Origin of the sequence: Sphingomonas sp. MA1305 (assembly GCF_016107325.1) — a bacterium.
GTDB lineage: Bacteria > Pseudomonadota > Alphaproteobacteria > Sphingomonadales > Sphingomonadaceae > Sphingomonas.
In genome coordinates this window covers 343,229-399,745 of the sequence record NZ_RCVT01000003.1, presented here as the reverse complement: position 1 = coordinate 399,745, position 56,517 = coordinate 343,229, and the positions used below count along the sequence as shown (strand labels likewise).

53 protein-coding genes and 1 pseudogene (2 of these 54 only partly in view) are annotated in these 56,517 nt (G+C 69.0%); 14 read left to right on the top strand and 40 right to left on the bottom strand.

The window, feature by feature from the left end; all coding sequences use genetic code 11:
- Both D9601_RS14800 and D9601_RS14795 read left to right on the top strand, forming a co-directional pair.
- Positions 1-288, top strand: partial view of a sensor histidine kinase gene (locus D9601_RS14800; RefSeq protein WP_198354926.1) — the end only. Its footprint begins 1,260 nt before the window's first position; the window shows 288 of its 1,548 coding nt (coding positions 1,261-1,548); its start codon lies off the left edge, out of view; its stop codon occupies positions 286-288.
- Between the two features lie 321 nt (positions 289-609).
- Positions 610-744, top strand: coding sequence for an entericidin A/B family lipoprotein (locus D9601_RS14795; protein ID WP_198354793.1), 135 nt, complete (start codon positions 610-612; stop codon positions 742-744).
- A 94-nt stretch (positions 745-838) separates the two neighbouring features.
- Here the strand turns inward: D9601_RS14795 and tatC are convergent, their stop codons facing one another.
- The 11 genes from tatC to D9601_RS14740 all read right to left on the bottom strand — a co-directional run bounded on the left by tatC (position 839) and on the right by D9601_RS14740 (position 10,839).
- On the bottom strand, positions 839-1,615 hold the full coding sequence (gene tatC / locus D9601_RS14790) for a twin-arginine translocase subunit TatC (RefSeq protein WP_198354925.1): 777 nt from the start codon (positions 1,613-1,615) through the stop codon (positions 839-841).
- A gap of 14 nt (positions 1,616-1,629) precedes the next feature.
- On the bottom strand, positions 1,630-2,034 hold the full coding sequence (gene tatB, locus D9601_RS14785) for a Sec-independent protein translocase protein TatB (RefSeq protein WP_198354792.1): 405 nt from the start codon (positions 2,032-2,034) through the stop codon (positions 1,630-1,632).
- Positions 2,035-2,067: 33 nt separating this feature from the next.
- On the bottom strand, positions 2,068-2,304 hold the full coding sequence (locus D9601_RS14780; protein ID WP_198354791.1) for a Sec-independent protein translocase subunit TatA: 237 nt from the start codon (positions 2,302-2,304) through the stop codon (positions 2,068-2,070).
- 28 nt (positions 2,305-2,332) lie between these two features.
- The gene (gene scpB, locus D9601_RS14775; protein ID WP_198354790.1) at positions 2,333-2,911 is read right to left on the bottom strand and encodes an SMC-Scp complex subunit ScpB; all 579 of its coding nucleotides are present in this window, start codon (positions 2,909-2,911) and stop codon (positions 2,333-2,335) included.
- Positions 2,908-3,639, bottom strand: a complete 732-nt coding sequence (locus D9601_RS14770) for a segregation and condensation protein A (RefSeq protein ID WP_198354789.1) — start codon at positions 3,637-3,639, stop codon at positions 2,908-2,910. The genes scpB and D9601_RS14770 overlap by 4 nt, the downstream gene beginning before the upstream one ends.
- A gap of 52 nt (positions 3,640-3,691) precedes the next feature.
- The gene (gene nagZ, locus D9601_RS14765; RefSeq protein ID WP_198354788.1) at positions 3,692-4,693 is read right to left on the bottom strand and encodes a beta-N-acetylhexosaminidase; all 1,002 of its coding nucleotides are present in this window, start codon (positions 4,691-4,693) and stop codon (positions 3,692-3,694) included.
- 48 nt (positions 4,694-4,741) lie between these two features.
- Positions 4,742-5,545, bottom strand: a complete 804-nt coding sequence (locus D9601_RS14760; protein ID WP_198354787.1) for a hypothetical protein — start codon at positions 5,543-5,545, stop codon at positions 4,742-4,744.
- A gap of 27 nt (positions 5,546-5,572) precedes the next feature.
- Positions 5,573-6,298: an SPOR domain-containing protein gene (locus D9601_RS14755; RefSeq protein ID WP_198354786.1), complete on the bottom strand. Its 726-nt coding sequence runs from the start codon at positions 6,296-6,298 to the stop codon at positions 5,573-5,575.
- The gene (gene argS, locus D9601_RS14750; RefSeq protein WP_198354785.1) at positions 6,298-8,025 is read right to left on the bottom strand and encodes an arginine--tRNA ligase; all 1,728 of its coding nucleotides are present in this window, start codon (positions 8,023-8,025) and stop codon (positions 6,298-6,300) included. Before argS ends, D9601_RS14755 begins: the two co-directional genes overlap by 1 nt.
- 157 nt (positions 8,026-8,182) lie before the next feature.
- Positions 8,183-9,325: a DUF1501 domain-containing protein gene (locus tag D9601_RS14745; RefSeq protein WP_198354784.1), complete on the bottom strand. Its 1,143-nt coding sequence runs from the start codon at positions 9,323-9,325 to the stop codon at positions 8,183-8,185.
- Between the two features lie 5 nt (positions 9,326-9,330).
- Positions 9,331-10,839 carry a DUF1800 domain-containing protein gene (locus D9601_RS14740; protein ID WP_198354783.1) on the bottom strand — a complete coding sequence of 503 codons (1,509 nt, stop codon included), beginning with the start codon at positions 10,837-10,839 and terminating at the stop codon, positions 9,331-9,333.
- A 209-nt stretch (positions 10,840-11,048) separates the two neighbouring features.
- Between D9601_RS14740 and D9601_RS14735 the strand changes: the two genes are divergently transcribed.
- Positions 11,049-11,354, top strand: a complete 306-nt coding sequence (locus tag D9601_RS14735) for a hypothetical protein (protein ID WP_232474233.1) — start codon at positions 11,049-11,051, stop codon at positions 11,352-11,354.
- A 137-nt stretch (positions 11,355-11,491) separates the two neighbouring features.
- Here D9601_RS14735 and D9601_RS14730 read toward each other — a convergent pair whose 3' ends face one another.
- The 21 genes from D9601_RS14730 to D9601_RS14630 form a co-directional block, all read right to left on the bottom strand.
- The gene (locus tag D9601_RS14730; protein ID WP_198354782.1) at positions 11,492-12,655 is read right to left on the bottom strand and encodes a deoxyguanosinetriphosphate triphosphohydrolase; all 1,164 of its coding nucleotides are present in this window, start codon (positions 12,653-12,655) and stop codon (positions 11,492-11,494) included.
- A 9-nt stretch (positions 12,656-12,664) separates the two neighbouring features.
- Complete coding sequence (locus tag D9601_RS14725) at positions 12,665-14,752, bottom strand: tetratricopeptide repeat protein (RefSeq protein WP_198354781.1); 2,088 nt, start codon at positions 14,750-14,752, stop codon at positions 12,665-12,667.
- 224 nt (positions 14,753-14,976) lie between these two features.
- Positions 14,977-16,533, bottom strand: coding sequence for a cell division protein FtsZ (gene ftsZ, locus D9601_RS14720; RefSeq protein ID WP_198354780.1), 1,557 nt, complete (start codon positions 16,531-16,533; stop codon positions 14,977-14,979).
- A gap of 113 nt (positions 16,534-16,646) precedes the next feature.
- Positions 16,647-17,909, bottom strand: a complete 1,263-nt coding sequence (gene ftsA / locus D9601_RS14715) for a cell division protein FtsA (RefSeq protein WP_198354779.1) — start codon at positions 17,907-17,909, stop codon at positions 16,647-16,649.
- A 16-nt stretch (positions 17,910-17,925) separates the two neighbouring features.
- Positions 17,926-18,861 carry a cell division protein FtsQ/DivIB gene (locus D9601_RS14710; protein ID WP_198354778.1) on the bottom strand — a complete coding sequence of 312 codons (936 nt, stop codon included), beginning with the start codon at positions 18,859-18,861 and terminating at the stop codon, positions 17,926-17,928.
- Positions 18,858-19,799 carry a D-alanine--D-alanine ligase gene (locus D9601_RS14705; protein ID WP_198354777.1) on the bottom strand — a complete coding sequence of 314 codons (942 nt, stop codon included), beginning with the start codon at positions 19,797-19,799 and terminating at the stop codon, positions 18,858-18,860. Before D9601_RS14705 ends, D9601_RS14710 begins: the two co-directional genes overlap by 4 nt.
- Before the next feature lie 145 nt (positions 19,800-19,944).
- Complete coding sequence (murB, locus tag D9601_RS14700) at positions 19,945-20,826, bottom strand: UDP-N-acetylmuramate dehydrogenase (protein ID WP_198354923.1); 882 nt, start codon at positions 20,824-20,826, stop codon at positions 19,945-19,947.
- 17 nt (positions 20,827-20,843) lie between these two features.
- Positions 20,844-21,044, bottom strand: coding sequence for a hypothetical protein (locus D9601_RS14695; protein WP_232474232.1), 201 nt, complete (start codon positions 21,042-21,044; stop codon positions 20,844-20,846).
- Positions 21,041-22,456 (bottom strand): UDP-N-acetylmuramate--L-alanine ligase, encoded by a 1,416-nt coding sequence (gene murC, locus D9601_RS14690; protein ID WP_198354922.1) that lies wholly within the window; start codon positions 22,454-22,456, stop codon positions 21,041-21,043. Before murC ends, D9601_RS14695 begins: the two co-directional genes overlap by 4 nt.
- Positions 22,456-23,625 carry an undecaprenyldiphospho-muramoylpentapeptide beta-N-acetylglucosaminyltransferase gene (murG, locus tag D9601_RS14685; protein ID WP_198354775.1) on the bottom strand — a complete coding sequence of 390 codons (1,170 nt, stop codon included), beginning with the start codon at positions 23,623-23,625 and terminating at the stop codon, positions 22,456-22,458. The genes murC and murG overlap by 1 nt, the downstream gene beginning before the upstream one ends.
- Positions 23,610-24,848 (bottom strand): FtsW/RodA/SpoVE family cell cycle protein, encoded by a 1,239-nt coding sequence (locus D9601_RS14680; protein ID WP_198354774.1) that lies wholly within the window; start codon positions 24,846-24,848, stop codon positions 23,610-23,612. Before D9601_RS14680 ends, murG begins: the two co-directional genes overlap by 16 nt.
- Positions 24,848-26,155 carry a UDP-N-acetylmuramoyl-L-alanine--D-glutamate ligase gene (gene murD / locus D9601_RS14675; RefSeq protein ID WP_198354773.1) on the bottom strand — a complete coding sequence of 436 codons (1,308 nt, stop codon included), beginning with the start codon at positions 26,153-26,155 and terminating at the stop codon, positions 24,848-24,850. Before murD ends, D9601_RS14680 begins: the two co-directional genes overlap by 1 nt.
- Positions 26,152-27,222 (bottom strand): phospho-N-acetylmuramoyl-pentapeptide-transferase, encoded by a 1,071-nt coding sequence (gene mraY, locus D9601_RS14670; RefSeq protein WP_198354772.1) that lies wholly within the window; start codon positions 27,220-27,222, stop codon positions 26,152-26,154. Before mraY ends, murD begins: the two co-directional genes overlap by 4 nt.
- A gap of 1 nt (position 27,223) precedes the next feature.
- The gene (locus tag D9601_RS14665; RefSeq protein WP_198354771.1) at positions 27,224-28,597 is read right to left on the bottom strand and encodes a UDP-N-acetylmuramoyl-tripeptide--D-alanyl-D-alanine ligase; all 1,374 of its coding nucleotides are present in this window, start codon (positions 28,595-28,597) and stop codon (positions 27,224-27,226) included.
- A 43-nt stretch (positions 28,598-28,640) separates the two neighbouring features.
- Positions 28,641-30,056 carry a UDP-N-acetylmuramoyl-L-alanyl-D-glutamate--2,6-diaminopimelate ligase gene (locus D9601_RS14660; RefSeq protein ID WP_198354770.1) on the bottom strand — a complete coding sequence of 472 codons (1,416 nt, stop codon included), beginning with the start codon at positions 30,054-30,056 and terminating at the stop codon, positions 28,641-28,643.
- A gap of 22 nt (positions 30,057-30,078) precedes the next feature.
- On the bottom strand, positions 30,079-31,794 hold the full coding sequence (locus D9601_RS14655) for a peptidoglycan D,D-transpeptidase FtsI family protein (protein WP_198354769.1): 1,716 nt from the start codon (positions 31,792-31,794) through the stop codon (positions 30,079-30,081).
- Positions 31,791-32,459, bottom strand: coding sequence for a hypothetical protein (locus D9601_RS14650; protein WP_198354768.1), 669 nt, complete (start codon positions 32,457-32,459; stop codon positions 31,791-31,793). Before D9601_RS14650 ends, D9601_RS14655 begins: the two co-directional genes overlap by 4 nt.
- Positions 32,456-33,439 (bottom strand): 16S rRNA (cytosine(1402)-N(4))-methyltransferase RsmH, encoded by a 984-nt coding sequence (rsmH, locus tag D9601_RS14645; protein WP_198354767.1) that lies wholly within the window; start codon positions 33,437-33,439, stop codon positions 32,456-32,458. Before rsmH ends, D9601_RS14650 begins: the two co-directional genes overlap by 4 nt.
- The gene (locus D9601_RS14640) at positions 33,432-33,935 is read right to left on the bottom strand and encodes a division/cell wall cluster transcriptional repressor MraZ (RefSeq protein WP_332838015.1); all 504 of its coding nucleotides are present in this window, start codon (positions 33,933-33,935) and stop codon (positions 33,432-33,434) included. The genes rsmH and D9601_RS14640 overlap by 8 nt, the downstream gene beginning before the upstream one ends.
- Before the next feature lie 298 nt (positions 33,936-34,233).
- Complete coding sequence (locus D9601_RS14635; protein ID WP_198354765.1) at positions 34,234-34,509, bottom strand: hypothetical protein; 276 nt, start codon at positions 34,507-34,509, stop codon at positions 34,234-34,236.
- Positions 34,510-34,581: 72 nt separating this feature from the next.
- Positions 34,582-35,550: a cysteine synthase A gene (locus D9601_RS14630; protein ID WP_198354764.1), complete on the bottom strand. Its 969-nt coding sequence runs from the start codon at positions 35,548-35,550 to the stop codon at positions 34,582-34,584.
- A 157-nt stretch (positions 35,551-35,707) separates the two neighbouring features.
- On the opposite strand from D9601_RS14630, the gene D9601_RS14625 reads away from it, so the two are divergent.
- From D9601_RS14625 to D9601_RS14605, 5 genes are all read left to right on the top strand, one after another.
- Entirely contained in the window at positions 35,708-36,094 is a 387-nt protein-coding gene (locus D9601_RS14625; protein ID WP_198354763.1) for a hypothetical protein, read from the top strand.
- Between the two features lie 115 nt (positions 36,095-36,209).
- Positions 36,210-36,941: a ParA family protein gene (locus tag D9601_RS14620; RefSeq protein WP_198354762.1), complete on the top strand. Its 732-nt coding sequence runs from the start codon at positions 36,210-36,212 to the stop codon at positions 36,939-36,941.
- 78 nt (positions 36,942-37,019) lie between these two features.
- Entirely contained in the window at positions 37,020-39,404 is a 2,385-nt protein-coding gene (locus D9601_RS14615) for a TonB-dependent receptor (protein WP_198354761.1), read from the top strand.
- Positions 39,405-39,637: 233 nt separating this feature from the next.
- A complete protein-coding gene (locus D9601_RS14610; RefSeq protein WP_198354760.1) occupies positions 39,638-40,009 on the top strand; it encodes a DUF6491 family protein in 372 nt (123 codons plus the stop codon).
- A 16-nt stretch (positions 40,010-40,025) separates the two neighbouring features.
- The gene (locus D9601_RS14605; RefSeq protein ID WP_198354759.1) at positions 40,026-40,892 is read left to right on the top strand and encodes a trypsin-like serine peptidase; all 867 of its coding nucleotides are present in this window, start codon (positions 40,026-40,028) and stop codon (positions 40,890-40,892) included.
- Positions 40,893-40,908: 16 nt separating this feature from the next.
- Here the strand turns inward: D9601_RS14605 and D9601_RS14600 are convergent, their stop codons facing one another.
- Together D9601_RS14600 and D9601_RS14595 are read right to left on the bottom strand one after the other, a co-directional pair.
- Positions 40,909-41,781 carry a hypothetical protein gene (locus D9601_RS14600; protein WP_198354758.1) on the bottom strand — a complete coding sequence of 291 codons (873 nt, stop codon included), beginning with the start codon at positions 41,779-41,781 and terminating at the stop codon, positions 40,909-40,911.
- A 138-nt stretch (positions 41,782-41,919) separates the two neighbouring features.
- Positions 41,920-45,180 (bottom strand): TonB-dependent receptor domain-containing protein, encoded by a 3,261-nt coding sequence (locus D9601_RS14595; protein WP_198354757.1) that lies wholly within the window; start codon positions 45,178-45,180, stop codon positions 41,920-41,922.
- A 229-nt stretch (positions 45,181-45,409) separates the two neighbouring features.
- On the opposite strand from D9601_RS14595, the gene aat reads away from it, so the two are divergent.
- Positions 45,410-46,156: a leucyl/phenylalanyl-tRNA--protein transferase gene (gene aat / locus D9601_RS14590; protein ID WP_198354756.1), complete on the top strand. Its 747-nt coding sequence runs from the start codon at positions 45,410-45,412 to the stop codon at positions 46,154-46,156.
- A gap of 35 nt (positions 46,157-46,191) precedes the next feature.
- Here aat and D9601_RS14585 read toward each other — a convergent pair.
- The 5 genes and pseudogenes from D9601_RS14585 to D9601_RS14565 all read right to left on the bottom strand — a co-directional run.
- Positions 46,192-46,425 (bottom strand): annotated as a pseudogene (locus D9601_RS14585) (DUF2155 domain-containing protein); the annotation flags it as partial.
- A 209-nt stretch (positions 46,426-46,634) separates the two neighbouring features.
- A complete protein-coding gene (locus tag D9601_RS14580) occupies positions 46,635-47,030 on the bottom strand; it encodes an NADH:ubiquinone oxidoreductase subunit NDUFA12 (RefSeq protein WP_198354755.1) in 396 nt (131 codons plus the stop codon).
- A 115-nt stretch (positions 47,031-47,145) separates the two neighbouring features.
- A complete protein-coding gene (locus tag D9601_RS14575) occupies positions 47,146-47,649 on the bottom strand; it encodes a DUF192 domain-containing protein (protein WP_198354754.1) in 504 nt (167 codons plus the stop codon).
- Entirely contained in the window at positions 47,646-48,221 is a 576-nt protein-coding gene (locus D9601_RS14570; protein WP_232474230.1) for a cold-shock protein, read from the bottom strand. Before D9601_RS14570 ends, D9601_RS14575 begins: the two co-directional genes overlap by 4 nt.
- A gap of 78 nt (positions 48,222-48,299) precedes the next feature.
- Positions 48,300-48,869, bottom strand: coding sequence for a regulatory protein RecX (locus D9601_RS14565; RefSeq protein WP_198354753.1), 570 nt, complete (start codon positions 48,867-48,869; stop codon positions 48,300-48,302).
- Positions 48,870-48,978: 109 nt separating this feature from the next.
- Between D9601_RS14565 and D9601_RS14560 the strand changes: the two genes are divergently transcribed.
- Both D9601_RS14560 and D9601_RS14555 read left to right on the top strand, forming a co-directional pair.
- Positions 48,979-50,748, top strand: a complete 1,770-nt coding sequence (locus D9601_RS14560; RefSeq protein ID WP_198354752.1) for a fatty acyl-AMP ligase — start codon at positions 48,979-48,981, stop codon at positions 50,746-50,748.
- Positions 50,749-50,949: 201 nt separating this feature from the next.
- Positions 50,950-53,310 (top strand): putative bifunctional diguanylate cyclase/phosphodiesterase, encoded by a 2,361-nt coding sequence (locus tag D9601_RS14555; RefSeq protein WP_332838013.1) that lies wholly within the window; start codon positions 50,950-50,952, stop codon positions 53,308-53,310.
- A 41-nt stretch (positions 53,311-53,351) separates the two neighbouring features.
- Here D9601_RS14555 and ubiA read toward each other — a convergent pair whose 3' ends face one another.
- Positions 53,352-54,266, bottom strand: a complete 915-nt coding sequence (gene ubiA / locus D9601_RS14550) for a 4-hydroxybenzoate octaprenyltransferase (RefSeq protein ID WP_198354751.1) — start codon at positions 54,264-54,266, stop codon at positions 53,352-53,354.
- A gap of 110 nt (positions 54,267-54,376) precedes the next feature.
- Here ubiA and D9601_RS14545 point away from each other — a divergent pair, with 110 nt between their 5' ends.
- The 3 genes in view from D9601_RS14545 to D9601_RS14535 are tightly spaced (at most 46 nt apart) and all read left to right on the top strand, a layout consistent with a single transcriptional unit that may run on beyond the window.
- Positions 54,377-54,550 (top strand): hypothetical protein, encoded by a 174-nt coding sequence (locus D9601_RS14545; RefSeq protein WP_198354750.1) that lies wholly within the window; start codon positions 54,377-54,379, stop codon positions 54,548-54,550.
- The gene (locus tag D9601_RS14540) at positions 54,547-55,311 is read left to right on the top strand and encodes a 16S rRNA (uracil(1498)-N(3))-methyltransferase (protein WP_198354749.1); all 765 of its coding nucleotides are present in this window, start codon (positions 54,547-54,549) and stop codon (positions 55,309-55,311) included. Before D9601_RS14545 ends, D9601_RS14540 begins: the two co-directional genes overlap by 4 nt.
- Positions 55,312-55,357: 46 nt before the next feature.
- Positions 55,358-56,517, top strand: the 5' portion of a protein-coding gene (locus tag D9601_RS14535; protein ID WP_198354748.1) for a glutamate--cysteine ligase. Its footprint extends 214 nt past the window's final position; only the first 1,160 of its 1,374 coding nucleotides appear in the window; its start codon is at positions 55,358-55,360; its stop codon lies off the right edge, out of view.

Here is a 56,517-nt window from a genome sequence, read left to right as displayed (position 1 = left end):
GTGGCCGTCGCCGTCGCCTTCCTAGTCACCGAGACTATCGAGCTGGCAATGACCTGCGACCCCGCCGCGCAAATCCGGGTGGCGGTCAAGCCGGGGGACGAGGAAAAGCGCGCGAAGCTCCGCGTCGTATCGCGAGCGTTCGTCGAGAGCGAAACCCTGACGCATCTGCTCTCCACCCGCTATGGCCGCGTCATGGAGGGCTTGTCCCGCCAGCTGCGCACGCCGCTCCACCACGACCCGATGACCGGCGCCTATGAGATCGCCTTCCCCGTGATGGGTCGCGACTGACCGCGATACGGCACGCACGCGCACAGATCGAAAAAAGTTTCGGAATTTCGACGGATCGGCGGAACTCGCCTGCTGGAGGGGTGTTATGCCCTTCGGATCGCGACCTTATGCCCCCCCGCTCTCGCGGTCCACGACATAGGCCCGGAAGCAGCAACCCTCCCCCCCCCGGTGCTGCTTCCGGGCCTTTAACGTTTTGGCGACGTGTCTCGCGCCGAACGTATCACTCGACAATCCCGCTGGTCGACGCATTGCGCATCCGGAACGATCCGGGCCCCCGATCATTGGAGGGGCACCGCTTTTCAAACGTTCAGGAGGTTTTCGATGCGCAAGGTTCTGGGTCTCGCCGTGGTCGCTGGTGCGCTGATGGTCAGCGCATGCAATACGGTCGAAGGCGTTGGCAAGGACGTGAGCTCGGCTGGCAACACCGTCGCCAAGACCGCCGACAAGTCGAAGTAAGCCCCTCACCCGGCTGAACGAGAGCCCTTCGCCCCCGCCGGGGCGGAGGGCTTTTTCATTGGTGGAAACATAGGACCGCGCAACCGAGGCCGCGTCACGCCTGCCCGGCTGCTGCCTCTTCCGCCGCCGCCAGCTTGGCGCGCTTACGTTCGGTGAACCAAATCCCGACCAACGCCATCTCGTACAAAAGGCACAGCGGTATCGCGAGCAACAGCTGTGATCCGACGTCGGGCGGCGTCAGTACCGCCGCAATCGCGAAAGCCCCGACGATGGCGTAGCGCCGCGCCGAGACGAGCTGCTTGCGCGTGACGATGCCCGCCCGCTCGAGCAACATGAGCAGCACCGGCAGCAGGAAGGCGATGCCGAAGCCGAACAGGAACTGCATGATGAAGGACAGATATTCGGCGATGTCGGGCAAGGCCTGACGTTTCACGCCGCCCACCATGCCGGAATAGCCGAGCAAGAAGTGCAGCGCCATCGGCACGGCGATGTAATAGGCCAGCGCCGCACCGGCGATGAATAGCAACGGCGTTGCGAGCAGAAAGGGTAGCAGCGCACGCTTTTCCTGCCGGTACAGGCCCGGCGCGATGAACCGCCACGCCTGATTGGCGATCACCGGGAAACTCAGCATCATCGCCGTGAAGAACGCGAGCTTCACCTCGGTGAAGAAGCCGCCGTAGACGGTGGTGAAGATCACCTCCTTCTGCCCGGCATTGTACAGCGGATGAAGCAGGAAGGCGAAGATGGTGCTGGCGAAATACATCGCGACGCCGAAGCAGACCGCGACCGCGGCAATGCAATAGAGCAGCCGGCGACGCAGCTCGACAAGATGGTCGAGCAACGGCGCGCGGCTGGCGTCGATCTCGTCGATGACGGCGTCGTCGCTCACGAATTTGCCCCCTCGCGCGGGGGCGCGGGATGATCGGCCGGTGCCGGCTCGACCTTCGGCGCGTCGATCAGCACGGGTTGTGCCACCGTAGCCGGCGGATGATCCTCGCCATGCGCGGCCTCCCCAGCGTCATGTTCGGTCGTTGCGGGCGGCTCGGCTGGCGCGGCGGGATGTTCCGCCATGATGCGCGCATTCTCGGCCGCCCAGCGCTTCTCCATTTCCTCCAGTTCCGCCTCGCGGACCATATTGTCGAAGCCCTGGCGGAACTGGCGCGCGACGCCGCGCGCCTTGCCGACCCAATAGCCGACGATGCGCATCGCTTTGGGCAGGTCCTTCGGGCCGATCACCACCAGCGCGACGAAGGCGACGAGCAGGAATTCGGACGGTGCGATGTCCAGCATGGACGTGTCAGCGGCGGCTGGCGGCGACGGCGATCAGCGGTCGTCGCGGACGCGCTCGCCGTCGCGGTCGAAGGCGGGCTCGGCCGACTTCTTCGCTTCGATGCGCGGCGCCGGCTTGCTCGGCGTCTCGTCCTCTTCGGCCATGCCCTTCTTGAAGTTCTTCACGCCCTTGGCGACGTCGCCCATCAGATTGGAGAATCGCCCGCCGCCGAGCAGCAGAATGGCGACGACGGCGAGGACGAGCAGATGGATCGGGCTGAAGCTGCCCATGGCATGTCTCCTGAAACTTGTTCTGCATCTAGTCGGTGTCGACGTCCTTTTCCACCGCCAAAGCGGTGTCGTCCTGCGTCAGGTCGACGGGGTCGAGCAGCCCCGCCGCGCGCAGATCCTCAAGCCCAGGCAGGTCGCGACGACTGGCGAGTCCGAAATGCGCCAGGAACGCCGGCGTCGTCGCATACATCAGCGGCCGACCGGGCACCTCGCGCCGCCCCGACGGTCGCACCCAGCCCGCCTCCATCAGCACGTCCAGCGTTCCCTTGGAGATCTGCACGCCGCGGATCGCCTCGATCTCGGCGCGGGTTACCGGCTCGTGATAGGCGATGATCGCCAGCGTCTCGACGCCGGCGCGAGACAGGCGGCGCGGCTCGTCGCGATCGCGGCGGAGCAGATGCGCCAGATCGGGCGCGGTCTGGAAATGCCAGCGCTCTCCACGCTGCACCAACGTGACGCCGCGCCCGGCATAATCCGCCTCCAGCTGGGCCAGCGCCGCACGGACGTCGCCGCCGACATAGGCACGGATCGAATCGAGCGAGAGCGGCTCGGCCGCGGCGAACAGCAGCGCCTCGACCGCGCGTACAATATCGTCCGGCGGGGTCACGTTTCGGCGGCCTTGAGGAAGAGCGGCGCGAAGGGCGCCTGCTGGCGCAGCACCACCCTCCCCTGTTTGGCGAGTTCCAGCGCGGCGAGGAAGGATGAGGCGAGCGCCGACTTGCGCAGCCGCTCGCTGCCGTCGGGCAGGAAACTTTCCAGCGTCGACCAGTCGAGCCGGGTGCCGAGCAGCGCGCCGATCCGCGCCAGCGCCGTCTCCAGCGTCATCACCTCGCGATCTGCGACGACGTGCATCACCGGCCGGTTGCGCGCGCTGATCCGCCCGTAAGCAGCAATGACGTCGTACAGTTCCGCCTGCCAGCGGGCGTGACGGACGGTGCGGATCCCCTCCGGCGCGCCGCGCGCAAAGACGTCGCGGCCCAATCGGTCGCGCGCCATCAGCCGCGCGCCGGCCTCGCGCATCGCCTGCAGCCGCTCCAGCCGGTGCTGCAAGCGCAGCGCGAGGATTTCGGGATCCTCCTCCTCCGCCGACGGGTCGCGCGGCAACAGCAGCGCCGACTTGAGATAGGCCAGCCACGCCGCCATCACGAGATAGTCGGCCGCCAGCTCCAGCCGCAGCACCTTGGCGCGCTCGACGAAGCGCAGATACTGCTCGACCAGCGCCAATATCGAGATCGCGCGCAGGTCGACCTTCTGCGCCCGCGCCAGCGACAGCAGCAGGTCCAACGGCCCCTCCCAGCCGTCGAGGTCGAGCGTCAGCTGCTCCGGCTCCACCATCAGCGCGATCTCTGCTCCAGACGGCGGCGCGGTGATACGAGCCCGCCTGGCATCATGCCAAGGCGAGAAAGGCGTCGCGGCGCTCGATCAATTCGTCAAAGTCGCCGTCCGGCGCGCGGCGGCTCGCCATCGCCCGGTCGAGGCGGGCGCGGCTGTGCGCCGCGATCGGTTCGAGCCGGCCGGCGATGTCGATCATCTCGTCCATCCGCGCCCAGCAATCGAGCACGAGATCGCAACCGGCCGCGATCGCGCTCGCCGCCTTGTCGCCGGCGGTGCCGGACAGCGCCTTCATGTCGATGTCGTCGGTCATCAACAGCCCGTCGAAGCCGATCTCGCCGCGGATCACCCGATCGATGACGACGGGCGACAAGGTCGCCGGACGCTCCGCATCCCAGGCCTGGAAGACGATATGCGAGGTCATGCCCATCATCGCATGACGCAGCGTGCGGAACGGCTCGATGTCGACGGCGAGCGCCTCCGCCGGCGCGGTCACCGTCGGCAGATCGTGATGGCTGTCGACGATCGCGCGGCCATGACCGGGCATATGCTTGACGACGCCGACGACGCCACCCGCTGCCAGCCCTTCCAGCATCGCGCGACCGAGCGCGGCGACCTGCATCGGATCGGTGCCATAGGCCCGCGACGCCACCGCCTCGGTCGTATCGGGCTGCGCGACGTCGAGCAGTGGCGCGCAATCGACGGTGATGCCGACCTCGCTCAGCATCAGCCCCAGCGCCTGGGCATTGGCGCGCATCGCCTGAATCGCCGACATCGGCGCGGCCTGATAGAGTTTCGCGAAGGCGGGACCGGCAGGAAAAGCGGCCCATTCCGGCGGCCCCATGCGGGCGACGCGGCCACCCTCCTGATCGATCAGAATCGCCAGATCGTCGCGCCCGGCCAGGTCGCGCAGGGAGTCGGTCAGGGCGCGCAGCTGCGCCCGGTCCACCACGTTGCGGCGGAAGAGGATGTAGCCGGCGGGCTCGACGTCGGCGAAGAAGGCGCGCTCGTCGGGGGTGAGCGCCGGGCCGGACAGGCCGAAGATGACGGGCTTCATGCGCGGCGGTGTAGCGCGCGGCGGCGATGCGCGCTACCGCCGCCCCGGCTAGATGCCCGATCCATCGACGCCCGGCAGGAAAATCAAGTCGACGGTTTCGTCGGCGCCGCGCAGCGCGCGACGATCGTCCGGGCAGGCGCCCGCCCGCGAGGCGGTCACCCGCCAGCGCCAGGTCGCCGGACGCGGCACGGAACGATAACCCTCCGCAAAGCCGTCGGTCCCCTCGTTACCGGTCATGGTCAAGCGAAGACGCTGGGCGTCATAGGTGCCGCTGACGTCGATCGACAGCCGCGAATGCGATTGACCGATCTCGAAGCTGGTCAGTTCGCACATACGGCGTCCGCTCACGCGACCCTTGTCGACGGTCATTTGCAGGCGGCCGCAATGCTGGGGATCGGGCAGGCTCGAATGTTCGCCGGCCATGCGTCGCAAGGCGCCGGCCAGATCGTCGTCCGCCAGACAGGTGCGGAAGGAGAACGGTCTTCCCTCGCCACCGCCGGCGCCCGGAAAGCGCTGGCGCGGGGCGTTGATCGGATGCCCGCTCACCATCGTTCCCGTCCGATCGAAGACCCAGAGGCCGCCATGCAATCTGGGGACGGGGCCGGACAGGTCGATGCCGGGTTCGTCGCGCTTGCCGGTGACGACCGTATCGCTGCCAGCCTGTGGCGGCGCCGGACGGTCTTGCGCCCCGGTCAGTGCAATCGCCGCTACCGCCAGCCACGCCACTCGCCGAGTCCGCATCCTGCTCTGCTTCTTTAGGATGCGGAACGTAGCAGGTAGCGAAGAATGACAGAAGTCGATATGTCGATAACGCTGGCTTCCTCCCCCGCTCCTGCGCAAGAGGAAAGCCATCAATCGGCGACAGGATCGCCGCACCGGTCAGCTGGCGATGAAGCAGCTTTCGCCGGCGACGCGCAGGCGTCCGCAGATATCCGCGGCCTGATTGGCGCTGCCGGCATTGACGCGCAAGCGATAGAGCGTGCGTCCGCCCGTCGCGACCGGCTGCACCGCCTTGCCCAGCGGCGCGAGGTAGGAGAAGCGCTTGGAGAAGCCCGTCCACGCCGCATTCGCCGAGGCTTCGGAAGGATAGGCGCCGAGCTGGACGAGCGATCCGCCGCTCGCCGAACCGGGGCCGGTCGGCCGCTGGGCGGTCACCGGCGGCGTCGCCACCAGCTTGCCGCCCGAGGACGGCACCTGCGCCACCGCGTTGCGGCCGCCGTCGCCCTGCGCCTTGCCGGCAGTCGGCGCGACGCGGCGCCCATCGACCGGCTTTTCGGGCACGGCGTTGAGATCAATCGCGGCATTGCCCGCCTTGCCGGCGCTGGTCGCGACCGCGGCGTCGCCCTCGCCCTTCACCTTCAGGCCGCCGGGATCGTCCGGACGGACCTTGTAATCACCTTCCTGCGCCTCGATCAGCTCGCCGTTGCCACCGCCGTGACGGGTCTGCAGTTTGTAGATGCCGAAGACGATCGCCGCGAGGATGGCGAGGCCGACCACGACCAGCGCGATCACCTTGCCGACGGGCGCGGTCCGCTCCTCCTCGGGCTCGACGGTCTCGAGCCACGGCAGGCGATCGTCCTGTCGCAGATCCATCTCGTCGGCCATCACTTCATCTCCGAAACCGCCACCACGCCCATGATGGCGAGCCCGTTACGAATAATCTGTGCGATGCCGTCCGCCAAGAAGAGACGCGCACGCGTCGCCTCATGATCGTCGGGCATCAGGAAGCGGCGGTCGGGTCGATCGTTGCCGACGTTCCATGCGGCGTGAAAAGCCGCCGCTAAGTCATACAGATAAAACGCAATTCTGTGCGGCTCGCGCGCAACCGCGGCGGTTTCGACGACGCGCGGGAACTGCGCTGCCAGCTTCATCAGCGCTAGTTCCTCCGTGTCAAGCCGGGACAAATCGGCCTCTCCGGCAGCGATCCCCGCCTCCGCCGCGCGGCGGTGCAGCGAGGCGATACGCGCATGGGCGTATTGGACGTAGAAAACGGGATTGTCCTTCGACGCCTCCACCACCTTGGCGAAGTCGAAGTCCATCTGCGCGTCGGCCCGGCGGGTCAGCATGGTGAAGCGGACGACGTCCTTGCCGACTTCGCGTACGACGTCGGCCAGCGTGACGAAATTGCCCGCGCGCTTGGACATCTTCACCGGTTCGCCGCCGCGCAGCAGCCGCACCATCTGCACCAGCTTGACGTCGAAGCGGGTCTTGCCGCCGGTCAGCGCGGCGACGGCGGCGACGATCCGCTTGACTGTGCCGGCGTGATCCGCACCCCAGATGTCGATCAGCTGGTCGGCATTCTGGCTCTTCTGAAAATGATAGGCGAGATCGGCACCGAAATAGGTCCAGCTGCCGTTCGACTTCTTGATCGGGCGATCCTGATCGTCGCCAAAGGCGGTGGAGCGGAATAACGGCAGCTCGACCGGCTCCCAATCCTCCGGCGTCTCGCCCTTGGGTGCCTCCAGCACGCCGTCATAAACGAGGTCGTGCTCGCGCAGCCACGCTTCCGCCGCCTCCGGCTTGCCCGCCGCTTGCAGCTCCGCTTCCGAGGAGAAGACGTCGTGATGGATGCCGAGCAGCGCGAGATCGTCCTTGATCATCACCAGCATCGCCGCGACCGCGCGGCTGCGGAACAGCGCCAGCCATGCGCTTTCCGGCGCGGCGACGTAGCGATCGCCGAACTCGGCGGCGAGCGCCTGGCCGACCGGCACCAGATAATCGCCGGGATACAGGCCTTCGGGGATCGCGCCGATGTCCTCGCCCAGCGCCTCGCGGTAGCGGAGATGGGCGGAGCGGGCGAGCACGTCGACCTGGCCGCCCGCGTCGTTGACGTAATATTCGCGGATCACGTCATGGCCGGCGAATTCCAGCAGCGCGGCGAGCGCGTCACCGACGACGGCGCCGCGGCAATGGCCCATGTGCATCGGTCCGGTCGGATTGGCCGAGACATATTCGATGTTGACGCGCACGCCCTGCCCCATCGTCGAACGGCCGTAATCGGCGCCGGCCGCGGGGATCGCCGCCAGTTCGTCGCGCCAGGCGGCGTCGGTCAGCGTCAGGTTGATGAAGCCCGGCCCCGCGACGCTTGCCGCCGCCACCTCGGGCAGCTTGCCGAGTTCGCCCACCAGGGCTTCGGCCAACAGCCGCGGATTCGTGCCGGCCGGCTTGGCCAGCACCATCGCCGCATTGGTGGCGAGGTCGCCGTGGCTCGGATCGCGTGGCGGCTCGACGGTGACGTTGCGGCGGTCGAGCCCTTCCGGCAGCGTGCCGGCGGCGGTCAGCGTGTCGAGGGCGGCGGCGACATGGCCGGCGAAACGGGTATAGAGCGTCATGATGCGCCGCGATGTACGGGCGTGGCCGGATTGTCGCAAGGCGCGCTTATCCTACCTGGCACGGGGAGGACAAGCGCGCCTGCGCTGACGGTGCGGGACCTCGACGCAACGCAGTGTCTGGAGATGTCCCTTTCCACCTCCCGCGAGCGGGGAGGCGTTAGACGCGCAGCAGCCCCTCCACCGCCGCGGTCTTCTGGCTCGCCGGAAACAGCGCCGGCATGGCGCGGGCGGGATCGACCGCGAAGTGATCCGCCACCGCCCCCGCGATGAAGGCGTCGAGTTGCGCGGTCGGCTTGAGGTCGCGGTTCTCGTACAGGTTCGCCGCCGCCAGCCCCGGCCAGTCGGCGAGCACCCGCCCGCCCTTGACCGCGCCGCCGAGCAGCATCGCCGCGGTTCCGGTGCCGTGGTCGGTGCCGCCAGTGCCGTTGACCGCCACCGTCCGGCCGAATTCGGTGGCGACCAGCACCAATGTATCGTCCCACACCGGGCCCAGCCCCGTCTTCAACGCACCGACCATCGCGTCGAGCGCCTTGAGCTGCTGGGTCAGCCGCCCGCGCTGGCCGGCGTGCGTGTCCCAGCCACCGGTCTCGATCGTCGCGATGCGTGCGCCATTCGCCGGCACCAGCAGTCGCGCCGCCAGCGCGCCGGTGTTGCGCGCATCCTTGTCGGTCAAGTCGCCGGTCAACTGGCGCGTCGATAGCGCCTCGTCCCACAGCGCGTGGAGCTGCGCATCGCCCTGGTACAGCTGCGTCACCCGCGCGAGCAGGTCGTCCGAGGCGTGGGGCAGCGCGGACGGAGCGTAGCTCGCCACTTCGCGCTTGCCGCGCAAGGCCATCGGTACCGTCGCCGCGATCGCGATCGCATGCGCGTCCTCCTGCGGCACGATGCCGAGCAGCCGGTTCATCCAGCCATCCCGCAGCTGATAGGCGCTTGTGCCGCCCGTCTCGAGCACGTTCTGCCCGTCGAAATGCGAGCGGTCGCGATAGGGCGAGGCAATGGCATGGGCGAACAGCGCCTGCCCCTGCTTGTACAGGCCGGCGGTGGTGGCGAGCGCCGGATGCAGCGCGAACATCGCGTCGAGCTTGGTGCCGGCGGCGACGTCCGCCGCCAGATCGCCACGCGCGCTGACGAAGGCGGGGTCGCCGACGGGTCCGACGATGCCCATGCCGTCGGCGGCGCCGCGCTGGATGATGAAGACGAACCGCTTGGCGGTCGCCGCCTTGGCGAAGGCGAGACGGGGCGCGAAGCCGCCGAGCACGCCGATCGTGCCGGCGCCGCGCAAGAAGGTACGACGGTCCATGGTGGTCACCTCCGCATCATTTCGGGCGAGACGAGCAGCAGGGCGAGCGCCTGTGCCGGGCTCTCGGCGCGTTGCAGCGCCTGGGCGGTCGCCGGAGACAGCGCCGCGGGGAACAGTTGCGCCGCCAGCGCGCGCGCGTCGACGGCGGCCGGCACGCGGGCGGCGAAGCGCTGCGCCGCCTCGACCCGGCGCATCACCGCGTCCGGCCCGGCCCAGCTCGGCGCGGTGTCGTCATAGCCGATCGGCTGGCCCGGCTTCCAGACGGGCTGGCCGAGCTGGTTCATCAATCCCTCGACCGAGGGCGGCGGCAGCGCGGCGGGCCCCAAGGCCCGGCCGACCGAGACCGACCATTCCCATGGCGTCTTGAACTTGGCCGGCGCCGGCGCCCAGGCTTCCGGCGACGCGATGATCGCGCGGTAGACGGTCGGCAAATCGCCGCCCGACCGCAGGAAGGCGGCCTCCAGCCGCGCGACCATCGCCGGCGGCGGCACGTCGCCGGCGAAATGCCGGGTCAGCTTGGTGGCGATATGGCGCGCGGTGGCGGGATGGACCGCGAGATCCATCAGCACCGCCTGTGCCTGTTCCTGCCCGCCCTCGGGATAAATCTTCCCGAGGATGGTGCGGGTGCCGGGCTGATGGACCCGATCGACGAAGACGAAGCTGCCGGGCGTCCAGCCGTCGGAGAAACGCCCGCCGGCACCCCCGCCGATGCCGCCCACCGTCCAGCCGGTCATCGCCCGCGCGAATTCGGTGACGTCGGCCTGGGTATAGCCGGTGCGCACGCCCAATGTGTGCAGCTCCATGATCTCGCGGGCGAGATTCTCGTTGAGGCCGACCTTGCGATTACCCCGCGCCGCGATGCGCGCGCCGAGCGGACTGTCTGGCCCGACCGACACCGACTGGTCGAGATAGAGCAGCATCGCCGGATGCCGCTCCACCGCGAACAGCATGTCGGAGAAGCGCCCGATCAGATGCGGGCGGATCGCCTCCATCTCCAGCGTGCCCGACAGGCCGAGCAGTTCCAGCTTGTCGGCCGACACCGCGAAATGGTTGGACCAGAAATGCACCAACCGTTCGGCGAACGGCGTGTCGCTCGTCACCGCCGCCGCCGCCCGCGCCGCGATCAGCGTCGAATAATCGTCACGGGCGAGCCGCCGCGCCGCCTGCCGCGCCTCCTGCATCGCCGGTTTGATCGCCGTCGCCCCCGGCATGGTGGCTGCCGGCGTCGTCATCGCCGCCGGCACGGCCGGTGCGGCCATGGCAGCGGCAGCGGCGGGCGTGGCGGCCGGTTTCACCGCCGGCCCCTGCACCATCCGCATCGCGCGCTGTTCGGCCCGATAGTCCTGGATATCAACCGACACGGCGGCGCTCGTCGGCACCGACGCCAGCGCCGGCGGACGCGGCTGGTATCGCTCGATCTGCTCGGTCAGCCAGCGTCGCGGATCGGCCGGCGGCTCATCCTGCGCCCGAGCACCCAGCCCGAACCGGTTCAACGCGATCGCTGCATCGGACATCAAAACGCTCCTCCACTCCCGGAAGATTCGTCTCTGCTACGCGGCACTTGTCGCAGATCTATACCATTGTCGACCTGAACATACGATTGCGCGATCTGCATGCAGGACGATGGGAGTTGCAGTTGCGTGCTGTGCTGCACCGCAATATCCGCTCCGGACGAAAGTAGGGGAAGGACCTGATCCGGCTCGCATCCAAGCGGGAGACGATCATGCGCAAGACCATTTCGATCCTGGCCGCCGTCACGGTTGCCGTCACTGCCACCGCCACCGTCGAAGCCCGCGCACCGCGTCAGAGCTTCACGCACGAAGGCTATACGTACATCTACTCGAGCCAGGTCAGCGGCGATCACCAGGTGATCTCTGGCCGCCGCTATCCGTCGGGCACGCCCTTCCGACTCGTCGTCCGCGGCGACCGGGTCAGCGGCTTTGCCGGTGGCTATCCGGTTTCGTTCCGCGCCGCTCAGGCGGTGGGCGCTGCCCGCGAAGCGACGGGTATCCAGACCGCCGCGCGCTAAGCCGCAACGCCGAACCGGCATGCGTCAGGGCCGTCCGCATCACGGGCGGCCCTTCTCATATCATATGCAACAGAAACACCCGACGGCTTCCGGAGCGGACCCGCCATATCAGCGGCGTTCGGCACGATCCCGCCGGTTCAAAAGCCTTCGGGCAGCGCCACCTCGCCAATCAGCTCCCGATACCGCGCGATGGCGAACCGGTCGGTCATCCCCGCGATGAAATCCGCGATGTGGCGGCTGCGCGCCGGCTCCTCCGTCGGCACCGTCTCCGCCCATTCCTCGCCCATCGTCCGCGGGTCGGCCTGATAGACGGCGAACAGGCCGGCAACGATGCCATGCGCCGCCTCCGCCGCCTCCAGCTGGCGCGGGTGGTGATAGAGGTTGGCATACATGAAGCGCTTCAGGTCGCGCTCCGCCTCGCGCATTGCCGGCGAGAAGCCGCATAGCGCGTGGCCGGTAGCGCGGACCTCGTCGACGGTCTGCACGCCGGATGCGGCGATCCGGCGTCGCGTTTCCTCGATCAGGTCGTTGACCATCACACCGATCTGGCTGCGCACCAGTTCGCGCGCCAACCGTTTGGCGGGCACGTCGGGAAAGCGCGCCTGCGTCGCCTGCCAGCCGGCCGCGACCATCGGCACCGCCAGCAGCTGGTCCAGCGTCAGCAGCCCCGCCCGCAAGCCGTCGTCGATATCGTGATTGTCATAAGCGATGTCGTCGGCGATCGCCGCCACCTGCGCTTCCAAGCTGGCGTGGCTGGCAAGGTCGAGCGGAAATTGCGCATCCGCCTCGGCCAGGGCCCAACCGGGATGGCGTACCGGGCCGTTATGCTTGGCCAGCCCCTCCAGCGTCTCCCAGGTCAGATTGAGCCCGTGCCAGGTCGGATAGGGCCGCTCGATCTCGGTCAGCGTGCGCAGCGTATGGCCGTTGTGGTCGAAGCCGCCGGCGCCGGCGAGCGCCGCCTTCAACGCATCCTCGCCGGCATGGCCGAAGGGCGGATGGCCGATGTCGTGCGCCAGGCATAGCGCCTCGGTCAGATCCTCGTTGAGGCCGAGCACGCGGGCGATCGTACGGCCGATCTGCGCGACCTCGAGACTGTGGGTCAGGCGCACGCGGAAATGATCGCCGTCAGGCGCCATGAAGACCTGCGTCTTGTGGCGCAGGCGGCGGAAGCTGATCGAATGGATGATCCGGTCGCGATCGCGCTGAAAATCGTCGCGCGGGCCGCGCGTCCCCTCCCCCTCGGGGTGAAGGCGACCGCGGCTGGCGGCGGGGTCGGAGGCCCAGGGCGCATGAAACGTCATGCGCCGCCTTTACTTGCTCGACAGCTTCTCCACCACCTGTCCCGCATCGCTGGTGAAGGCAAAGGCACCGACCCCCTGTTTGGTCAGCTGGTTGACGAAAGCCCGCGCCTCCGCATCGGTCTTGAACGGCCCGGTCAGCACGCGATTGGTCGCGCGTAGCGGCGTCTTCCAACCGCTCTTGCCGGCAAGGATCGGCGCCTTGGCCTTCGCCGCCGCCCAGGCCTTGGGCAGATCGTCCTCATTGGCGCCGCCGGCGACCTGCACCCAGATGCGCGACGGATTGGCGCGCGCCTTCTTCTTTTCCTCGGCCGCGGCCTTGGCTTCGGCCAGCTTCTCCGCCTCGGCGGCCTTCTTGGCGGCGAGCGCCTTCTTCTCGGCCGCAGCCTTGCGGTCCGCGGCACGCTTGTCGGCCGCCGCCTTGGCGGCGAGCGCCTTCTCCGCCTCCGCGTCGCGCTGCTCCTTGGCTTTCGCCTCGGCGAGGACGCGTTCGGGCGACGGTGTGGCGACAGCAGCGGGCGACGACGCCACCGCGGCGACCGGTGCCGCGACCAATGGAGCAGGACGTGGCGGTTCGGCGACGCCCAGTTCGCTGCCGGGAATCGACAGACCGGCGACGATCCGCGCCAGGACGGAATCGGCCTGCTCGCGCCGCCGCGTCGGGGCCGGAGCGACGAAGGCGGTTCGAGTGGGCGTCGTCGTCACGACTGGCGATGCAACGGGGGAGACCGGCGCAGGCACCGGCGGCGACGCCGAGGCGTATTCGACGGCCGGTGCGGACGTGCTCGTCGGCACGCTGGCCGTCGGCAGAGCGGCGCTCGCGGCGGTGGTGAAGCCGGGCGCCGGCATGCTCCGCGCGACCACCGGCTGGCTCGGCGTAGCGGTCGCCAGCGCCACCGGCGGCGGCGGACTGGCCACGACCGTTGTCGGGCGCGGCGCCGGCGCGATGGTGACGACCTCGACCGGCGGGCGCGTGACCGGCGCGGAAGGCGTCGTAGTTGGAACCGGTGTCCGGGTCGGCGGCAACGGCTGAACGGTCGGCTGTGCCGCCACCGCAACCGGCGCCACCGGCGCCATGGTCGCAGCGCGCGTGATCGAGCCGCCGCTCGCCGGCACTGGCTGGACCTGAGTCAGGGCTCGCGTCACCTCCGCATAAGATGGGGTGGTGGCGGGCGTCGGCGAATTGGAGGCAAGGGTCACGCGGCCGGGTTGTTCCCGATCCCGCCCGCGGCGGCGACGCTCGCTGCGGCTCGCAGCGCGTGAGGACGGTGCGGCAGGCTGCACCGCCGCCAGCGCCACCGGTGCGGCCTCGGGCGCCAGATACGGCAAGGCGGGCGCCAGCCGCGCATCGGCGATCCGTTCCGGCGTCGTCCGCACCTCGCCGAAATGAACCGCAAAGGCGCGGTCGGCGGCGGGCAGCGTCGGCAGCCGTTCGAAAAACGGCTGCAGACCCTGCGCCATGCCACCCGGCAGCATCGTCGATGCGATCTTCGCCGCCCCCGACTGATCGCCACCCATCGCGAGGACGAAGGCGCGGACGCGCCAGGCGCTGCGGTCCTGTTTGCGCAACAAGGGATCCAATTGCTCCAGCGCCGCATCGCGCTTGCCGGAAATACCCAGCGACAGGGCATAGCGCTTCAACGTCTCGTCCGACGGCGCGGTTTTCAACGCCAGCCGGTAATCACGCTGGGCCCGCTCCTGCTGCCCGATCAAATCATAAGCGAGGCCGCGGTCGGCGGCATAATTGCGTGGGTCCAGCCCGGCGGCCTCGGCCTGCGCGAAATAGCGCAGCGCCTCGCCTGGCCGTTCGGAGCGGACCAGGATCGACCCCTCGCCCGCCTTGATCCGCGGATTGCCCGGCGCGACCTGCTCCGCCCGCGCGAACAGCGAGGCGGCGCCGCTCAGGTCGTCGAGGCCGAGCGACAATTCGCCCGCCGCGATCAGCGCGTTGACGTCGCGGGGATTGCTGGCGAGCGCGCGCATCTGTTCGGCGAGCCGATCGGCATCGGTGGTGCCGGGCAGCGCCTGCACCATCTGCTGCGCAGGCAGCACGGCCGGCGCGGACGCCAGGGCGACGAAAGCGGGAAGAAAGACACGCATGGGATTGCCACTGACTAGAGCCGAGCGGAACTGAACCGGCAATGTCCTGCAACAGGACCGTGCGCCAGAACGAGACTGCGCGGCGACGAAGGCGGTGAGAGGGTCGTTGTCGCGGGATCGTGTCGGCAGGATCGGGCGCGCGGACAACAAAAAGCCCCGGTCATCCGCCGGGGCCGATGGAGCCGGACGAGGGGCCGCGACCTGCGCCGCGGCCCGATCGACCGTTACTGATTGTTCTGACGATGCAGGAAGCGCGGAATGTCGAGCGGTTCCTTGTCCTCGCCCGTGTCCTCGCGCTGTGCGCCGCGGGCGGCGTTGGACATGCGCTCGAACAGCGTCCCGCCCAGCTTGACGCGCGGCTGCGGCGCGGCCTCGGGACTGGCCTCGCTGCCGGGCGCGATCCAGCGGCGGCGGCTGCCGTCGTCGGTCGGCGCCGCAGCGGGAGCGGCCGAGCCGCGTGCCGGGGCCGCCGGATAGGGATCATCGCCATAGGCACGCGGTGCCGGTTGCGGCACGATCGTCTCGGTGCCGAGCACCAGTTCGTCATCCGCCGCATCGGCCTGCGACATCGGCACGACCTCCGCGTCCGGCGTCAGGTCGAGCGGCTCGGGCTCGGCCGGCTGCTGCGGCGCGAACGACACGCTGGGCGACGGTGCGGCAGGTGCGGCCGCCGGAGCCGGAGCCGGAGCCGGAGCCGACTGGGCCGGCGCGGCCGTGCTCGGACGGAAGGAGGTCGACTCGTCGCTCTTGCGGCCCATGCCGAAGCTGAACGACTTGGTCGGCTCGGCCTGCGCGGCGACGGCGGCGGGCTTGGCGTCGGAGTCGATGCCGGTGGCGACCACCGAAACGCGGATCTTGCCTTCGAGATCAGGATTGAACGCCGAGCCCCAGATGATGTTGGCATCGGGATCGACCAGGTCGCGGATGTGGTTCGCCGCCTCGTCGACCTCGAGCAGGCGCATGTCGTCGCCGCCGGTGATCGAGATGATGACGCCCTTGGCGCCCTGCATGCTGACGCCGTCGAGCAGCGGGTTGGCGATCGCCTTCTGCGCCGCTTCCAGCGCGCGGTTGTCACCGCTCGCCTCGCCGGTGCCCATCATCGCCTTGCCCATCTCCTGCATCACCGAGCGGACGTCGGCGAAGTCGAGGTTGATCAGGCCGGGCATGACCATCAGGTCGGTGATGCCGCGCACACCCTGCTGCAGCACCTCGTCCGCCATCTCGAACGCTTCCTTGAAGGTCGTGTTCGCATTGGCGATCAGGAACAGGTTCTGGTTCGGGATGACGATCAGCGTGTCGACGTACTTCTGCAGCTCCTCGATGCCGCCATCGGCGGCCTTGGCGCGACGGTTGCCCTCGAAGCTGAACGGCTTGGTGACGACACCGACCGTCAGTATACCCATGTCGCGCGCCGCCTTGGCGATCACCGGCGCGGCACCGGTGCCGGTGCCGCCGCCCATGCCGGCGGCGATGAAGCACATATGCGCCCCCTCCAGCCGCTTGGCGAGTTCGTCGATCGTCTCTTCTGCCGCGGCACGACCGATCTCCGGCCGGGCGCCGGCGCCCAGGCCCTGCGTGATCTTCGAACCGAGCTGGATGCGATGCGGCGCCACCGACGACTTCAGCGCCTGCGCATCGGTGTTGGCGACGAGGAAGTCGACGCCCTGCACGTCGGCACGCATCATGTTGGCGATCGCATTGCCGCCCGCGCCGCCGACGCCGATCACGGCGATACGCGGCGTCAGCTCGTCGACTTCCGGAGTGATGAATTCGATGCTCATGGCCTGTTCTCTCCGCCCCCTACCGGTAAACGCTGACCGGGGCACTGATTAACCCTTGTGCCTCAACGCTTGGGATGGTTCCACCGAAAACCGTCGCAAAACGTCAAGCAATTTCAATAATTGGCTCGCGCCGCCTGGATGAGCTTGCGGACCATGCCAAGCCCCTTCTGGCGGTGCACGGTCTGCGGCTGCGGCGCGGCGCCACGCAGATCGATCGGATCGGTCGCGGCGTAGAAGGCAAGGCCGGCCAATGTCGCGAACGCCGGACCGCCATGCGCCTCCGGCAGCGCGGTCAAGCCGCGCGGCCGGCCGATGCGGACCGAGCGCCCCAACGCCTGCTGCGCGTAATCGGCGATGCCCTTCAGCTCGGCGCCACCGCCGGTCAGCACCACCTGCCGCCCGACCGGTCCTTCGAATTTCAGCTGCTGCAGCGATTTGCGGATCTCGCCCATCTGATGCTCCAGCCGCTGGCGGACGATGCCGATCAGTTGCGCCTTGGTGATCTGCATCCCGCCATGCACGTCGTCCTCCGCCGCGATCGGCATCACCGGGATCATCTCGTGATTGTCGCGCGGGGAAGCGTTGGCCGAGCCGTGGAAGCACTTCATCCGCTCCGCCTGGGCACGGCGCGTGCCGAAGGCGGAGGCGATGTCGTCGGTGATGTCCTGCCCGCCCATCGGCAGCGAGCACAGGCCGACCAGCATGCCGCCCGCGAACAGCGAGACGTTGGTGATCCCCGCCCCCATCTCGACCAACGCGACGCCGAGCTCGCGCTCCTCCTCGCTCAAGCAGGCCAGCCCGGTCGCGACCGGCGCGGCGATGATCGACTTGACCTCGAGATGCGCCGAGCGGACGCACAAGTCGAGATTGCGCACCGGCGACCCGTCGGCAGCGACGACATGGATGTGGACACCGAGCCGGTCGGCATGAAGGCCGAGCGGCTTCTTGACACCGGTCAACCCGTCGAGCGTGTAGAGCGCCGGTTGTGCGTGCAGCACCATTCGCCCCTGTGGGTCGATCGAATTGCGCCCGGCGGCGAGCAGCGCGTCGATGTCCTGCTGTTCGACGCGGTGGCCGCCCAGCTCGAACTCGACCTCGGCGACGTCGCTGACCAGCCCGCCGGCGGAAAAGCCGACCCAGACGTTCTCGATGTTGATGCCGGCGATCCGCTCCGCCTGCTCCACCGCCTCGCGCACCGCCGCCTCGGTCGCGCCCATGTCGGCGATATAGCCGCGCTTGACGCCACGGCTCTCGCGCTGGCCGGTGCCGAGCACGATCAGCTCGCCGCCGTCGCCCTTTTGCGCGATCATCGCCGATACCTTGGACGACCCGATGTCGAGCGCGGTGATCAGCCCTTCCGGTGCAACCTTCGCCATGATGCCTCAGCCCCCCTTAACCATCGGACGCCCCCGCCGATGCGATTGTCCTGCTTGCCGGCGCCGGCGCTTCCGTCTCGCTCGGGTCGGGCAAGGCATGGACGACGCTGGCGTCCGGCCGTCGTACCACGAGCTTGGCGGGATCGCGCATGTCGAACCGCACCCAGCCCTTGCCGAGCAGTGGCCGCGCCCCGTCCATCTCCGCGAACTTGAGCAGTGCCGCCGGCGCCCCATCCTCGGGCAGCGCCAGCGTCTCGCCGGTGTCGAACGTCAGGTCCCAGCGACGATTGCCGATCCAGGTCGCCGCCTTGACGCGCGGTTTCAGCGCGGGTGCGGCGGCCAGCAGCGCCTGATAGCCGGGTTCCTGCCGATCGGCACCGGGGCCGATGACCAGCGGCAGATCCGGCATCGCCTCCGCCCGCACCGGCTCCAGCAACACGCCATCCTTGTCGATCAGCGTCAGCTGGCCATTGTCCTGCCACACCGCGGCGGGCGCGCGCTCGATGATGTCGATCAGCAGCGTGTCGGGCAGCCTCCGCGAGACATGGGCGTCCGCGATCCAGCCGTAGCGGAGCAGCTTTTCGCGCACCGATTCGAGGTCGACGAGCGGCATGGCGCGGCTCTGCTGGTCGAGCGCGACGGCATAGACGCTCATCCGGTCCATGCGCTTGAGGCCGGTTACCTCGATCTGCTCGACGCGGAAGCCGGCGCGGCCGGCGCCTTCGGCGACGGCGGTGCCGATCATGCCGGGGATGCCGATCCAGGTCAGGATGGCGAGCGCGCCCGCGACGCCGGCGCCGGTGATCGTCCAGGTCGCCGCCTTGCGGATCGTCGTCTCGCTGACCGGCAGCGCTCCGACCGCACGCTCGAACAGCCCGACCTTGCGGACGGGCTGCTTCTTGCGCGGGGCGGGCCGGCGCGGCGGGCTGCCGCGCTTGATCGTGCGGCTCATCCGTCGCGCGCCTTCGCATCGGCGAGCGCCTCGTCGACGATCGCCTGAACCAGCTGTTCGTAGCTCATGCCGATATGCCGCGCCTGTTCGGGCACCAGGCTAAGCGGCGTCATGCCGGGCTGGGTGTTGACCTCCAGCAGGAACAGGCCGTCGACGCCGCGTTCGTCGTCCCAGCGGAAGTCGGAGCGGCTCGCGCCCTTGCAGCCGAGCAGGCGATGCGCCTCCAGCGCCAGTCGCTTGCACGCATCGGCGATATGATCCGGGATATCGGCGGGGCAGACGTGCTCGGTCAGGCCGTCGGTATATTTCGCGTCGAAGTCGTACCAGCCGTTCTTGGGCTTCAGCTCGGTGACGCCGAGCGCCCGGTTGCCGAGCACCGCCGTCGTCAGCTCACGCCCGCGCACATAGGGTTCGGCGAGCAGCTCGTCGAACTCCTGCCACGGCCCCTCCACGTCGCGGCCGATCGGATTGCCGTAATTGCCGTCGGCGGTGACGATCGCGACGCCGACCGACGAGCCCTCGTTGACGGGCTTGAGCACATAAGGCCGCGCGATCGGATCGCCCTCGAACACGTCGGCCGACTGGACCACCCGGCCGCCCGGCATCGGGATGCCGGCGGGCACCAGCGCCTGCTTGGTCAGCACCTTGTCGATCGCGATCACCGACGTGGCGAGACCCGAATGGGTATAGGGGATGCCCATCAGGTCGAGCATGCCCTGCACCGTGCCGTCCTCGCCGGGCGAACCGTGCAGCGCGTTGAAGACGAGGTCGGGCTTCGCCTCGGCGAGCCGCGCCGCGACGTCCCGGCCCATGTCGATGCGGGTGACGCGATGGCCATTCGCCTCCAGCGCATCGGCGACGCCGGCGCCGGACATCAGCGACACGGGACGCTCGGCGGACCAGCCGCCCATCAGGACCGCGATGTGGAGCGGCTGCATTAAATCCTCCCCGGCACGGGGAGGTGGCAGCGCAGAGCGCTGACGGAGGGGGGGGCCCATGGAGCGCAGCGCGGGTGGAGAGCCCCCTCCACCATGCTGCGCATGGTCCCCCTCCCCGTTCCGGGGAGGACTGGATTCACGGCAATCACGCCCCCACCCCCACCCGCTGGATTTCCCACTCCAATGTCACCCCGCAATGCGCCTTCACCTTGTCCCGCACCTCTTCGCCCAGCCCCTCGATCTCCGCGCTCGTCGCCGCACCCAAGTTGAGCAGGAAATTCGTATGTTTCTCAGATACCTGCGCATCGCCGCGACGCAAGCCGCGACAGCCGGCGGCATCGACCAGCGCCCAGGCCTTGTGGCCGTCCGGGTTCTTGAACGTCGACCCGCCGGTCTTGGATCGCAACGGCTGCGACGCCTCGCGCGCGGCGGCGATGCGATCCATCTCCGTCTGGATCGCCGCCGGCTCGGCCGGCATGCCGCGGAAGATCGCCGACACGACCACCGCGCCGTCGGGCAGCGCCGAATGGCGATAGGTATAGCCGAGATCGCCGAGGCTCAGCGTGCGCCGCTCGCCCGAGCGCAGAACGACATCGGCCTCGATCAGCACGTCCTTGACCTCGCGCCCATAGGCGCCGCCGTTCATGCGGACGAAGCCGCCGACCGTGCCGGGGATCGAGCGCAGGAACTCGACGCCGCCGATGCCCGCATCGCGCGCGGTCGAGGACACCAGGATGCCGCTCGCCCCACCGCCGCAGCGCAGCGTCGTCGCGTCGATCGCCTCGACCTTGGCGAAGGCCTTGCCCAATCGCACCACCACGCCCGGCACGCCGCCGTCGCGGACGATCAGATTGGACCCGAGACCGAGCGCCATCACCATCACCGCAGGGTCGAGCGCGGCGAGGAAGTCGGCGAGATCGTCAACATCCGCCGGCTCGAACAGCCATTCCGCCGCGCCGCCCGCCTTGAACCAGACCAAAGGCGCGAGCGGCGCGCTGCGGGTCAGGCGGCCGCGGACCGCCGGCATGGCGATGGCGTCGGCGTTCACCACGGCCCGGCACCCCATAGTCGCGCCCAGGCCTGGAACGCCGCGAGGTTGGCTTCGGCGGCCTTGCGCGTCGCCTCCTGCACCTGGACCAGCGCATCGCCCGCCCCGACCGCTTGGCTGCCCGCCTCCAGCGTGCGGCGTTGCGCGTCGAGGATCTGCTTTTGGAAGCGCAGACTTGCATCGAACCAATCGTTCATCGCCGTGCCTCGATCGCCGCGGCCAGTCCGGCCGCCCATTTGGTGATGTCACCCGCCCCCAGGCAGACGATCATATCGTCCGCCTGGATCGTCCCCGCCAATTCCGTGGCCAGCGCATCCGCATCGGCGACGACGGCGGCGGAGCGGTGGCCGCGTCGCTTCAGCCCCTCGACCAACGCTTCGGCATCGACGCCGGGCACCGGCGCCTCGCCCGCGGCATAGACGGGGGTGACCAGCACGCGGTCGGCGTCGTTGAAGGCGGTCTGAAACTCCTCCATCAGATTGCCGAGACGCGAATAGCGATGCGGCTGCACCACCGCGATCACCCGGCCCCGCGCGCCTTCGCGCGCCGCGGCGAGCACCGCGCGGATCTCGACCGGATGATGACCGTAATCGTCGATCACCGTCACGCTGCCGCCGTCGAGCGCGATCTCGCCGACCTTGGTGAAGCGGCGCTTGACCCCCCCGAACGCCTCGAAGCCCTTGGCGATCGTGGCATCGTCGATGCCGAGTTCGAGCGCGACGCCGATCGCGGCCAGCGCGTTCTGGACATTGTGCCGGCCGGGCATGGGCAGCTCGACATTGTCGATCGTCCGCGTCGACCCGTCTCGCTGCCGGATCACGCAGGCGAAGCGGTTGCCGCCCGGCACCGGCGTGACGTCGGTGCCGCGGATGTCCGCCTGCGCCGAGAAACCGTAGGTGACGACGCGCCGGTCGCGCACCCGCGGCAGCACGTTCTGCACCTCCGGATGATCGAGGCACAGCAAGGCCGCGCCATAAAAGGGTACGTTCTCGACGAACTCGACGAACGCGTCCTTGACCGCGTCGAAGCTGCCGTAATGGTCGAGATGCTCGGGATCGATGTTGGTGACCACCGCGATCGTGCCGTCGAGGCGTAGGAAGCTGCCGTCGCTCTCGTCCGCCTCGACCACCATCCAGTCGGAGGCGCCGAGCCGCGCGTTCGATCCGTAGCTGTTGATGATGCCGCCGTTGATCACGGTCGGGTCGATCCCGCCCGCGTCGAGCAGCGCCGCGACCATCGAGGTCGTCGTCGTCTTGCCGTGCGTCCCCGCGACCGCCACCGTCTGCTTCAGCCGCATCAGCTCGGCGAGCATCTCCGCGCGGCGAACGACGGGGATGCGCCGCTCCAGCGCCGCTTCCACTTCGGGATTGGAGCGGGTGATCGCGGTCGAGGTGACGACCACCGCCGCCTCGGCGACATTTTCCGCCGCATGGCCGATCGTCACCGCGATGCCCTTGTCGCGCAGTCCCTGCACGACATAGCCTTCGGCGACGTCGGAGCCCTGCACCGTATAGCCAAGGTTCTTCATCACCTCGGCGATGCCGGACATGCCGATGCCGCCGATGCCGACGAAATGGATCGGGCCGATGTCGGTATGGACGCCGCGGATCATGCGCCCGCCCCCGCCAATACGGGCTTCGGCTTGACCGGCTTGCCGACCGGCAAGCGGGCGAGCGGTGCATCCAGGCTCTCGACCAGATCGGCGAGGTCGCCGACGGCATTCGGCCGGCCGACGCTCTTCGCCCGCGCCGCCGCATTTTCGAGTGCGGCAGGGTCGAGGCCCAGCTTCTGCATCTGCTTGGCGAGCTCCTTGGCGGTGAACTCTCCCTGCGGGATCGTCCGCGCGCCGCCCGCCCTGGTCATCTCGCGCGCATTGGCGGTCTGATGGTCGTCCGTCGCGGACGGCAGCGGCACCAGGATCGCCGGCCGCCCGGCCGCCGTCAGCTCCGCGATCGTCGAGGCGCCGGCACGGCCGATCACCAGATGCGCCCAGGCGAGCTGTTCCGGCATGTCGGGCAGATAGGTAGCGAGCTCCGCCGGAATCTGATGCTCGGCATATTTGGCGCGCACCGCGTCGATATCCTCGATCCGCGCCTGCTGCGTTACCTGCAACCGGCGGCGGAAGGTGACGGGCAGCATCGCCAGACCGTCGGGCACCACCTGGCTCAGCACGCTCGCGCCCTGGCTGCCGCCGGTGACGAGCACGCGGAAGATGCCGTCCTCCTCCAGCAGCGGAAAGGGCTTGGCGCGCAAGGCGAGCACCGCCTCGCGCACCGGATTGCCGATCAGATGCACCTTGCCGGCGAGCTTCGCCGGCAACCGCGCGGTGTCCGCATAGGAGGTCGCGATCGCCTCCACCCGCCCGGCGACGACGCGGTTGACGCGCCCCAGCACCGCATTCTGCTCATGCACCGCGGTCGGGATCTTCTCCGCAAACGCGGCCAGCAGCGCCGGAAAGGCGGGATAGCCGCCGAAGCCGATCACCGCCGCCGGCTTGAACGTCCGGTACAATTCGCGCGCCATCGCCCGGCCGCGCAGCATCTCCCGCACGGCACCGGGCCAGCCCTGTGGCCTCTTCAACTGGAAACGGCCGGCGGGCAGGACGTGCGTCTGGATGCCGTCGAACAGGCCGGGGAAGCGCACGCCGCGCGCATCGCTGACCAGCGCGACGCGATGCCCGCGCTTCGTCAGTTCCGCGGCCAGCGCCGCGGCGGGCACCATATGCCCCCCCGTACCACCGGCGGCGAGGACGTAATGCTTGCTCAATTCGAACCCCATCTCACCACATAGGGACTGCGCGTCAGGAACGGGTTGCGCCGCGTGAAGGCGAGCAGCAGCCCCATGCCGATCGACAGCGCGATCATCGACGATCCGCCGTAGCTGATGAACGGCAGCGTCATCCCCTTGGACGGCGCCAGCCCCGTGTTCACCGCCATCGACACCAGCGCCTGCGCACCGAATTGCACCGCCAGCCCGCTCGCCGCAAGCAGCTTGAATTCATCCTGCTCGTCGAGCAGCTTGACGAAGACCCGCACGACGATCGCCAGGAACACGACGGCGATCACGGCGCAGGCGATCAGTCCGAACTCCTCGCCGATCACCGAAAAGATATAATCGGTATGCGCTTCGGGCAGGCCGAATTTGGCGACGCCGCCGCCCGGCCCGGTGCCCGTCCAGCCGCCGGCGGTGATCGTCGCATGCGCGGCGTTGGTCTGGAAATGGTCGCCCGCCCCCTCGCCGTCGACGCCCGGGAACAGAAAGGCGTCGATGCGCGCGCGCGCCGTACTGTAGAACATATAGGCCGCGCCCAGCCCTACCGGCACCATGGCGATGATCCCGCCGAGCACGCGCATCGGCGTCCCCGCGATCATCAGCAGCGCCATCCAGACCAAGCAGAAGATCACCGTCTGCCCGAAATCCGGCTGCAGCATCAGCAGGCCGGCGACCAATGCGGTCATCGCGCCGGTGATCACCACCGTCGGCAGCTCCTGATCCTTCACCTTCAGCGACAGCACCCAGGCGACGGCGACGATGAACAGCGGCTTCAAGAACTCGGACGGCTGGAATTCGGCGATGCCGACGCCGATCCAGCGCCGCGCGCCATTGTGCACCGCGCCGATGAACGGCGTCACCGCGAGCAGGAAAGCGAACAGCGCCGCGCCGCCCAGCGCCAGCCGCCGCGCGGTGGCGACCGGCAGCATCGACACGCCAAACAGCACGGGCAGCGACAGGCCGACCCACATCAGCTGCCGCCAGAAATAGTAGAGCGGCGTGAATTTGTGGTGCTCGCCCGAATAGCGGACCGCGGTCGCCGGGCTCGCCGCCGCCACCGCCACCAGCCCGATCGCGATCAGGAACAGCGTCAGCAGCAGCAGCATCCGGTCGATGTCCCAGAACCAGGTGCCGAGCGGCGAACGATCGCCACGCCCGCCGCGACGCTTGACCTTGGCGATCAGGCTGTCGCGCCCCGCACCGGGCACCGCATCCGTCCGTGTCGCCATTAGTCCAATGCCTCCACCGCCGCGCGGAATGCCCGCCCCCGATCCTCATAATCGCGGAACTGGTCGAAGCTAGCACAGGCCGGCGACAAGAGCACAGTCTCTCCCGGCCGGGCCGCCGCGGCGGCGTGGCGGACGGCGGTGACGAGGTCGCCCGCCTGTTCCACGACGGGAACGCGTCCCTTCAGCAGGTCGGAGAACAAGGGCCCCGCTTCGCCGATCGTATAAGCGGCGGCGACGCGGTCGAGATACGGAGCGCAGGCGTCGAGGTCGTCGCCCTTGCGCTTGCCGCCGACGATCCAGTGGATGCGCTCGAACGCGCCGAGCGCGGGGGCGGTGCTTTCGGGGTTGGTCGCCTTGCTGTCGTCGACGAAGGCGACGCCGTTGCGCGTCGCGACCGTTTCCATGCGGTGCGGAAGGCTGCTGTAGGTTGCCAGTCCCTGCTCGATCGCCTCGGGCGCCAGCCCCAGCGCGTTCGCCACGGCGATCGCGGCGAGCGCGTTCTGCGCGTTATGCGGCCCCTGCAGCGCCGGCCAGCGCGATTGGTCGAGGCATTGGCCGGCCGCGATCTTGGTCAGCCGGTCCGCCCGCGATGCCAGCGTACCGGCGATCTGCGCCGAGGCGGTATCGCCGATGCCGATCACGGCCTCATGCGCCGCCGATTGCATCGCGAACAGCCGCGCCTTCGACGCGGCGTACGCCTCGAACCCATCGTAGCGATCGAGGTGATCGGGCGTAATATTGAGCAGCACCGCCACGTCGCAATCGAGGCTCTGCGTCAGGTCGATCTGGTAGCTCGACAGCTCCAGCACATAGACGCCGCCCCCCTGCGCATTCGGCTCCAGCGGCGCCTGCTCGAGGATCGGCAGGCCGATGTTGCCGCCCATCAGCGTCGGCACGCCCGCGGTCTTCAGGATATGGTGGACCAGCGCGGTCGTGGTCGACTTGCCGTTGGTGCCGGTGATGCCGACGACCTTGTGCGGCGGCAGCTCGGCGCGCGCCTGGGCGAACAGCTCGATGTCGCCGATCACCGGCACGCCGGCCGCGCGGGCCTGCGCCACCAGCGGATGGGTGTTGAGCGGCACGCCGGGCGAGACGACCAGCCCCGCCGCTCCGCTCAGGTCGAGCAGCGCCGGATCGTGGACGATGACGCCGTCGACCGCCGCCGCCCGCTCGCGCGCCGCGGCATCGCTGTCCCAGGCGACGACATGCGCGCCCGCCGCGGCAAGCGCGCGCACCGTCGCCATGCCGGAGCGCGCCAGCCCCAGCACCGCATAGCGCCGCCCCGCCCAGGCCTGGGAAACGATCACCGCAGCTTCAACGTCGACAGGCCGGCCAGGGCCAGCACCAGGCTGATGATCCAGAAGCGGATCACGACGGTCGGCTCGCTCCAGCCCAATTGCTCGAAATGATGGTGGATCGGCGCCATGCGGAACACGCGCTTGCCGGTGCGCTTGTAGAAGAACACCTGGATGATGACGCTCAGCGCCTCGACGACGAATAGGCCGCCGACGATGCCGAGCACGATCTCGTGATGCGCCACCACCGCGATCGTGCCGAGCGCGCCGCCCAGCGCGAGGCTGCCGGTGTCGCCCATGAACACCGCGGCCGGCGGCGCATTGAACCACAGGAAGGCGAGGCCGGCGCCGATCACCGCGCCGCAGAAGATGGCGAGCTCGCCCGCCCCCGGCACATGCGCGATGCCCAGATATTCGGCGAACTTCACGTTGCCGGCGAGATAGGTGATGATCGCGAAGGTGACGCTGGCGATGATCACCGGCATCGTCGCCAGTCCGTCCAGCCCGTCGGTCAGGTTCACCGCGTTGCCGAAGGCGACGATCGTGAACGCCGCGAACACCAGGTAGAAATAGCCGAGGTCGAGGTACAGCCGGTTGGTGAACGGCAGGTACAGATGCGGCCCGTTCTGGCCCATGATGATCCAGGCGGCGATGCCGGCGATGGCGAATTCCAGCAGCAGCCGGGTGCGCCCGGACACGCCGGCGGTGCTCGCCTTGCGCACCTTGTCATAGTCGTCGAGGAAACCAATCGCGCCGAACCCGAGCGTCACGAACAGGCACGCCCAGACGAACGGATTGGCGACGTCCATCCAGATCAGGATCGACAGCGCCATGCTGGTCAGGATCATCAGCCCGCCCATCGTCGGCGTGCCGCGCTTGGCGAGGTGCGTCTGCGGTCCGTCCGCGCGGATCGGCTGCCCCTTGCCCTGCCGCACGCGCAGCCAGCCGATGAAGCGCGGCCCGATGATCAGGCCGATGAACAGCGCGGTGGCGATCGCCGCCCCGGTCCGGAAGGACTGGTAGCGGATGAGGTTCAGCAGCCCGGAGAACCTCAGGTGCTCGGCGATCCAGTACAACATATCAGGTAGTTCCGCCCCCAAGGCCCGCGACCAGCCGCGACAGCCCCACCCCATTCGATCCTTTGACGAGCACCGCGTCGCCGGCACGGGCCAGGTCCCGAAGGCGGCCCAGGGCGGTCGCGGCGTCGGGCACATGGACGACATCGACGCGCCCCTCAAGGGCCTTGACGAGCGGCGTCATCGCTTCGCCGACGAGCAGCGCCGTTTCGACGCGCGCCGCGACGATCGGCTCGGCCAGCCCCGCATGATAGGCATCGCTGTCGTCGCCCAGCTCGCGCATCTCACCGAGCACGGCGAGGTGGCGCCCCGGCTCCTGCGCCAGCACCGCCAGCGTCGCGCGCATCGAGGCGGGATTGGCGTTGTAGCTTTCGTCGATGACCAGCATGTCCCCGCCCGCGGCCGGGGCGAGGAAGCGCGCGCCGCGGCCGACGAGGCCGCCGAGTTCGGCGAGTGCGAGTCCGGCAAGGCCGAGGTCGGCGCCGGCCGCATCGACCGCCGCCAGCACCGCCAGCGCGTTCGACACCCAGTGCAGCCCCGGCTGCGACAGCGTAAAGGACAGTTCGCGCGCGCCGATCCGCGCCGAGACGAAGGTGCCGCCGGTCGGCAGCCGCATTGCCTCCAGGGCATGGACGTCGGCGCCCTTGTCGAGGCCGAAGGTGACGATCCGCGCCGCATAGGGCGTAGCGGCGGCGATCAGCCGGTCGCGATGCGGGCTGTCATAGGGCACGATCGCGGTCCCGCCCGGCTCCAGGCCCTGGAAGATTTCACCCTTGGCGTCGGCGATCGCGCTCTCGTCGGGGAAGAAGGCGGTGTGCGCGGGCGCGATGGCGGTGACGACGGCGATATGCGGACGCACCAGCCGGGTCAGTTGGGCGAGCTCGCCGGCATGATTCATGCCCATCTCGAACACGCCGACCTCGGTGTCGCGCGGCATGCGGGCGAGGCTGAGCGGCACGCCGGTATGATTGTTGTAGCTCTTGACCGAGCGATGGACACGATCCGGCAGCGACCGGTCGAGCGCGGCGAACAGCGCCTCCTTGGCGCTGGTCTTGCCGACCGAGCCGGTGACGCCGATCACCATGCCGGTCATCCGCGCCCGCGCCGCCCGGCCCAGGTCGTTCAGCGCCGCGGCGGTGTCCGCGACCCGGACGTGCGGGTACGGCGCGTCCTGCGACACGATCGCGCCCGCCGCGCCCTGCGCGAAGGCCTGGTCGAGGAAGCGGTGGCCGTCGGTGCTTTCGCCGGTCAGCGCGACGAACAGATCGCCCGGCCCGACCTCGCGGCTGTCGAAGGCGACGCCGGAGACGGCGAAGTCGGCGGCAGCGATGCCCGAGGTCGCGGCGGCGATCTCCGCGGCGGTCCAGAGGGTGGTCATCAAAGCCCCTCCCCTGAAGGGGAGGGGAGCAGACCGCCCCCCCTCACGCCGCGCACTCGCGCGCGACGCCGACGTCGTCGAACGGCAGCACCAGATCGCCGACGATCTGGCCCTGCTCATGCCCCTTGCCGGCGATCAGTACGATATCCTCCGGCCCCGCCTCGGCGATCGCCGCCGCGATCGCCGCGCGCCGGTCGCCGATCTCGCGCAGGCCGGTCGCGCCACGCAGGATCTCGGCGCGGATCGCCGCCGGGTCCTCGGTCCGCGGATTGTCGTCGGTGACGATCGCAACGTCGGCCTGCGTGCCCGCGACCTGGCCCATCGTCTCGCGCTTGCCGGGGTCGCGGTCGCCACCGGCGCCGAACACCACGATCAGCCGCCCGCCGGCGTGGGGCTTCAATGCCGCGATCGCCGCCTCCAGCGCATCGGGCGTGTGGGCATAATCGACATAGACCGGCGCGCCGCTGCGCGTGATCACCGCCCGTTCCAGCCGCCCGCGCACCGGCTGCAATCGCGCCAGATCGGCGATCGTCCGCGTGACGTCGCCACCGGTCGCGATCACCAGCCCGGCTGCCACCAAGGCGTTCGCCGCCTGATAGCCGCCGATCAGCGGCAGTGTGACGCGATGCTCCCGGCCATCGGCTTCGATCGTCAGCCCCTGCCCCAACAGCGTCGGGTCGCGCCGCACCAGCCGCAGCGTCGCGCCGCGCTCGCCGACGCTGATCAGCCGATTGCCGCGCGCCCGCGCGAGGTCGACGACGCGATCGGCGTGGATGTCGTCCGCCCACACCACCGCGGTGCCGGCGGGGTCGAGCACTTCCGAGAACAGCCGCAACTTGGCGGTCAGATAGGCGCCCATGTCGCCGTGATAGTCGAGATGGTCCCGGCTGAGGTTGGTGAAGGCGGCGGCGGCGACGCGCAGCCCTTCCGTGCGATATTGGGTCAGGCCGTGGCTCGACGCTTCGAAGGCGAGATGCGTCACGCCCTCGCGCGCCAGCCCGGCGACGTTGGACAGGAAGGTGACGACGTCGGGCGTGGTCAGCCCCGTCGTCACCCGCTCGTCGGCCGTCGTGACACCCAAGGTGCCGATCGATGCGGCATGATGGCCCGCCATCCGCCACAATTGCCGGGTCATCTCGACCGTCGAGGTCTTGCCATTGGTGCCGGTGACTGCGACCGCGACATCGGGAAACGGCGCGAAGAAGGCGGCGGCGAGCTGCGCGAACTTTTCGCGCGGCGTCTCGTCTTCGATGGCCAGCGCGCCCTCGACCGCGACGCCCGGCCGTACCACCACGGCGATCGCACCACTGCGCACCGCGTCGGCGATGAAATCCTCGCCATTGACGCGCGCGCCCTGGAAGGCGCCGAAGATCGTGCCCGGCGCGACCTTGCGGTGATCGATGGCGAACCCGGTGACGATCGCCTGCCCGTCACCGCCAATCAATTGTCCCAGCCTCATGCGATCGACCCTATCGCCCGGATCACCGGCCGTCGACCGGTGGCGCGCTGGGATCCTGCCACAATGTCGGGGTGATGTCGGAGACGTCGATGTCACGCCGCTCGTCGGGCACCACGCCCAACATCGACCCGACCCGGGCGATGGTGCGGCCGACGACGGGCGCCGCGTTCCACGCAGCGGTCTTCCACCCGCCGGTCTCCTTCGTTCCCTGCGGCGAGTCGAGCATCGCCACCACGACATAACGCGGCGCATCCATCGGGAAGGCCGCCGCGAAGGTGGCGACGTTGCGCGATCGGTCGTAGCCGCCCGCCACCGCGGCCTCCGCCGTGCCGGTCTTGCCGCCGACGCGATAGCCCGGCGCGTCGCCCTTGCGGCCCGTGCCGCGCAACACGATCAGCCGCAGCATCTGGCGCATGCGCGCGCTGGTCGCCTCGCTGATCACCCGGCGCCCGCGCGGCGCGTCGCCCACCGCGGTCTTGATCAGCGTCGCCGGCCGCCAGATACCGCCGTTGACCAGCGCGGCATAAGCCGAGGCGAGATGCAGCGGCGTCACCGCGATGCCGTGGCCATAAGCCGTCGTCATCGTCGTCGTCCGGGCCCAGAAGCCCGGCCACAGCGGCCGCCCCTTCTCGCGCAGCTCGATGTCCGGCTTGGTGTCGAAGCCCAGTCGCTTGAACATCGCCTGCATCCGCTCCGGCCCGACCTCGTCGGCAACGCGTGCGGTGGCGATGTTGGACGAATAAATCAGCGTTTCCGCCATGTTGAGCCAGCGCTTCGGATCGCCGCGCTCGTCATGGATGGTAAAGCGGCCGACCTGCAGCGGATGGGTCGCGTCGAACCGGCGGTTGAGGCTCGTCACGACGCCGCTGTCGATCGCCGCCGCCATGGTGATCGGCTTGAACGTCGAGCCCAGCTCGAACACGCTTTGCGTGGTGATGTTGCGCAGCTCGTCGCTGCCCGACTTGCCGACCCGGTTGGGGTTGAAGGTCGGCAGCGACACCATGGAGATCACCTCGCCGGTGTGGACGTCGAGGACGATGCCGCCGGCGGCATGCGCCGAGAAGGTGGTCATCGCGCGGCCAAGCTCGCTCTCCAGCGCTGCCTGCACCCGCGTGTCGATCGACAGCGCGACCGGCTGGCCCGCCTTGGCCGGGTCGAGCAGCCGCTCGTCGAGCACGCGCTCCATGCCGCTCATGCCGTGGCCGTCGGTCGACAGGAAGCCGAGCGCATGCGCCGCCAGCGTCGACTGCGGATAGAGTCGCTGCGTCTCGCGCGCGAAGACGATCGCGGGCTCGCCGATCGCATTGACCTGCTCGACCAGCGCCGGGCTGGCGCGGCGCTGCAGATAGGTGAAGCTGACCGGCTTGGTCAGCTGTGCGTAGAACCAGGCCTGGTCGCCGCGGTCGGGCATCAGCGCGGCGAGCCGGGCCGCGATCTCCATCTTGTCGCCCAGCACCTTGCGCGGATGCACCGCGATCGTCCAGGCGTCGATCGTCCGTGCCAGCGGCGCGCCGTTGCGGTCGACGATGTCGCCGCGCGCCGCCAGCGCCGCGGTCCGCGCCGCGGCTTCCTCGCCCGAGAAGGCGCCCAGCATCGCCAGGCGCATGATCACCACCACCACCGCCGCCGCGAACAGCAGCAGCAGCATCATCAGCCGGGTGTGGCTGGTCGCGACCAGCGCCTGGCGCTGGCCGGCGCTGCGCCGCTGCGCTGCAGGTCGGGCGACAATGACGGTCACCGTTTGCGAGCCTCCGCCCGCGCGCTCGACAGGATCTCGCCCAAGGTGGTGTCGGACAGCAGCTTCTTGTCGAGCAGCGCCACCGCCTGCGGCCGTACCTTGGCGACCGCCGCCTTGCTGCGCGCGGCATCGTCAAGCTTGGCGATCATCCGCGGGCTCTTTTCCATCGCGGTCGCATGGATCACGGTCGCGTCGGCGGCGGCGCGGTGGGTCGGGATCACGGCACGGCGCGCCTCGGGCAGTGCGGCGGCGACCTGGACGACGGCGGGCGCCGGGGTCGCGGCGGGGGCGGCCGGGACATGCGGCGTGACGAGCGACGGCACGACCAGCGCGGCGGTCTGGGTCTTGCCGTCGCTGCCATTGGGTCCGTGGTTGGCGTCGAGGCTGGCGAGCGCCGCCTCGTCGGTGACGAACTGGCCCGCGGTCGGCGCGGCCAGCGCCAGCGTCTCGCCGTTCCATTTCTCCAGCTGCGCGAGATTGGCGCGCGTGTCGAATTCGGTCTCCAGCGCGCGGATCTCGCGCTGGGCCGATTCGATCTTGCGGTCCATGCCTTCCAGCTTCTTGCGCTCGGCGGCGACCTGCAGCGACACCAGGTAGAAACCGAGGACGACGGCGACACAGCCGCCGAACCACCCGATCCCCTTCAACCGATACGCCGCCGTCATGCCCGTGCCTCCTGCTTGCTGTCCGCCCCCGGACCCAAATTGGTGTTGAACCCCACGCTCGATTCCTGCGCCGGCCAGGCCGGGGCCGCGGTCCGCACCGCGGCGCGCAGCGTCGCCGACCGCGCGCGCGGATTGCGCGCCAGTTCCGACGCACCGGCGCGCACCGGCTTGCCGACCCGTTCGAAGGTCGGCGCACGCCCCGCCACCGCCTGCGGCAGGTGGCGCGAACCGCCCGGCGTCGCGCCCGACCGCTCGCGCAGGAAGCGCTTGACCAGCCGATCCTCCAGGCTGTGGAAGGTGACGATCGCCAGCCGGCCGCCCGGCTTCAGCGCCCGCTCCGCCGCCGCCAGCCCTTCGGCCAGCTCGTCCAGCTCGCGGTTCACATGGATGCGGATCGCCTGGAAGGTCCGCGTCGCCGGATCCTTCTTGTCATGCGGCCGGTGACCCAGCGCCTTGCGCACCACGGCCGCCAGCTCGCCCGTCCGGGTTAGCGGCCGCGCCGCGACGATCGCGCGCGCGACCCGCCGCGACCGCGGCTCCTCGCCATAATGGTAGAGGACGTCGGCGATCTCGCTCTCGTCGGCGGTATTGAGAAAATCTGCGGCGCTCGGCCCGTCCTGACTCATCCGCATGTCGAGCGGCCCGTCCGCCTGGAACGAGAAGCCCCGCCCCGCCTGGTCGAGCTGCATCGACGACACGCCGATGTCCATCGTCAGCCCGTCGACCGGCGCGTCGAGCGCCGCCTCCAGCGCCGAAAAGTCGCTGTGGACCAGCGTCAGGCCGTCGAGGGCCGCCGCCCGTCCCGCCGCGATCGCATCGGGATCGCGGTCGAATGCAATGACGCGGGCGCCGGTCGCCAGGATCGCGCGCGTATAGCCGCCGGCGCCGAAGGTCGCGTCGACCATCGTCTCGCCGGGCGCAGGCGCCAGCGCCGCGATCACCTCGCCGAGCAGCACCGGGATATGGGGAGCGTCAGTCAAGCGCGATCCCCTTGTCCTGGCAGTAGAAGCGGCAGGCAGCGACCATCTGCGGCGCGATGCCGGGAGTGGAGAGCAGGGTCTTCGGGTCCCAGATCTCGATATAGTCGAACGTCCCCCAGAAGAAGGCGTGCGCGCCGATGTTGGCGTAGAAGCGCGGAAAGCCCGGCATGATGAACCGGCCGGAACCGTCGAACGGCACCGCCTCGCCATTGGCGCCGCCGCGCTTGATATTGTGGTCGATCTTGCCGTCGGCACCGCGGGACAGGGCGACCCGCTCGTTCAGCTCGCGCTTCAGTTCGTCGACATAGGCGGGGTCGTAGGCGATCAGGCAGGGCTGGTCCTCGTGCGCGGCGACGATCACCGTGCCGCCGTCCTTGCCGTCGGCGCGCGGCGCATTCTCGGCCAGCGTCGAGCGCAGGGCATTCGGGATCGCGACACGGCCCTTGTCGTCGACAAGAGCAAGTCCGCTTCCCTGATAGTTGCCCCTTTCCGTCACGCCCGCCTCGCACCATGGCGCGCACGGCATCACACCTTCGAAAACCGGCCATCACCGGCTTCCGAGCATCTTTGCGCAAAGCAAAGGGTGACACCTGCCCCGTTGTTCGCTGTCGATACCAACAGGCCTGCGGGGACGCAACGGGATTTTAGGGGAAAGGCGGGGAATTCGCACCCACCAGCGGGTCAATCCGGCGGGGAATGGCCCCAAAACGTGAGGCGGTGGAACCCGATCAAGCGACCGGAATCACCGCCGCCGGCGCCGTTTACGGGCACCGTCCCCGATTTTCCCCGCCGGATCACTTGGCGGCGAGGCTGTTGCTGGTGGAGGGGGCGACGCCGAGTTCGGCGAGCGGTTCGCCCGAGCCATCGGTCTGCCCGGAATCGATGTTGGTGATGGCGATGTTGGCGACCACCGATGCCTGGGCAGATCCCGCGGTGGCGATCGGCCGCTCGCGCGTGGCCGAGCCCAGGATCGCGGAGGCGACGGCGATCAGCAGCACCACGGCCACCAGGCCGATCATGCCGACCTTGACCCGCTGGACGGTTTGGGATGTGTCGCGCGACGATTTCATCTTGCCGTATCAATATAACGGCTTGTCACGCGTTTGTCGAATACGGACGCGACGATGGCGGACGGGCCCGAATCACGCCAGCCCCTTCGCCTCCCGCCACGCCGGATCGTAGAGCGACGACAGATAGCGGAAGCCGGTATCGCACAGGATCGTCGCGATGCGCTTGCCCGGCCCGAGATGCCGCGCCAGCCGCACCGCACCGGCGACGTTGATCCCGGACGACAGGCCCAGGCACAGCCCCTCCTCCGCCAGCAGCCGCTGCACCCATTCCCATCCCTCCTGGTCGGAAATGCGAAACTGCGTGTCGACCGGCGCCCCTTCCAGATTGGCGGTGATCCGCCCCTGGCCGATTCCTTCCGCCACCGAACTGCCCTCGCTGCGCAATTCGCCGCAGGCGTAATAATCGTAGAGCGCCGCGCCATAGGGATCGCTGAGCGCGATACACACCGCCTCGTCCTTCGCCTTCAGCCCCAGACCGACGCCCGCGAAGGTGCCGCCGGTGCCGACCGCGCAGGTGAAGCCGTCGATCCGCCCCTCCATCTGCGCCCAGATCTCCTCGGCGGTGCCGGTGATGTGGGCGCGACGGTTGGCAACATTGTCGAACTGGTTCGCCCACAGCGCATTGTCGCGCTCCTCCGCGATGCGGCGACTGGTGTGGACGAAATGATAGGGCGACGAATAGGGCGCGGCGGGCACCAGCACGAGTTCGGCGCCGAGCGCGCGCAGCGTATCCATCTTCTCGCGGCTCTGCGTCTCGGGCATGACGATGATCGTCTTGTAGCCCTTGGCATTGGCGACCAGCGCCAGGCCGATGCCGGTATTGCCCGCCGTGCCCTCGACGATCGTGCCGCCCGGCCGCAACGCCCCGCGCGCCTCCGCATCCTCGACGATGCCCAACGCGGCGCGGTCCTTCACGCTCGCGCCGGGATTGGCGAATTCGCACTTGCCGAAGATATCGCAGCCGGTCGCCTCGCTCGGCCCTTTCAGGCGGACCAGCGGGGTGTTGCCGATCAGGGCGAGCGTGTCGGGGGTCGTGTGCATCGCCGCTAGATGGCGCGGGCCAGGCGGCGCGGCAACCCGCGATCGCGGCGCGGCGCAGGCCAACTTGCAAAAGCGCAAGCTGGACTTGGCGGTTCGCCGCAATGGGGACGCAACGCCCTTGACGCTCCATGTTGCATACGCGAAGCACCGCCGCGCTATGAAGAGCCCCCTCCTCCTCCCCGCCGCCGCCACGCTGCTCGCGCTGGCCGCCTGCAACAACAAGCCGGCCCAGCCCGAGGTCGTCGACACCAATCCCGATCCGATGGCGACGCAGCTCGCCAACCGGGCCCCGGTCGAACTGCCGCCCGCCATCAAGGCGGAGAAGACCTTCCGCTGCAAGGACAACAGTCTCGTCTACGTCACCTTCTTCGAAGGCGACAAGCAGGCGCTGGTGCGCACGGAGAAGGCCGGCTCGCCGACCCGCCTGACCGCCGACAAGGGCGGCGATCCGCTGACCGCCACCGGCGGCTGGAAGCTGACCGGCAACCCCAGCAACATCACCCTGACCCGGCCGGGCAAGGACTCGCTGACCTGCAAGTCCTGATAGGGTCGGTCTGACCCGCACAGATGGGGCCGGTGGCATGAGCCGCCGGCCCTTTTTTGTTACAACCGGGTGACGCATCTCGACGCGATAGGTCCAAAACGATACGTTCTGCTGCATGGCGACCATCGCGATCTACAGTTCCAAGGGCGGCGTCGGAAAGACCAGCATCACGGTCAACCTCGGCTGGTGCGCCGCGACCCAGTCGTGCCGCCGCACCCTCGTCTGGGATCTCGATCCGCAGGCGGCGGCGAGCTGGATCCTCGCCCGGCCCGGCGGACGGGCAGCGGATCGAGCGCAAGCGATCTTCACCCAGGACGTCGCCGCCGCGGCGCAGGCACGACCCACCACCGTGCCGCGGCTCGACCTGATCGCCGCCGACCCGTCGCTGCGTGACCTCGACCAGACGCTCCACGCCTTGGGCAAGCGCAAGCGGCTCGGCCGGCTCATCGACGGCCTCGGCGACTATGATCACGTCCTGCTCGACTGCCCACCCGGTCTGACCGAAACCACCGAACAGGTGATCCGCGCCGCCGACCTTATCGTCGTGCCCGTCGTCCCCGCCCCGCTCGCGCAACGTGCCCTGGACGAAGTGACGCGGCATCTCGGCGGCAAGGTGCCGGTGCTGCCGGTCCACGCCATGGTCGATCGCCGTCGCCGGCTCCATGCCGACGCCTTGGCGGCCAAGCCGGACTGGCCGACGATCCCGGCCGCCAGCGCGGTCGAGGCGATGGGGCAGCATCGCGCGCCGGTCGGCGCCTACGCGCCGCGCTCCGCGGCCACACGCGCCTTCTGCGATTTCTGGATCGCGATCGAGCGGCGGATCGCCCGGCGACCGTCATCGGCATGACATAGGGCAATCCCGAAACGGTCATATCTCGCCCCTAATCGCCCGCCACCGCGATCCCGCGGACCTTTGGGGGGTTACATGGCCGTTTCTTCGTCCGGCGCACGCTGTCGTGCGGCGCTCGCTTTGGCATCGTCGCTGCTCGCCGCGACACCCGCGCTCGCCCAGGATGGCGCACCGGCCGCCGCACAGTCCGACGCCCCTCACAGTGAGGAGGGGCTGATCGTCGTCACCGGCAAGCGCGCGACCCGCTCCGCGGTGACGCTGGAGGGCAGCGAGATCCAGAAGGTGCTGCCCGGCGTCAATCCGGTCAAGGCGATCCAGACGCTGCCCGGCGTCCAGTTCGAAACCGCCGATCCCTGGGGCAACAACGAACAGAATATCTCGCTGCTCGTCCACGGCTTCAACCAGAACCAGCTCGGATTCACCCTCGACGGCGTCCCGCTCGGCGATCAGAGCTACGGCAATTTCAACGGCCTTTCTCCCCAGCGCGCCGTGATCAGCGAGAATGTCGGCAGCGTCAGGCTCACCGCCGGCGCGGCCGATCTCGGCACCGCCTCGGTCAGCAATCTCGGCGGCGGCCTCGAAACCTACACCAGCGATCCTGCCGCCAGCTATGGCGCGCGCTTCGGCCAGACGATCGGCAGCTATGACGCGAACCGCACCTATCTCCGCCTCGACAGCGGGCTGGTCGACGGCCTCGGCGGCAGCAATGCCGGCTATGTCGCGGTCGTGCGCCAGCGCGCGCGGGCGTGGGAGTTCGACGCGCGCCAGGGCGGCTGGCAGGCCAATGCCAAATTCGTCCACAAGGGCGAGCGCGATACCCTGACCGGCTATTTCGCCCTGTCCGACAAGGTCGAACCGAATCAGGATTCGGTCGCCCACAATGCCGGCGGCGCGGAGCCTTACTACCGCTCGCTGCTGTTTCCGGACTGGCAGGCGGCGCTGCGCTACGTCGACGGCAACGGCGCGCCGCCAGCCAGCAACCCGAACAATTACGCCAATTACTTCGGCGATGCGCAGCGCACCGATTATCTCGCCTATCTCAAATACGAATATCGCTTCAGCGACGCGGTCAGCCTGTCGCACCAGATCTACGGCCATCATGACGAGGGTCAGGGCCAGATCACCGGACCGATCGCCGCCGCCGGCCTGCCCGGCCTGTTCCGCATCTATTATCCGGGCCAGAACCTGAAGCAGGTGTTCGGCAATTCCGGCTATGCGCTGCGCACCACCGAATATGGCATCGACCGGCGCGGCCTGATCTCGACGCTGCAAGTCCGTACCGGCGCGCATGAGATCGAATTCGGCGGCTGGTACGAGCACAATCGCAACACGATCTTCCGCCGCTGGTATGCCGCGCCGGTCGACAGCCCGCCCTCGCCCTATGAATGGGCCGACCCGTCGCTGCGCCGGCTGACGCAATATGCCAGCATCGTCAGCTACGACATCGTCCAGCTCCACCTGCAGGATCGCTGGCACGTCACCCCCGATCTGGCGATCGAGGCCGGGTTCAAGTCCAGCCTGCAATTCGCCGACGGCCGCATCCCCGTCCAGCCGTTGCCCGGCGCCCTGCCCGGCTCGTCGACCGGCTTCCCGGAAGGGCGGCTCAACACCCGCAAATGGTTCCTGCCTGCGATCGGCGCGGTGTGGGACATCACGCCCGACGATCAGCTGTTCGCCCACGTCCAAAAGAACGTGCGCCAGTTCCAGGCGTCGGTCGCGGCCGGCCAGTCCCCCTACAACGTCGGCAGCCAGCAGGCGTTCGACCGGATCAGGAGCAGCGTCGAACCGGAAAGCTCCTGGACCTACGAGGCCGGCCTGCGCACTCGTCACCAGCTCACCTTCGGCCCAGTTACTAGCGTCGAGGCGCAGGTCAGCGCCTATCACGTCGCCTTTCGCAACCGGTTGCTGTCGATCAGCCCGACAACGGTGATCTCGTCGGTGATCGGCGGCGTGCCGATCCTGCAGAACGTCGGCGGCGTCACCACCGACGGCATCGATGCGGCGGCGACGTTGCGCTTCGGCGGCGGCCTGTCGCTGTACAACGCGCTGTCCTACAATCGCTCGCGCTACGACGACGATTACACCAGCGGCAGCACCGTTGTGCCGACCGCGGGCAAGGACGTGCCCAACGTCGCGCGCTGGCTGAACAAGACGGTGGTCACCGCCACTGCCGGGCCGGTCGAGGTTCAGGCGATCGGCGATTATGTCGGCCGGCGCTTCGCCACCTTCACCAACGACCAGTCGGTGCCCGGCCGGTTCCTGCTCGGCCTGCAGGCGGCCTACGGCCTTGGCCCGATCCCCGGCACCGCCTTCAAGTCGCTACGCCTGTCGGTCAACATCACCAACGTGACCAATCGCAAGGGCGTCTATGAGATCGTCGTCGGCGCCGCGAGCAAGACGTGGAACAGCTATGCCCAGCCGCCGCGCCAGGCATTTCTGACGCTGTCGGGCGCGTTCTGATCGGCGATCGCCACCGAACCTTGGCTCCCCCTCGCCGTTGCCGAACCGCGAAGGGGGCCGCGCCGGATGCGGCCCGATCGCGAAGCGGCACCAACCGGCGCAGTGGGTCAAGTATTCGTCTGGAAAGTCTTCCGAATCCACTTTCACCATTGCCGCCCATCACTGCCGCCCCTAAGCTACCGCAATCGCATCGAAGATCACGCGACCTCGTGTTACAATCGGGAGTCAATTGTATGACGAAGCGGCTTCTCCTGCTCATCATTCCGGCATTGGCGCTTACCGCGGCGAAGGACGATCCGCTTGCCGGTCGTACCGCCGGCAAGACGGTGCAATGTATCAGCGATCTCGACGCCCGATCGCAGGTGCGTATCGTCGACGACAGGACCATCGCCTATTCGCGCACCGCCAACCGCATGTGGATCACGCATCCGCAGGGCGCCTGCCCCGGCCTGCATCCGATGCGCAGCCTGGTGGTCGAACGGCGTGGCGCGCAATTGTGCAGCGGCGATCGTTTCCGCACCGTCCAGGCGACGTCGTCGGTGCCGTCGAGCGTTTGCCAGTTCGGCGCCTTCACGCCCTATGACAAGGTCGCGGCGGCGCGCTGATCCGCTGCGGTCGGTGATGCGGCGGCGGTTGGCGGCCATCGCCGCCTTGGTGGTCGCCGCCGCATCGCCGCCCGCCCCTGCCAATGTTTTCTCGGCCGACGGCACGGACCCACGCCGCTATCTGGAACCGCGCGACCCTCAGTGGCGCAGGCTGCTGCCCGTCGGACAGCTGACCTCCGAATTCGCCATGCAGAACAAGCAGGGTCAGGACGGGTTCGGCAGCATCATGCCGGGCATGGGCACCGCCTTTCTGGTGTCGCCCTGCTATGCGATGACCAGCTATCACGTGCTGTTCGGCACCGCCCTCGTCTCCTACGATCCGATGGCGCGTTATGCCGTCCGCATCCGCTTCGGCATCGATGCCAAAGGCGCCGCCGCGGTGATGGCGCGCGGGCAAGTGCGCGTCTGGGACCCGGCCGGCCCGGCGGCGCCCGATGTCGCGCTGATCCGCCTCGACCATTGCTACGGCCGGGACATCGGGTGGCTCGACCTGCCGCTCGGCCTACCCTCTGCCGACGCGATCCCCGGCGTCCCGCTGGTCATGGCGAGCATCTCGCGCGACCGCAGCATGCGGCGGCTGAGTGTCCAGCAGGGCTGCACGATCCGGGCATTCGACCGGCGTCGCGGCTGGCTGTTCCACGATTGCGCCACCCGCGAGGGTGCGTCGGGCGCGCCGCTGCTCGCCGGAACCACCGTCGTCGGCATGAATGCGGGCGAGTTCGGCGCGACGCGCCGGCCGCTGACGCGCTTCGAACCGGCCCATGCCAATTGGGCGATCGCGGCCGACTGGCTGACGCGGTCGCCGACGCTGCGCAGCCTGATTGCCGAGGACCGCGCGCGCATCGCCAATCCGCTTGCCGGTTCCGCGCTGCCGGCATCCTGACCCGGGCCCGCTGTCGCTATGCCGCCCGTGCGACCAAGTCGGCATGGGGCAATTGGTCGAGGGCGAAACGCTGCCAGAGCGGCTGGCCGACCATGGCGCGGCAGATCGCGCGCCAGAATGACTCCTCGCCGCCTAGGGCGATCGTGCTGCCGGGGCGACGGGACCATGCACGGTGCAGCATCGCCCGCGCGACATCGGCGTGGCCGGACAGGATCAGCTCGGCCATGGCGTGCAGGGTCGTGCCGGTGCCGGAGCGCGCCGCGGGTGGATAGAGGTGCAGCGTCGCCCCGACGTCTGTCGCCCAAGCCGCCAGTTCGCGCCGAACGCCGGTTTCGCGGGCGAAAAGGTCGGGTGCGGAAGTGGGCGTGTGGGTCATCGCCGCGACATCCGCGGCCGCCCGCCCCGCCCGCCACCGCACCGGCAGCGGCACGATCACCGCCCCCGCATGGGCCGCGCCGTTGAAATATTCGATGTCGAAGGGCAGCATTACGCGCAGGCCGTCATGCGCATGGGTGACGCGGATCGCGGTGAACCGCTCGCCCCGCACCGTGTCGATCGTCACCATCGCGCCGAAGCGGATCGCGAACAGATCGCCGTCGCCGCCCGAGCCCCCGTCGTTGCCGAGGATGACGAGGTCCGGATCGCCCGGCCCATCGCCATGATCGGATAACATCTCGACCGACAGATAGCCCGCGCCGAGCGGGCGGATCATGCCGTCGGACCGTAGCCACAAGGACCGGCAGCTTGCGTCATGGTCGCCGCCCGGCGGGCAGGGCCGCGTCTCGATCGCAGCGCCCTTCCCCTGCCAGATCACGGCCGGCGGCGGCAGGCGGCCGTCCGGCGCTGCCATCCCCAGGGTCAGCAGCACCAGCGGCAGGACGAAGCGCACGACGATCCTCCAATTGGCAAGGCCGTCATCCTGCCCAACGGCAAACGGCGGGACAAGCCTCCGCCTGCCCGCCGTTCGTCCGTGCGAACATGCCGGATGGCCCCGGCCGCGGCCTACCGCGGTCGGAGCCAGGCCGGATCAGAAGGTCAGCTGCACGCTCGCGGTGAAGCGGCGACCGAGCAGGTCGCTGTAGCTCGCCGGGATGATGTAATCGCCGAACTTCTGGCCGCGACGGTTGAGCAAGTTGGTCACCGAGAAGTTGAAGCGGAACTGCTTCGCCACGTCGATGTAGATGGACGGATTGATCGTTACGAAGTCCTTCAGCTTGTCGAACTCGCGGATGTCGGCGCCGCGCGACACGCGCGAGAACAGCTGCTGCCCGGTGTAGTTGAACGACGACACCAAACCATAGCCATCGCCGAGATAGGCGACGTTGAACTGGCCCGCGAAGGTCGGATCGCCAAGCGTGCCGTCGATCCGCTGCGGCGCGACGCCGGTGATGTCGTTGACCCGCTTGCCCGTGTAGAGGAGGTTACCGTCGAACGACAGGGTGCCAGGCAGGTGCAAGCCGTTGAGCGAGGTCCGGTAGGCGATCGTCGCCTGAATCCCTTCGTAGAAGTAGTTCTTGCCATTGGTGAAGCCGCTGACGACACCGGGATTGAGCGGATCGACGATCACCTGGCCTCCACGGTCTCCGCCATTGGCGGCAGTGCCCCCCTGGCCGGATGCATAGCGCTTGATCTGCGAACAGAAAGCGTTGCCGTTGGCAGGATCGGCGGCGTTGAAGTCCGGATTGTCGAAGCAGGCCGAGTCGATCGTGGCGACGGACAGGTTCGAAATCGGATTGTCGATGCTGATGTGCAGATAGTCCGCCGTGATCGACAGGCCCCGGATCCAGCGTGGCTGCAGGATCACGCCGAAGGTATAGCTGTTCGCCACTTCGTTCTTCAGGGTCGGATTACCCCCGGACTGCGACGGTACCGTCGCCGACGCAGCGTCTAGCGGCGTCGCATTGGGATATTTCGCAAGGAATGCCGCGCAGTTGCGCTGGCGGGTGGCCGGTGCAGGCCCCCCGTTGATCGCACCCGGCGCGCACAGATCGTCCACCGTATCAAAGGCGTTGGACACGGGCAGGAACAATTCGGTGATCGCCGGCGCGCGGAACGAACGCGTGAAGTTGCCGCGGAAAGCGATATCGCGCACCGGAGCGATGGTGCCGCCGACGGCCCAGGAGAAGAAACCTCCGTTCACCGTATTGTCGACGTATCGGCCGCGGCCGAAGACGGTGAACTGGTTGAGGAAGCTGAGCCCGTTATCGGGTGTGACCAGCGGCACCTGGACTTCGCCGAACACTTCGTCGGTATTGTACTGGCCGGACAGCGGGCTGATCGGCACCGAACGGCCCAGCCCCTGCTGCTCGAACTGGCTGGGCGTGAACGAGCCCTTTTCGTTGCGATGCTCGTAACCGATGTTGAAGCTGGTCTGGTTGCCGAACAGCTTGAATAATTCGCCGCCGACGTTGGCGTTGATGACATATTGCTCGAGCACGCTGCGCGTCGTGTGCTGGTTGACGACGTAATTGCGCGCCGCGGCGCTCGCCACCCCTTCGCCGAAGATGTTGAGCGGCACGCAGGCGCTGTCGGCGATCGGCGTTCCTTCCGGCGCCGCAAAGCCGTTCTCCGAGCCCGCCGTCGTCGGCGCCGTGGTGCAGACGATCTGGCCGGCCGCATTGCGCGTCACGTTCACCGCGTTGATGAAGTTCTGCGCATTGAGATCCTGGTTGGTGTCGCGGATCAGCGTGCGACCATAGGTGCCGCTGACCTCGTAGTTCAGCGCATGGCCGCCGAGCGTGAAATCGCCGCGCATCCCCGCGACGCCGCGCAGGATGTCGGTCTGCGAGAAGCCGGAGGTGTCCGCCAGATCGACCGAGGCCCGCGAGACGTCGAACGAGCTGACCCCCAGCGCCTGCAACTGCTGGCGCGCCTGATCGGTCAGGAAGGGGTTGGTGATATCGAAGGACAGCGGCCCGCTGGTCCCGCCGAACAGGTTGCTGTTGAACGTCGGCTGGGTGACCAGCTGATCGGCGCGCGCGTGATACCATTCGCCCGACGCGAAAAAGCGGGCGGCATCGGAGAAGTCGTAGCTGACGAAGCCGTTGACCGTGTCGCGCTTCAGATCGCTGGTGATCTGCGAGAAATCGTTGAAGCGGAAGCCGTCGCCGCCGCTCGCATAGATGCCCGGGAAGATGATGCCGCGATTGAAGGGCACCAGATTACCGCTGCGGTCGAACTGGTAGCGCTGGTTGACCCCGGCGACGCCATTGCCAGCGGCGTTCTGATTGTAGGTGATCAGGCCGCCACGGGTCAGATAATAGATGCTGACGTCGCGGGCGACGATCGAGCCCGGGAAACCGTCGGTGCTGCTGTTGTTGTAGCCGATGTTCGGGTCGATACGACCGTCGTTGGCCGGCGTGATCGTCGTGCCGCGGCCAAGCGAGGCGGCCTGCGCCGACGACGGGTTGGTGACGTTGCCCAAGTTCTGGCGCAGGAAGTCGCGCCCGTTGTACAGCACACCGTCCACGCTGTCGTGCGAGTAGGACAAGGTGACGTTGCCCTTGCCGCCGGCGAAATCATGGCCGGCGAGGATCGAGGCGTTGTAGCGGAAATTGTCGCCTTCTTCCGTGACGCCACTGGTGAAGGACGTGGTGACACCCTTGTAGCGATTCTTGAGGATGATGTTGACGACGCCGGCGATCGCGTCGGAGCCGTAGACCGGCGCGCCGCCGATCGAAATGTCCTCGATCCGATCGACCAGGATCGACGGGATGACGTTCAGGTCGACCTGTGACCCGTAACTGCTGCTGTTGAACAGCGACGTCACGTTCGAGGTGACGAAGCGCTTGCCGTCGACCAGCACCAGCGTCCGGTTCGAGCCGAGGCCGAACTGGTTCACGAAGTTGATGCCCTGGCCATAGCTGCCCTGCGCGCCGTCCGGGGTCTCGCTGCCGCGGAACTGCGGCAGTTCGTTGAGCGCATTGGCGACGTTGGTGATGCCGCGATTCTCGAGATAGGCGTCGCCCACCGTGACGGTCGGCTCGAGCGAGGTCAGGTTGCGCACCTTGATGCGCGAACCGGTGACGACGATGTCGTTGCGCCCGGTCGGGCCGGCCCGCTCGCTCTGGTCGCCGGCGGCATCGGGCCGCGTGTCGGGCGTCGCCACTTCGGTGCCGACCGGGCACGGGGTGTTAGGCTGCGGCGCGCTGCCGTCCGGGCAGGCCACCGGCGTCTGCGCCCCTTGCGTCAGCTGTGCTGACGCAGGCTGGGCGACCACGCTCAACGCCGCGGCCAAGGCGAGCCCAGCCGAATTCCCCAGAAACCGCCCCGACGATGCGAACGACATTGGATACCCCTTATGTTTCTATTCTATGCCAAAAGGACATGGATCACGTCCCATTGGCAATGGGGTGGTAAAGATTGTTACGAAATGTTGCGACGTCGCAACACTACCGCTTCAAAATAGGAAATAGATATGTCCTATCAGTAGCCTAACGGCCGCTAATGCGGCCCATCCGCCCAACCGACGCAACGCCTTGCCATCGCCGCGCCCAGCCGCCACCTTGCGGGCGACCATGCAGATGCTCGACCCAAGAACGGTGCTCGGCGCCTATGCGATGGGGGTGTTTCCCATGGCGGATCGGCGTGATGCCGACAGCGTCTATTGGGTGGAGCCGCGCACCCGCGCGATCCTGCCGCTCGACGGTTTTCGCCTGTCGCGCTCGCTGCGCAAGACGATCGCCCGCGACCGCTTCCGCGTCACCGCCGACACCGCGTTCGAATCGATCCTGCGCCTGTGTGCGGAAAGCGTCGCGGACCGGCCGGAAACCTGGATCAACGGTGGCATCGAACAGGTGTTCGTTACCCTGCACCGGCTCGGCTTCGCGCATTCGATCGAATGCTGGGACGGCGACGAACTGGTCGGCGGCCTCTACGGCCTGGCGCTCGGCCGTGCCTTTTTCGGCGAATCGATGGTCAGCCGGCGGACCGATGCGTCGAAGGTCGCGCTCGCCTGGCTGGTCGCCCGGCTACGCGTCGGCGGCTTCGAACTGCTCGACTGCCAGTTCCAGACCCCGCACCTCGAATCGCTGGGCGCGGTGGAGATCAGCCGTGACGCCTATTGCGCATTGCTGAGCGGGGCACTCGACGGGGTTGCCGCCGCGCCGCCGTCCGCCTCGCCATCGGCGGCATCGTCGTTGGCATCGGCCGCTGCCGATTTCGGGGCGCTCGATCGATTGCCGGCGGCGACGGCGTTGAGCGACACCGTGTCCGGGCCGGTCGCCGGCCAGCTCATCGCACAGCTCTTGGCCCAGACGTCGTAGACCGGATGGGGCACGACGTTGAGCCCCGGCCGTTCCTTGTACAGCCAGCCGGAGAAATAGCGGCGCCAGTGCTTGTCGCTGCCGCGCACGTCGAGCTGCACGAAGGTGCCGGTCAGCGGATCCTGCTCCCACGGCGCCGTCTTCTCGCAGGCGCGCAGCCGCACGATCGCGTCGCCGACCCGTACCGCCTGACCCGGCTTCAGGGTCAGCTCGCGGGCGACGCCGTTGCGCTTGTTGAGCAGGCCGACCACCGCGACCCGTTCCGCCATCGGCGTGCCGCCGGTCGGCACCGCCTCGTCCGGCCCCGCCACGGTTTCGATCCCGTTCGCCGCGGCGTCGCGCGGGGCGGGACCGATGTCCTGGGTCGCGACCACGGACGAGGTCGCCGCGCCCTCACCGCCCCGATAGACGCGCCAGCCGAATATGCCGGCCAGCGCCAGCACCGCCACCAGCACGGCGGCGGCCAGCCAGCGGCGTGTCACCCTTCCGGCGTCCAGGCTTCGTAATCGCCGGTCGCGGCCTGGCGATGCCCGCCCTTCTCGAGCGCGCCGCTCGGTCGATAGGCCAGCGGCGTGCCGGTCATGTTCGGCATCGCTGGCTTCTGCCACGGCCGCGCCGGCGGCAGCGCGCGATCGGGCACGTCGTCGATATGGTGGTGCAGCCAGCTGAACCAATCGGGCGGCACCCGGCTGGCATCGTTCGCGCCCTCATAGATGACCCAGCGGCGCGCGCGGCCGGCGGTATCCTTGCCGCCTTCCCAATAGACGTTGCCCAGCTCATCGGTGCCGACCTGCTTCATGCCGCGCAGGCCGTAGAGGACGGTGCCCCAGGTCGCGCCGTTCCACCAGGTGAAGGGATTGAGGTTGATGCCCATGGCCCCAGCGCTTACCCGCCCCCGCCGCGCGCTTCAACCGAGATTCCGGTACGCTGCCGCCATGGCCGGCTCTGGCACGGCTCGACCGTCGCGCCGGTGCCGGACGGATTGGACGTCAGCGCCCCGCCCAGCTCACCTTGTCGCCAGCGGCAATGCCCAGCTCGGCGCTGCGGCCACCGACCAGCTCCAGCACCGCATCGACCGGCTCGCCCGACGGGATCGGCGTTTCCGAGTAAGGCACGGCATTTTCGGCGATCGTCGCGATCGTGCCATTGGGGCGGATGAAGATGATGTCGAGCGGCGTCGGCGTGTTCTTCATCCAGAAGCTCGCCTCGCGCGGCCCGCCGCCGCCGGCCGGATAGGGCCAGAACAGCATGCCGCCATCGGGTGTCAGGTCGGTGCGGAACATCAAGCCCCGCTCCTGCTCCGGCGCGGTCACCGCCCGCTCGACGGTGAAGCGGTGCGGACCGTTGGCAGAGGCGATCGTCACCGCCAGCGGCGCCTTGGCGTCGGCCACGCTGTCCGGCTTGCCGGAAAACACGCCCTGCTGCACCGCGACGCCGGCGCCGCCGATGCCAAGGACCGCGACGATCGCGATCAGCGCCTTGCTACCGATCATTGTGCCTCATCACTCTCGACCATCACCGCCAGCGGCCCCTTGCGCCCGCTGACGATACGGGCGCGCAGCGGCTGGTCCGGCTCGATGACCGCGATTCCGGCGCGGCGCAATGTCTCCATATGGACGAACACGTCGCTGCCGTCGGATTCGCGAACCAGAAAGCCGTAGCCCTTCAGCCGGTTGAACCATTTGACGGCGGTCGGCTCGAATGCGCCGGCGGCATCGATCAGGGCGACCGGGTCGACGCGGTCGCTGCCGCCGCGCGGCGGGCGCGGCGCCTCCTCGACGGCCTGCGACAGGTCGATCGCGACGATCTCGCGCGCCTGCCAGCCGCGGCCACGCTGCACCGCCAGCGCCTCGACGCGTGCGCCTTCGGGCAGGCTGCGCCGGCCATGCGGCTGCAGGACCGAAAAGTGGACCAAGACATCGCCGATCGCCGGATCCTCCGACACCGCGAAGCCGAAGCCGCGCGTGCCGTCGAACCATTTGATCGTTCCTCGCACGACGACAGGTTCGGCGGGCATGACGCCCCCACCGTGCTCGTCGCCCTCCTGTTGCGGCTCGCTACGCATCACTGCACCCCTGTTGCCGCCACGCTAGCACGTTGCGTCGCTACCGCAATTGCGAAAGACCCGTTTACCTAGTGCTTTTTACCCGCTTTGCGCCAATTCGTCGGGTGATGCGGCCGCCAGCACCCGCCGGGCAAGGTCGACGGGGTGTCCGGCGCGCAGCATCGCGGCCAGTTGCTTCTCCCGCGCCGCCCGGTCGATCGGCGGCGGGCCGAACGGGCCAAGCCGCCGGCGCCGAGCGAAGCGCACCGCCGCCGCCTCCGCATCCTCCGCAATGGCGGGGGCGACATGATCGGCATCGGCGGTCTCGATCCCCGCCGCGCGCAGCGCCAGTGCGATGCGCCGCGCGCCCAGCCCGCGCCGGCCGAGCGCCGCCGCCTTGCTCTCCGCATAGAGGCGGTCGTCGACATAGCCCAGCGACGCCATACGCTCGGCGACCGCGGCGGGATCGGCGGCCGGCCCGTCCCACCCCCGCTCGCGGATCTTGCGCCTCAGATAGTCGGCGAGCTTGCCGCGCGTCGTCGCGAACCGTTCGACGTAGCGCAGCGCCAGCCGGTCGAGCGCCGCGGCATCGAGCGGCGGCGGCAACCTTCGCCGCGATGGGGCGTCGGGACCATCGCGATCGCGGTCGGCGGAGCGGAAGCGCGTCATGGCCTTGTTGTTGCCACAGTGGCGCGAGAAAAAGAACGCTTGCCGTCGTGACGGGCGGCGTAGTGATGGAGCCCTGGCGACGGGCGCACGAGTGAACAGGACCGACCGAATGACCGAGCAGCTTCCTCCCCAGCTTGCGCCGACTCCGACGCCGACGCTGGACGAACTGCCCCGCCGTTATGCCGATTTCGTGACACTGGGCGACGCGTTGGACTATGCCGCCAGCGGCCGGCGCGGCCTCAACTTCCACGATGCGCGCGGCACGCTGACCCGTCCCTATCCCTTCGCCGAGCTGCGCGAGGATGCGCTGGCGATGGCGCGTCGGCTGATCGCCGCGGGCGTGCAGCCAGAGGATCGCATCGCGCTGGTCGCCGAAACCGGCCCCGATTTCGCGGCGCTGTTCTTCGGCGCGGTCTATGCCGGCGCCTGGCCGGTGCCGCTGCCGCTGCCGACCAGCTTCGGCGGCCGTGATTCGTACATCGAGCAATTGCGCGTCCAGCTCGCCAGCTGCGAACCCAGGATGCTGATCTACCCGCCCGAACTCGCCGCCTTTGCGGCCGAGGCCGCGGCGCTGGCGGGCACGCAGGGCATCGACTGGGCCGAATTCGCGCGGTCCGACGCGCCCGAGACGACCCTGCCCCAGGCATCGGGCGACGCCATCGCCTATCTGCAATATTCCAGCGGCTCGACGCGCTTCCCGCACGGCGTCGCGATCACCCATCATCAGTTGCTCAACAACCTCGCCGCGCACAGCCACGGCATGGAGATCGACGGCACCGACCGCTGCATCAGCTGGCTGCCCTGGTATCACGACATGGGCCTGGTCGGCTGTTTCCTGTCGCCGATCGCCAATCAGGTCTCGACCGATTATCTGAAGACCGAGGATTTCGCGCGGCGGCCGCTCGCCTGGCTCGATCTGATCAGCCGCCACGACGGCACCGCCCTCTCCTATTCGCCGACCTTCGGTTACGACATCTGCGCCCGCCGCATGTCGTCGCAGACCAAGGCGTCGGACCGGTTCGACCTGTCGCGCTGGCGGATCGCCGGCAATGGCGCCGACATGATCCGCCCCGACGTGATGCAGGCCTTCGTCGACGCCTTTGCCGATGCCGGCTTCAAGGCCTCCGCCTTCCTGCCCAGCTACGGCCTGGCCGAGGCGACGCTGGCGGTGTCGATCATGCCGCCCGGCGAGGGCATCCGCGTCGAGCTGGTCGAGGAGACGCAGCTGTCGGGCGGGTCGGACGAACCGTCGCTCGCCGCCAACGACGGCCCCCGCCCGCAGCGTTTTCGCGCGATCGTCAATTGCGGCAAACCGGTGCGCGACATGACCGTCGAGATCCGCGAGGAGGACGGCACGCCGCTGCCCGAGGGCGCGATCGGCAAATTGTGGTGCAAGGGCCCGAGCGTCATGGTCGGCTATTTCCGCGATCCGGACGCGACCGCGGCGTGCATGACCGACGGCTGGCTCGACACCGGCGACATGGCCTATATGTCGGGCGGCTACATCTATATCGTCGGCCGCGCCAAGGACATGATCATCATCAACGGCAAGAACCACTGGCCCCAGGACATCGAATGGGCGGTGGAGCAGTTGCCGGGGTTCAAGGCGGGCGACATCGCCGCCTTCGCCATCACCACGCCGGGGGGCGAGGAAACGCCGGCGGTGCTGGTCCAGTGCCGCAGCAGCGACGAGGACGAGCGCCAGCGGCTGCGCGAGGAGATTCGCGAGCGCGTCCGTTCGGTGACGGGCATGAACTGCGTGATCGAACTGATCCCGCCGCGCACGCTGCCGCGCACCAGCTCCGGCAAGCTCAGCCGCGCCAAGGCGCGCAACCTCTATCTGTCGGGCGACATCAAGCCCTACGACATCGCCGCCTGACGCCGGCGCGACCGGCGCGTCGCTCCGGACATCGGCGTCGGCGACGGGTCGGCGCCGCTTCCGCCACCTCCGGACCTGCTCCGGGGGACGGCGGTCGGACCCTGCCCGGTCTCTCGGACGCGAAACCGATATGCTGGGCCTGATCAAAAAGTCCTGATCTCTCAACCATGCGTCAACCAGCCGGGCGATAGACTCCGGCGCGTGACGAACGATACCGCCCCTTCCGACCCCGCCGCGATCCGTTTCGCGCAACTGCTTGGCCTCAGCGACGGCGCGGATGCGGCGCAGTGGGCGCGGATTCGCGCCGCGCAGCTGCATGCCGGACGGCAGATGGCGATCGTCCTGCTCGGGGCGAATCTGGTCGCCGCCGCGCTCACCGTCGGACTGTTCGCGCCGCTGGTGCCGCACTGGCAGCTTGGCGCCTGGGCCGGCCTGGTCGCGGTCGTTTCGATCGCGGTGGCGATGCGCCGGCTGGCGACTCACCATCGCTCCGACGGCTATGCCACGACCACGGAGCTGCGGAATACCGGCGTGGAGGGCGCGGCGCTGGCGCTCGCCTGGTCGATCGCGCCGATCGTCTTCATCAGCGGACCGGCCTCCGCCACCGCTTACGCGCTGTGGATGATCCTGTCGGTGCTGATGACCGCCGGCTCGTTCGCGATGGCGCCGCTCGCCCTGGCGACGATCGCCTTCCTCGGCGGGCTGGGCACGGCGGTGTCGGTCAAGCTCTTGATCTCCGGCGGCTATGCCGAGGCGGCGGCGACCTGTCTATTCACCGCGCTGCTGATCGTCGCCTGCGTCCACCGCGCGCGGGCGATGGTGGCGATTCGCAGCGTGCAGATGGCGCTCGGCGAACGCGACGAGACGGTCAGCCTGCTGCTGCGCGAGTTCGAGGAGACCAACGCCGACTGGCTGTGGGAGACCGATTCGGCGCGCCGCATCGTCAAGGCCAGCCCGCGCTTCGCCTTCGCCTGTGGCCTCGACCCCGTCACGATCAACGGCATGCCGTTCCTCCAGGTGCTCGCCGGGCCGAGCTGGGAGACGGGCACCTTTGCCGCCGGCCTGCACACGCTGGCGGAAAAGCTGAAGAGCCGCGAAAGCTTCCGCGACCTGCGCCTGCCGGTGACGGTCGGCGGCGAGGAACGTTGGTGGGAACTCGCCGCCTCGCCGCGCTTCGACCCGTCGGGCAGCTTCTGCGGCTTCCGCGGCGTCGGCTCCGACGTCACCGAACAGCGCGCCTCGGCGGACAAGATCAACCGCATGGCGCGGTTCGACACGCTGACCGGCCTGCCCAACCGGGTCATGGTCAACGAGACGCTGCAGCGCGCGATGAGCGACGCCGAACAATGGGGCGGCCGCTGCGCCTTCATGATGATCGACCTCGACCGGTTCAAGGCGGTCAACGACACGCTCGGCCATCCGATCGGCGACCGCCTGTTGGGGCGCGTCTCCGAGCGGCTGGCCCAGCTGATGAGCCAGAACGAGATGTGCGGCCGGCTGGGCGGCGACGAATTCGCCGTCGTCGTCCGCGACGCCCGCGATCCCGCCGAGGTCGAGAAGCTCGCCCGCCGCATCATCGAAACGCTGTCCCGCCCCTATGAGGTCGACCAGCACACGCTCTATATCGGCGCCTCGGTCGGCCTCGCCATGGGACCGCGCGACGGCCGCACCGCCGAGATGCTGATCCGCTCCGCCGATCTCGCGCTCTACCGCGCCAAGGATGCCGGCCGCGGCGTCTATCACGCCTATGAGCCCGAACTGCACGTCCAGGCGGAGGAGCGCCGCGTCCTCGAAATGGCGTTGCGCCAGGCGCTCGAGAAGGGCGAGATGCACCTCAACTACCAGCCCGTCGTCGATGCCGGCACCGGCGGCCTGAAGGGCTTCGAGGCGCTGCTGCGCTGGCAGAGCGCGCAGTTCGGCAACGTCTCGCCCGCCAAGTTCATCCCGCTCGCCGAGGAAGCGCGGCTGATCCAGCCGATCGGCGAATGGGTGCTGCGCACCGCCTGTCACGAGGCGGCGGGCTGGCCGTCGGAGGTGCGCGTCGCGGTCAACGTCTCGCCCGACCAGCTGCAGAACCCCAATTTCGTCCAGGTGGTGACCAGCGCGCTCGCCACTTCCGGCCTGTCGCCCGAGCGGCTCGAGCTGGAAGTGACCGAAAGCGTCTTCATGCATGAGGGGCTCGGCGCGACCAAGGTGCTGGAACGCATCCTCGACCTCGGCGTGCGGCTCAGCCTCGACGATTTCGGTACCGGCTATTCCAGCCTTGGCTATCTGTCGCGCACCCGCTTCTCGTCGATCAAGATCGACCGCAGCTTCGTCCAGGGCGCGTCCAAGGGGGTCAAGGAGGCGATCGCGATCATCCGCGCCGTCGTCGCGCTGGCGCAGAGCCTAGGCATGGCGACCACCGCGGAGGGCGTCGAGACCGAGGCCGAGCATCACATGGTCCAGGACCTCGGCTGCACCAAGGTACAGGGCTATTATTTCGGCCGCCCGCTCCCCGTCGACGAGGCCCCCGCCCTCGCCAACCGCGGCTGGGGCGGAGGATCGGTCGCCGCGGCGTAACCGGACACACGCCCCTCCCCTTCAGGGGAGGGGCTAAGTTGTTACGCGCTGCCGACCACCAGACAGGCGAGGAACAGCAGCAACCCCGCAAAGCGGTTGCTGCGGAACCGGTGCAGCGCCCCTGCCCCGTCGTCCGGGTGCAGCGTCGCGACCTGCCAGATCAGATGCACCGCCATCGGCGCCAGGGCGAGCACCGCGACGGGATCGGGCCGCACGCTCCACATCGCCCCCGACCAGCACAACAGGGCCAGCGCATAGCACAGCGCCGTGCCGCCGCGGACATGCGCGCCCATCCGCAGCGCCGACGAGCGCACCCCGATCAGCGCATCGTCCTCGCGATCCTGCAGCGCGTAGATCGTGTCATAGCCGATCACCCAGAAGATCGACCCGGCGTAGAGCAGCCAGATCGGCAGCGACAGCGACCCCGTCACCTCGCTCCACCCGACCAGCGCCGCCCAGGAAAAGACGAGACCTAGCCACGCCTGCGGCCACCAGGTGATACGCTTCATGAAGGGATAGGCGGCGACCGGCGCCAGGCTGGCGAGCGCGACGCCGATCGCCAACCCGTGCAATTGGACGAGCACGACCAGCCCGATCAGGCAGAGCAGGATCAGCCAGCCCCAGGCGAGGCGCAGCGACACCTGCCCGCTCGGGATCGGCCGGCTGCGCGTCCGTGCCACCTGCGCGTCGAGGTCGCGATCGACGATATCGTTGTAGACGCAGCCGGCGCCGCGCATCGCGATGCTGCCGACCAGGATCCACAGGATCAGCGGCCAGCGCGCGATCGCGCCGCCGGCCAGCGCCACCGCCCAGGCGCCCGGCCAGAACAGCAGCCACCAGCCGATCGGCCGGTCGAATCGCGCCAGCAAAGCCAGGCCGCGCAACGGCTGCGGCAGCTGTCCGACAAGGCCTTTATGCTCGCTGTCGGGGACGATCTCGGGAGTAGAGGTGGCCATGCCGCTCCTTCCCCCGCCGATGTGACGACCGCAAGACCCTATCCTCCCCGTGCCGGGGAGGATAAATTGTTGCCTCGCGCCAGCCGCAAATATCGTGCACGTCCTCAGGCATGATCGGTTTGTCGGTAGCGGTGGGCCGTTTCGTGGAGGCGCTGTTCTGGGCGATCCTGCGCGTGGCGGGGGTGGTGACGGTCGCGGTGGTCGCGGCCGCCGCCGCGGCGCTGCTCGTGCTGATCGTCCTGCGCAAGCTATGGGCGCGCCAGCGCCGCCGGAGGATGAAGTGACCGCCACCCCCGCTTGGCCGCCGCAATCGACGCCGCGGCTGTTCGTCGAGGCGCCGCTCGCCCCCGGCCCGCTCCGCCTCGACGGGCCGCCCGCCCATTATCTGCTTTCCGTGCTGCGCTTCGCGGTCGGCGACCCGGTCAAGCTGTGCGACGACGTCAGCGGCGAATGGCTGGCCATCGCCCGCGACGTCGGCCGGCGCGACCTGACCGTCGAGGTCACCGACCATTTGCGCCCGCGCGAGCCGGTGCCAGACCTGTGGCTGGTCGCCGCGCCGCTCAAGAAGGGCCGCATCGACTGGCTCGCCGAAAAGGCCTGCGAACTGGGCGTCGACCGGCTCGTCCCGGTGCTGACCAGCCGCACCGTGGTCGACAAGCTCAAGCTCGACCGGCTGCGCGCCCATATGGTGGAGGCGGCGGAGCAATGCGCCCGCACCGCTTTGCCCGGCCTTGCCGAGCCCGCCAAGCTGACCGCGCTGCTGCGCGACTGGCCGCAGGAGCGCGCGCTGTTCTTCGCCGACGAGACCGGCGGCGTCGCGGCCTTTGACGCGATGCGCGCCCGGCCCGGCCCGGCGGCGATCCTGATCGGGCCGGAAGGCGGCTTCACCGACGAGGAACGTGCCGCGATCCGCGCCCATCCGGCCGCCGTCGGCATCGGTCTCGGCCCCCGTATCCTGCGCGCCGATACCGCGGCGGCGGCGGCGGTATCGGTGTGGATGGCGGCGGCGGGCGATTGGGCGAATCCGGCCGTATCAGAGGCTTAACTTTGGTCTCTGGCGCCTCCGTTCATCCCCGCGTAAGGCCCGCGCCATGACGACCAAGACCGACATTCAGAAGGACTCGCCGATCATCGAGTCGCGCGACCAGCTGATCGCCAGCTTCGCCCGCGGCGAGAAGCCCGCGGAACGCTGGCGGATCGGCACCGAGCACGAGAAGTTCGTCTACCGTACTGCCGATCATCGTGCCCCGTCGTGGGACGAGGCCGGCGGCATTCGCGACCTGCTCACCGACCTGCAACGCCACGGCTGGCAACCGGTCGAGGAGAATGGCAACCTCATCGCGCTGACCGGCGCCGACGGCAGCGTCAGCCTGGAACCCGCCGGCCAGTTCGAACTGTCCGGCGCGCCGCTCGAGAACCTGCACCTGACCTGCGCCGAGACCGGCCGGCACCTGCGCCAGGTCAAGGAGGCGGGCGAGCGGCTCGGCCTCGGCTTCCTCGGCCTCGGCATGTGGCCCGACAAGGCGCGCGCCGAGCTGCCGATCATGCCCAAGGGCCGCTATGCGATCATGCTGCGCCACATGCCGCGCGTCGGCAGCCTCGGCCTCGACATGATGCTGCGCACCTGCACGATCCAGGTGAACCTCGACTATGCGTCGGAAGCCGACATGGCGAAGAAGTTCCGCGTCGGCCTGGCGCTGCAACCGCTCGCCACCGCCTTGTTCGCCAATTCGCCCTTCACCGAAGGCAAGCCCAACGGCTTCCTGTCGTTCCGCAGCCATATCTGGTCCGACACCGATCCGGCACGCACCGGCATGCTGCCCTTCGTCTTCGAGGACGGCTTTGGCTACGAACGCTACGCCGATTACATGCTCGATGTGCCGATGTACTTCGTCTACCGCGACGGCCAGTATATCGATGCCGCCGGCCTGTCGTTCCGCGACTTCCTGAAGGGCGAGCTCAGCGTCCTGCCCGGCGAGAAGCCGACGCTCGACGATTGGAACGACCATCTCTCCACCGCCTTTCCCGAAGTGCGGCTGAAGACCTTCCTCGAGATGCGCGGCGCCGACGGCGGGCCGTGGAACCGCATCTGCGCCCTCCCCGCCTTCTGGGTCGGCCTGCTCTACGACCAGGGCGCGCTGGATGCCGCCTGGGACCTGGTCAAGGGCTGGAGCCTCGCCGAGCGGCAGGCGCTGCGCGATGCGGTGCCGCGCCTCGGCCTCGACGCGCCGCTGCCCGGTGGCGGGCGCCT

What these genes read in the sequence shown, in the direction of transcription:
- D9601_RS14580 (WP_198354755.1), bottom strand. Translation starts at nt 47,030, where the DNA reads ATGGGCATCAACCTCAATCCCTTCACCTGGTGGAACGGCGCGACCTGG.
- mraY (WP_198354772.1), bottom strand. Translation starts at nt 27,222, where the DNA reads ATGTTGTACTGGATCGCCGAGCACCTGAGGTTCTCCGGGCTGCTGAAC.
- murB (WP_198354923.1), bottom strand. Translation starts at nt 20,826, where the DNA reads ATGCCGGCGGTCCGCGGCCGCCTGACCCGCAGCGCGCCGCTCGCGCCT.
- D9601_RS14710 (WP_198354778.1), bottom strand. Translation starts at nt 18,861, where the DNA reads ATGAGCCGCACGATCAAGCGCGGCAGCCCGCCGCGCCGGCCCGCCCCG.
- D9601_RS14650 (WP_198354768.1), bottom strand. Translation starts at nt 32,459, where the DNA reads ATGACGGCGGCGTATCGGTTGAAGGGGATCGGGTGGTTCGGCGGCTGT.
- D9601_RS14665 (WP_198354771.1), bottom strand. Translation starts at nt 28,597, where the DNA reads ATGACCACCCTCTGGACCGCCGCGGAGATCGCCGCCGCGACCTCGGGC.
- D9601_RS14730 (WP_198354782.1), bottom strand. Translation starts at nt 12,655, where the DNA reads ATGACGTTTCATGCGCCCTGGGCCTCCGACCCCGCCGCCAGCCGCGGT.
- D9601_RS14760 (WP_198354787.1), bottom strand. Translation starts at nt 5,545, where the DNA reads ATGGCTTTCCTCTTGCGCAGGAGCGGGGGAGGAAGCCAGCGTTATCGA.
- D9601_RS14560 (WP_198354752.1), top strand. Translation starts at nt 48,979, where the DNA reads ATGACCGAGCAGCTTCCTCCCCAGCTTGCGCCGACTCCGACGCCGACG.
- D9601_RS14610 (WP_198354760.1), top strand. Translation starts at nt 39,638, where the DNA reads ATGACGAAGCGGCTTCTCCTGCTCATCATTCCGGCATTGGCGCTTACC.
- D9601_RS14735 (WP_232474233.1), top strand. Translation starts at nt 11,049, where the DNA reads ATGCGCAAGACCATTTCGATCCTGGCCGCCGTCACGGTTGCCGTCACT.
- D9601_RS14570 (WP_232474230.1), bottom strand. Translation starts at nt 48,221, where the DNA reads ATGCGTAGCGAGCCGCAACAGGAGGGCGACGAGCACGGTGGGGGCGTC.
- D9601_RS14545 (WP_198354750.1), top strand. Translation starts at nt 54,377, where the DNA reads ATGATCGGTTTGTCGGTAGCGGTGGGCCGTTTCGTGGAGGCGCTGTTC.
- D9601_RS14660 (WP_198354770.1), bottom strand. Translation starts at nt 30,056, where the DNA reads ATGAGGCTGGGACAATTGATTGGCGGTGACGGGCAGGCGATCGTCACC.
- D9601_RS14625 (WP_198354763.1), top strand. Translation starts at nt 35,708, where the DNA reads ATGAAGAGCCCCCTCCTCCTCCCCGCCGCCGCCACGCTGCTCGCGCTG.
- D9601_RS14725 (WP_198354781.1), bottom strand. Translation starts at nt 14,752, where the DNA reads ATGCGTGTCTTTCTTCCCGCTTTCGTCGCCCTGGCGTCCGCGCCGGCC.
- D9601_RS14595 (WP_198354757.1), bottom strand. Translation starts at nt 45,180, where the DNA reads ATGTCGTTCGCATCGTCGGGGCGGTTTCTGGGGAATTCGGCTGGGCTC.
- D9601_RS14680 (WP_198354774.1), bottom strand. Translation starts at nt 24,848, where the DNA reads ATGGCGACACGGACGGATGCGGTGCCCGGTGCGGGGCGCGACAGCCTG.
- D9601_RS14770 (WP_198354789.1), bottom strand. Translation starts at nt 3,639, where the DNA reads ATGGTGGAGCCGGAGCAGCTGACGCTCGACCTCGACGGCTGGGAGGGG.
- argS (WP_198354785.1), bottom strand. Translation starts at nt 8,025, where the DNA reads ATGACGCTCTATACCCGTTTCGCCGGCCATGTCGCCGCCGCCCTCGAC.
- D9601_RS14705 (WP_198354777.1), bottom strand. Translation starts at nt 19,799, where the DNA reads ATGCAGCCGCTCCACATCGCGGTCCTGATGGGCGGCTGGTCCGCCGAG.
- D9601_RS14605 (WP_198354759.1), top strand. Translation starts at nt 40,026, where the DNA reads ATGCGGCGGCGGTTGGCGGCCATCGCCGCCTTGGTGGTCGCCGCCGCA.
- D9601_RS14755 (WP_198354786.1), bottom strand. Translation starts at nt 6,298, where the DNA reads ATGGCCGACGAGATGGATCTGCGACAGGACGATCGCCTGCCGTGGCTC.
- D9601_RS14695 (WP_232474232.1), bottom strand. Translation starts at nt 21,044, where the DNA reads ATGAACGATTGGTTCGATGCAAGTCTGCGCTTCCAAAAGCAGATCCTC.
- ftsA (WP_198354779.1), bottom strand. Translation starts at nt 17,909, where the DNA reads ATGGCGAAGGTTGCACCGGAAGGGCTGATCACCGCGCTCGACATCGGG.
- aat (WP_198354756.1), top strand. Translation starts at nt 45,410, where the DNA reads ATGCAGATGCTCGACCCAAGAACGGTGCTCGGCGCCTATGCGATGGGG.
- D9601_RS14565 (WP_198354753.1), bottom strand. Translation starts at nt 48,869, where the DNA reads ATGACGCGCTTCCGCTCCGCCGACCGCGATCGCGATGGTCCCGACGCC.
- murG (WP_198354775.1), bottom strand. Translation starts at nt 23,625, where the DNA reads ATGGGGTTCGAATTGAGCAAGCATTACGTCCTCGCCGCCGGTGGTACG.
- D9601_RS14620 (WP_198354762.1), top strand. Translation starts at nt 36,210, where the DNA reads ATGGCGACCATCGCGATCTACAGTTCCAAGGGCGGCGTCGGAAAGACC.
- D9601_RS14780 (WP_198354791.1), bottom strand. Translation starts at nt 2,304, where the DNA reads ATGGGCAGCTTCAGCCCGATCCATCTGCTCGTCCTCGCCGTCGTCGCC.
- nagZ (WP_198354788.1), bottom strand. Translation starts at nt 4,693, where the DNA reads ATGAAGCCCGTCATCTTCGGCCTGTCCGGCCCGGCGCTCACCCCCGAC.
- D9601_RS14615 (WP_198354761.1), top strand. Translation starts at nt 37,020, where the DNA reads ATGGCCGTTTCTTCGTCCGGCGCACGCTGTCGTGCGGCGCTCGCTTTG.
- D9601_RS14740 (WP_198354783.1), bottom strand. Translation starts at nt 10,839, where the DNA reads ATGTCCGATGCAGCGATCGCGTTGAACCGGTTCGGGCTGGGTGCTCGG.
- D9601_RS14575 (WP_198354754.1), bottom strand. Translation starts at nt 47,649, where the DNA reads ATGATCGGTAGCAAGGCGCTGATCGCGATCGTCGCGGTCCTTGGCATC.
- D9601_RS14745 (WP_198354784.1), bottom strand. Translation starts at nt 9,325, where the DNA reads ATGGACCGTCGTACCTTCTTGCGCGGCGCCGGCACGATCGGCGTGCTC.
- ubiA (WP_198354751.1), bottom strand. Translation starts at nt 54,266, where the DNA reads ATGGCCACCTCTACTCCCGAGATCGTCCCCGACAGCGAGCATAAAGGC.
- D9601_RS14635 (WP_198354765.1), bottom strand. Translation starts at nt 34,509, where the DNA reads ATGAAATCGTCGCGCGACACATCCCAAACCGTCCAGCGGGTCAAGGTC.
- D9601_RS14630 (WP_198354764.1), bottom strand. Translation starts at nt 35,550, where the DNA reads ATGCACACGACCCCCGACACGCTCGCCCTGATCGGCAACACCCCGCTG.
- tatB (WP_198354792.1), bottom strand. Translation starts at nt 2,034, where the DNA reads ATGCTGGACATCGCACCGTCCGAATTCCTGCTCGTCGCCTTCGTCGCG.
- D9601_RS14795 (WP_198354793.1), top strand. Translation starts at nt 610, where the DNA reads ATGCGCAAGGTTCTGGGTCTCGCCGTGGTCGCTGGTGCGCTGATGGTC.
- ftsZ (WP_198354780.1), bottom strand. Translation starts at nt 16,533, where the DNA reads ATGAGCATCGAATTCATCACTCCGGAAGTCGACGAGCTGACGCCGCGT.